Here is a 57,671-nt window from a genome sequence, read left to right as displayed (position 1 = left end):
ATCAAAGCTATTTTGTTACTTTTGATAAGCCCGACAACGTAGAATTTAAGACTGCAAGTCCTCTTCAGAAGATGGTGTCAAAAAGTACAAAAAGTTATTCTTCTTTCGACTTCTATGGGTATGTTTATGAGAGAGAAAATGGCAATGGAAGTTTGCATGCCAATTACTTTTGCAGTGAAGAGTTATGTTTGAGTATAGTTGGGACTACAAGTGCACTAGCTGACTCTGTACTCGCACAGTTGCAATAGTATGTATAACAAGAGCCTTAAATCGCTCGCAAGCTCGCTCGGACAATTAATAATGGGCTATTGTCGCTGGGCTTTATATTTTAGCCCATTATTAATTGCCGTTTAGGCGAGTGTTATAACTCAGATGAAATTTAGTCGTATATTCAAAGAAACAAAGCTAATTTGGCCTTCCAAAGTTAACGTTGCTGATGGGACACTTAGTGAGGAAGGTGGCTATTTCCCTCAATTGAGTGCTGAATGGGATTTGGCAAAAAATAGAGTTTCGTCATTAAATGAATTTAATGAGCTAATGGTTTGGGCAATCTTTTGTGGGCTTCATAAATTAGCTATTGAGACTTTAAAATCAGGTGGTAATGAGATTTCAATTAAAAACATTGACCGCCGCTATGTAGAATATAAGTTTTCTGAAAGTTTAAAGAGCTATAAGCGAGCCCTAAGAAATTCATACGTAAATGACCTTGAGTCATAACAAACGCATTAACACTCGCTGCGCTCGCTAGGGACAAAAAAAACGTAGGCTCCCTGCGCTTCGCTTGGTATTGTAGCCTACGTATTTTTGCCCGTTATGCGGGCGTTAGACATTCAATTGAGTAATGATGTTAAAAACTGGAACTTATATTTTATTCTACGTTCTTTTTGCTGACTATGTTGGTGGAGTTTTCTTAGTAGGTCGTAACAATAGTACGATTTTAATGGATAGTACGGCTATGGGATTTATTGTGGTGCAAGTAGTAATATTTCTTGCTGCAATATTTACTCTTTATAAGGTTCAAGATGTTGAAACTGACTATTGTAAGCAAATTAACTATTCTGATAAGTTCAAAGCTAGGCTTTTAATAAAATATGTAGCTATTTGGCTCGCAATAGCTCTATTTATAGATTTATTATTCGCTATACTTCTTGGTTCTGAATTTTGGGATGACATTAACCCTTTTGATAGTTGGCTTGTTTTTTGTTTCGTATACATAGTTTATAAATTTTCCAGTTCCTTGCAGGTAAGTTTTAATTACCAAGACGAAAGCATGAAGTGCCATAGGTTAGGTCTATTAACCTCTTCAATCATGAAATTTAAGAGTGTAGATTTAACTGATAATCAATTAGTCATCACCTCCGGTGATGAAGGGAAATACTTTTTTTATTTAGATAGATTTACATTAACAAATCGAGAGCGGCTGGTTAGCAATTGTTTAAAAATGTCTAAAAAGTCGCCAAACTAGGACAAAATTAAATAAGCTCGTCGCTTCGCACGATTTTAGCTTATTTAATTTTGTCTGTTAGCTAAGCGTTAGGGAATATGGAAGTTAGACCTGTGGTAAAAATCATCCTTGGTATTTGGTGCGTGTGTTTAATTGTTGGTGGTGCTACACACGTTTTCGATAATGTTTATTTTGGTTTACTACCATACAAATTTGCGCCGTTATGGCTAAATATCTACTGGTCCGCGTTAGGCGTTTTGGATTTACTAGCTGTTTTTTTACTACTCAAGTATCGGTTGCAAGGGGTTTTGCTCACGCTAGCAATTATGTTTAGCAATGTCGTGGTTAATTCTATCGCCTATTACTCGCTAGGCGTTATTTTAGATGCTTGGTCATTGCAGCTTCAGACATTGTTTTTCGGTTTTTGTTTAGGCTCAGCATTTTTGCTGTGGCGTACGGGTATTCTTAAGCATGCGTAGTAACTATTCCCTAACAAACGCCCAAAGCATCGCGGCTTTCAGCCGCTGGACTCGCAACAAGTTGCTCGCCGCTTGGGCGAGCGTTATATGCCCTGTGAAATATGAGAATACTTTTAGCATTTTTAATTTTCTTTAGCTTCAATGCTATTTCGGCTACCCCACCGAACTGCTCTGTAAATGGAGCTTTTAATGGTAAATTGTTTGAATTAAGCGTTGTTACATCATTCAATGGAAATTATAACTTTGAATTTTGTTACGATAAAACAAGCTATTTGATTTCTGAGTATTCAGAGGTTATTTCGGTAAAACGACCTTTAAGAACGACTGTGAAACATGACTCTAAAGCAGAGCTGGACTCAAATACAGCTTTAATTATTAAAGATCTTTATAGAGCGGTCCAAGCTACCATAAAAACTGATGATTCTCGCGGTATGGATGGCTCAACTTGGTGCTTTAAGCCCAAGAATGGAAGTACTTATTCTGAAACTTGCCTTTGGTCGCCTTATTCAAATACAGAACGCAGGAATTTAACTGATTTGGTAACACTTGGTAATAAGCTGTTTGAAATATCTAATTTTGAGAGTGTTCAGCAATAGGCATATAACAAGCTAATAAAGTGATAGGACAAAAAACAGTTGGTTTGTCGCTCGTACCTCGCTAAAGTATAACCAACTGATTTTTAGTCTCTTATTGGGGCGTTATATGCCCATCAGGTTTTGGAGTGTTGAATGGATATAGATGAAAATAAAATAGATGAAGCAGCTTTAGCTCTATTACATCTCACCTTGCATGACTATGGCCGAGCCTGGAAACAAATTGACTGGGAAGTTATGAATAGGCTTTATGAAAAAGGTCTAATTTGTGATCCGGTTGGTAAGGCAAAGTCAGTGCAATTGACCGATGAAGGCATTAAGCAATCAGAAGAGTTATTCAAAAAGCTTTTTTCAAAATAGAGGCTATTGGTCATATAACAAAGCAAACTAAAAGCTCGGACAAAAAACAGTTGGCTTTGTTCGTGCCTCACAAATTATAGCCAACTATTTTTAGCCGTTTATTTGTGGCGTTAGGTATACAATCATGCTCGAAGAATTTCGATACTTATTGTCACCAATCGATGTTAAACAGCACCCAGAATGGGGAGCCTACATAGAATTGATTGACTATGAGCATAAAGATTATATTGAGGATGTATTATGCGAGCACTTCGATTTGGAATACGCATTTTCTTCAAACGAGGATGATACGGGAAATTACATTTTATACTTCGCTGAGAACGCAGCTTTTGATGCTGTAGATAAAGCAGTAAATGAAATTAACCAATACCACAAAATTAATAACAAAAAATATAAAGTGGCACCGTATACCTAACAAACGCTTTAACCACAAAGGACACAAAACAGCAGGCTTGTGCTCCTTTGTCGCCAATTTTAGCCTGCTATTTTGTGCCGTTCACGGCAAGCGTTATATGAATAAGGTGAAGTATTGTGCATCTTCCTGATTATGTTGCCTTAGTTGCAATCTACTTACTTTATAAGGCTTTGAATGAATGCCTAAAAGGTAAACTGCCTTCAGCTCCAGCAGCTGTTGGTCGAGGTTTAGGTATTTTAGCTTTTGGGCAGTTTGTCACTTTAGGTCTTATGAATTACTTAGTAAGCCGTTTTGGTACTGAGACTTTTCAGCAATCTAGTGCGGAATATGTCACAATGCTATACGCACCAATTGGCATTATTTATACTCTTCTCGCGGGCTATATCGCAGCTAGAACCTATGAGGACACCAAGAGCATGAATGTCAAAATGGTTGCAGGTATCGGTCTGTTACCGCAAGTTCTATTTACTGTGTTTAATTTTAATGAGGGCGTATCCTCTTATTTAGCTCTTGTATTGCTCATTCCTTGTGTATTCATAGGGGGGCATTTGAATAAATGTTCATATAACAAAACCTTAAAGGCGGATTCGTAACAGTTGGCTCGGCTCCGCTTCACATTTTAGCCAACAATTACTCACCGTTTAAGGTGGCATTATGTGCCCTGGAGGGAATCATGCATATTGCCATTAGTTTTAAAACATCTATGTTTGATGTCTCAAAGGAAAATAAGAATCCTGTTAACCCAATTTATGGCGAATCACTATTAAAATGGTTAAAACAAGAATTGGATTCCGAGTTTGAATTTATAGAGCCTGATGCAGAGGATTGGGGCTGGTATAGCTACATTACATGGAATAACCGTCAATATATGCTTGGCGCATCCACTTACTTCGAAGAGGGTGATGATCCCAAATCAGAATTAGAATGGGTGTTCCAAATAGATAAACCTCGTTCCCTTAAAGAAAAACTCCTTGGTAGAGAAAAGATATCAACCGCTGACGACTGTGTGTTATTTTTTAAATCAAAGTTTGAGGCACAACCAGAGATGAACTCTGTAGCCTTTGAGTAATAGGCATATAACAAATTAATTAAACAATGGACGTAAAATAGCAGACTTGCGCTCATTCTTCGCTTAGTTTAGCCTGCTATTTTTTGACGTTTATTTGCGGCGTTGGTATGACGCGGAGTTACATTGAGTAAAGGTTTAAGTTATAAATTTCGAATTTTGTTACCTTCATGTGTCTATATGGTTGCACCTATGGTTCTTGGTTCATCTTTAATGCATTTACTATTAGGTACTAAAAATACTGCTGAAGCTAATGTTTTAGCTTTTGCATTTAGTGCTGTAGGTATAATGTTTTTTAAGTTAAATCAATACTATTACATGAGAGCTGATGGGTACATTAGCAAACTAACCAAAGTAGTAATTGTTATGTTTTTATGTGGATTATTAGGAGCTTACGCAGGAGAGTCAAATAGACATGATTCTTTTGGCGCTGCACTCTTTATTCTGATGCCAGTGATAGGTATTTCATTCTGGCAATTATTAGCTAGTAAACCTGCGCAGCATGTCAAAAAACTGATACTAAAGTGCATATAACAAACGGCTGCATCGGATAAATTTCCGCTGTCACCTATTTTGCAAAAACAAGCTAAAAATCCGCCATCAAAAATTTGCTCGGTGAGCTGGGCGTTAGCCCATAGAAATTTTTATGCGAAACTAGTCGAATACAGCCGACCACCTAAAACGCTTTTGTCCAAAAAAGATCTAGAGCGAACGTCTGTTGTTCGCTCATAACTGCAGGTCAGGTGAAGCATTAACCTAATCATCAAGGCTGTAGGGTCAGATATGAGTCACTACACTTTAACAATTGAGTTTATGTTCTGATTAGGCCTACTTTTCGAAAGCACGTTTCATAAAGTTAGGTGTTGCTAATGCACCTTTATGAATACCTGTGTTGTAGTACTCAGTATCAAATGTTGCGTTATCAACGTCTTGCTCGCGGAATCCGGCAAACTTTTCACCTTTACGTGCCATTGTTGCTGACCACAGGCCGCTTGGGTAGATTGGCTGTGGGAAAGGCAGGGTTTGCAGGTCAACAAAACCCACTTCCAACATTGCATCGCGCATTTCTAGTAGCAACGGCATGTGCATCAGTGGTGATTCACTTTGCTGGATCATGATACCACCAGTGCGAAGCGCTGCTAAACAGCTCTTGTAGAATGCGTGGTTGAATAAGCCTTCACCAGGGCCAACAGGATCGGTGCCATCAACGATGATAACGTCGATAGACTCTGCTTCGGCTTCACGCATATATTTGATGCCATCATCAAACATTACAGTTGCGCGAGGATCGTTATTAGACTCACAAAGCTCAGGGAAGTATTTCAAAGACATTTGCGTCACAACTTCGTCGATATCAATCTGAGTTACTTTTTCAACGCCAGGATGCTTTAATACTTCACGCAATGTGCCACAGTCGCCGCCGCCAATGATCACAACATTTTTAGGTGCAGGGTGCGAGAATAGCGCTGGGTGACTCATCATTTCGTGATAGAAAAAGTTTTCACGCGTGCTCACCATAGTGCAACCGTCAATGATCATCAGGTTACCAAAATCCGTCGTTTCAAACATTTCTACTTTTTGAAATGGAGATTGGATTTCGTCTAATTTTTTGTTGACTCTAAGTGAAAAAGCGCTGCCATCGCGGTCGCTAATTTCTGTAAACCAACGGTTTGCTTCTAAGTTTGCCATGATTGTGTTCACACTTGATAAAAATTGAGGCAATTTTGCCAGTGCTTGCGTCTTTGCTCAATCAATTTTAGTCAACATTTTGTACTTTGCCTCATATTAGCCCTAATCAAGCATGGGCTATTTATAAGGTTTGTAAGCTAATGAAAACGCAACTTTAGGTCGCATTGACTTGCCTCGCGTATTAGAATGAAGCTTTATCAAGAATTAATTGAGAGCAGCAATGACTTGGGGTCTGCAAACAGCACGTTCTATCTATAACGTTACCCACTGGAGTGACGGCTATTTTGATATCAATGAACAGGGCCAGTTAGTGGCGTTTCCTGATGGTGATCGCACTAAGCCACCAATTCTTCTTCCAGAGTTAACTGAGCAATTTAAAGCGCAGGGGCTAACTTTGCCGGTTTTGGTGCGTTTTACCGACATTTTAAAACATCGTGTCGATACCTTGACTCAAGCCTTTACTGCTGCACGAACTCAACGTGATTACCAAGGCCAGTACACCTGTGTTTACCCAATAAAAGTGAATCAGCAGCGCTCGGTTGTCAGCAAGTTATTGGCTCATCCAAGCGGTCTTGTTGGTCTTGAAGCCGGTTCTAAGCCTGAGCTGATGGCAATTTTGGGTGTCGCACATCAACCTATTACCATTGTCTGTAACGGCTACAAAGACAGTGAGTTCTTGCGCTTAGCTTGCATTGGTCAAGCGATGGGTCACCAAGTAAACATAGTCGTTGAAAAGCTTTCTGAACTGGATACTTTATTACAAGAAATCGACGATTTAGGCATTGAGCCGTCGATTGGTATTCGTATTCGTCTTAATTCAGTTGGTAAAGGCAAGTGGCAAAATACTGGTGGTGAAAAAGGTAAGTTTGGTCTTACTGCCAGTCAAGTGCTGCAAGCGGTTGAGCTACTTAAGTCGCATAATCGTTTGCACTTAATGCAGTTGGTACACTTCCATATCGGCTCGCAAGTTGCCAATATTCGCGATATTCAACGTGCGCTTAAAGAGTGTGCGCGCCACTATGCTGAACTATATCAACTAGGTGTTCCGCTGCGTATCGTTGATGTTGGCGGTGGCCTCGGAGTGGACTACGAAGGCTCAGGTTCTCGTAGTTCATGCTCTATGAATTATACGGTGGCGGAATACGCGAAAAATGTGGTGCATGCTTTTCATGATATTGCGGAGCTCAATAGCATTCCGCATCCGGATATTATTACTGAATCTGGTCGAGCATTAACTGCCCATCACGCGATGCTTATTACGGATGTGATCGACGTAGAAAAAGCACCAAATCAAGTCGAGCCGGTGCAACCACAAGATACCAGCCCATTGGTATTACAAGAGTTATGGCATTCGTTGTCACAACTGACTCCTCGCATGGCTTTAGAAACTTACCATGACGCTATGCACTTGTTCAGCGATGCACACGACCAATACGTGCATGGTTTGATCAGCATGCAAGAGTGGGCGCAGCTTGAGCAGCTTTACTTCACGACACTTCATAAAGTGCGTGAGTGCTTAAATGAGAATGCAAGAGCACACCGAGAAGTACTAGACGACCTCAATGAAAAGCTGGCTGATAAACTGTTTGTGAACTTCTCGTTGTTCCAATCACTGCCGGATGTTTGGGGTATTGACCAGCTATTTCCGGTGATGCCTATCGACAAGCTCAATCAGCCGTTGACGCAAAGAGCGATTATTCAGGACATTACCTGTGATTCTGATGGTCAAATCAACAGTTATGTTGAGGGCGCGGGTATCGAGTCAAGTTTACCCATTCCTGAGTATGTGCCGGGAGAGCAATATCACGTTGCAATGTTCTTGGTGGGAGCCTATCAAGAAATATTGGGTGATTTACATAACTTATTTGGTGACACAGACTCAGTACACGTTGAGCTTTGTGATGAGGGTTATAAACTCACTAATGCAATCAAGGGCGACAGTGTTGAAGATGTACTGCGCTTTGTTCATTATGACAAAGCGGTGCTATCTGAGAATTACGCACAGCAGGTCGCGGCGTTGTCCTTGCCGGAGTCAATTAAAGCTCAGTATTTACAAGAGTTAAACGCTGGACTTGAAGGTTATACTTACTTCGAAGATTGATTTTTAGATAGTGAAATGGAATAAATTATAGCCGACCAACTGGTCGGCTTAATTGTGTGTGATTTTCAAGGTATGATACAGCTCTGCCGTAAAACACGATGAGGGAATGAATGTCGTTTATTCGTAAAGTGATCAGCATCTTGCTGTACGCCGTTAACACTATATTTTGGTTTATACCGATCTTTATTTGTGGCTTGATTAAGCTACTGCCCATCCCGCCATTGCAAAAAGCCATGAGCTATATTGCTAAGGCGTGCGCAAGTAACTGGGTCGCGTGTAATTCAGTGAGCCAAAACCTCATTGCGCCGTATACGCTTAATATTAGCGGATTGGATGAGCTAAAACGCAAAGACTGGTACTTGGTTATCGCCAATCACCAAAGTTGGGTGGATATTTTAGTGTTGCAGCGAGTGCTTCATGGCAAAATCCCGTTTTTGAATTTCTTTTTGAAAAAAGAGCTGCTTTACGTACCTGTGCTAGGTCTTGCTTGGTGGGCGCTCGATTTTCCTTTTATGACGCGAACCAGCAAGTCGCAATTAAAGAAAAACCCTAAATTGCGTGGTAAAGACATAGAAACAACGCGAAAAGCATGCGAAAAGTTTAAAACAATGCCAGTGAGTATTGTAAACTTCGTTGAGGGTACGCGTTACACCGAATCCAAGCACAGTAAGCAGAACAGCCCATTCACACATCTGCTTAAACCAAAAGCGGGAGGAATCGCATTTGTGATGCAGGCCATGGGTGAGCAAATCAGCAAAGTGGTGAATGTCACCATCCATTATCCCGGTGGTGTACCAACTTTTGCAGACTTTATCGCTGGTAAAGTTAAGTCAGTAGATGTTCAGGTGGAAGTAATGCCTGTCAGTGCAAACTTGGTCGGCGACTACACGAATGATCCCGAATTTAGAGTGCGTTTCCAATCCGAATTAAACGCCTTGTGGCAAGCCAAAGACGCACAACTTGTGGAGCTTGCTGATAAAAAGTAGTAGAAGGATGTGGTGATGTTAAAACAAATACTACCTAAGTGGTTTCTCGGGCTATCGGCCAGTGTGTGGCTGCTGGTGAATACCTTTGTGTGTGGTTTATTGGTGCTATTGTTTGGCATCATAAAATTGCTTGTGCCAGTTAAGTTTATCTCTACAGCACTGCACTTTTTTTACGGTATGTGGTGTAAAGGTAATTACCTAGGTTTGCGCATCGCGTGCGACAAAATACAAGTGAGCTTGCCAAAAGAGTTACACGCCCAAGGGTGGTATTTGTTAATTTCCAATCATCTTAGTTGGCTTGATATCGTTGTACTTAGTGCCATGGAGGTACTACCTGCACCTAAATTTTTCCTAAAAGATGAATTGAAATACGTGCCTTTCATTGGCACCGGTGCATGGGCAATGGGCATGCCATTTATGAAACGTGCGAGTAAAGCGCAGATCGCCAAAAACCCTAAGCTTAAAGGGATGGATGTAGAGCGTACCAAAGCCAGTTGTCGCAATTTTCGTGATCATCCCACAACGGTAATTAATTTTGTGGAAGGTACTCGTCATACTAAAGCCAAACATGCGCATCAAAATAGCCCGTTTAAGTATCTGCTCAAACCAAAGGCGGGGGGGGTAGCGTTCGCTCTAGAAGTGTTATCAGAGCAACTTGACGGCATGCTCAACGCGACTTTGGCTTATGAGTTAGAGGGTGAGCATATTTGCCGTGCATTTACGCTTGGACGCTTGAATGCAATTGATGTAAAAATAGACTACATTGCGATGGAAAAAGTGCCTCTTGGTAACTATCAAGCTGATAAAGCTTATCGTGTAGAGTTTCAGTCTTTTATGAATGAAGTCTGGCAACGCAAAGATTGCCAACTCGAAGCGCATCGATTGAATTCGACTGAGCCAAGTGACGCGCTCAATGAGGAGCTAAAACAGCTATGAAGTTTGATCACCTTCATGATGTCGTTCAACCGTGGTTAAAAGAGTTACCGCAAGGCACTGTGATCAGTGCGTTATTCACCAACGGTGTCGCCGTTGTTGGGTTATTGTTTTTATATTGGGTGATCCGCCGTTTAGTGCTACCCAATGTAGAAAACCTCGCGCGCCATATTTCACCGCGTAAAATTGGTCACCTTGCCCCTCAGCTAAGTAAATTTAGCGGCCGTTTTGCCTTTGTATTGTGTTTACTGGTCTTTTCCGCCTACCACGAGCGCCTATTTGTCGCGCCTGCTTGGGTGTTTATTGTGATGGAAACACTGGTGTACGTTATGTTGGTGGTGGCATCTGGGTTTTTATTTAGCAGTTTAGTCAATTTAGGGAATGGCGTTTATAACCTCTTCCCATTTGCCAAAGAAGTGCCGATCCAAGGGATTATTCAAGTAATTAAGCTACTGATATTTATAGTTTGTTCTATATTGGTGGTGAGTATCTTGGTAGATAAATCACCAACTTATATCCTTTCCGGTTTTGGTGCGATTGCGGCAGTCATTATTTTGGTATTTAAAGATACGATTTTGGGATTGGTTGCTAGTATTCAAATAGCGGCCAACCGATTGGTAACGACTGGCGACTGGATCCAAGTTGACGCATTTGGTGCAGACGGCGAGGTGATTGACCTTGGTTTAAATACCGTTAGGGTACGTAACTGGGATAACACCGTCACCACCATACCAACCTATATGCTGATCTCCGATTCATTTAAAAACTGGCGTGCCATGCAAGAGTCAGCAGGACGCCGCATCAAACGCGCCATTCATATTGATTTTACTAGCATTGAGCCGTTGGCTGAGCAAAAGCGAGCGTCACTCACCGAACAATATCCACTACTGGAAAAGCTTGACGATGTACCGAGCGATATCACCAATTTAGGCTTATTTAGACGCTATGCAGAGGCCTACTTGAAGCAGCATGATGCCATCAATCAAGATTGTTTATGTATGGTCAGGGAACTTGCACCCACACAACATGGCTTGCCTCTAGAGTTTTACTGTTTTAGTCGCGATAAACGCTGGGTGTTTTATGAGCACCTACAAGCCGATATTTTGGACTACATGCTAAGCGTAATGCCTGCATTTGGGTTACGTCCATACCAAAGTGTGAGTGACTACTTTGGCGCACACCGCGTGAAAGTGCGCGCCGGTAGTAAACCTGACGCAACTTCAGAGTAATCACCAAGGCCACTCAAACGTGGCCTACATGCTTCCAGCGATAACTCCAAACACCAGAAAGGCAATAAGCAATTGCCATATCGCGGGCTTTAGCCATTTTAGTGCTACAAAGCCTAATACCACCGCGATGATATCGAGCAAGCTATGCACCGCAGAGAGCCAAATTGGTTGATAAAACGCAGCGGCTAAAATCCCCACAACACCGGCATTTAAGGCCGCGCTAATGCTTGCAAACCTTGGTAATGCAATAAGTGATTGCCACTGTTGGTTAAAAGTCCACATTAACAGTAGGCCCGGCAAGAAAATAGCGAGCGTTGCAATCGCCGCGCCCAAAATGGGATGCGTATTGTCGACAGCGGCGCCTAAAAAGCTTGCGATGGTAAACATAGGCCCAGGAATGGCTTGCGCGGCAGCATAAGCCGTTAAGAAGGTTTCTTGTGCGACTCCCTCAACACTGGTTTGTAGTAGCGGCAGCACGACGTGACCGCCACCAAAAACTAAAGCACCTGCTTGATAAAACTCGGCAAATAGTTGATTTGGTAGCGCGGCAAAGGTTAACGCAAATAGGCCAATAAATAGCGCAAATACAGACCAGTTGATTTGGCTTTTTGATTGACTCGGTTTAGTTGGCGCATTGCTGAATGAGTAAAAGTAACCTGTAACCGCAACTACCATAAGCACGCCCAATTGTGCGCTTAAGTTCGGCAGCATCAACAGCGTGAATGTGGCGAAAAATGCGACGAATTTGAGCGCTGTGGTTTTACAAAAACTTTTCGCCATACTTAGTACCGCATCGGCAACGATAACAACAGCAAACAACTTTAATCCATCAATGACATTCAACGCAGTGCCTGAGAGCTGCTCAGCCGTTAATGCTAGCATGATCATGAGCAAAAACGACGGCAGTGTAAATCCTAAGAAGGCGGCGATCCCCCCTAAAATCCCTGCTTTTTCTAAACCAATCGCGAATCCAACTTGGCTAGATCCCGGCCCAGGCAGTATTTGTGACAGACTGATCATACTGGCATAGCGCTCGTTACTCAGCCATTTTAAGTTATCAACAAAGTGTTTTTTAAAGAACCCAAGGTGGGCTGCAGGTCCGCCAAAGCTCGTACATCCTAATAATAAAAACTGATAAAATATTTTCAGAAACATAGTGTACCTTGTGATATTGTTAACCTCATATCTTTACAATTTTATATGACATATTTATGACTTTTGGCGCGAGTGCGCCTCAGTTGGATAAGTATTATGCGAATGACTTTTTTATCGCCGTGTTTACTTTTTTTGTTGGCGTGTTTCTCCAGTTTTGCTCAGCAAATCAATGTTGCGGTTGACCATGCGCCACCGTATAGCATTATCGAAGACAATGGTGAAGTGCAAGGCTTAATCTTAGATATATTGGCAACGGTACAGGCTCAAGCTGGTGTTGATTATCAAATAAATGCCGTTCCCTGTCCTTTTTCGCGCTGCATGCGGATGATAGCGCAAGGTGAGGTGGACGTCATGGGTGGCTTGATCCGTACGCCTCAACGAGAAAAGTTAATCGACTTTGTGGAACCTGCCTACATGGCGCTGACATCTTCATTTGTGTTCTACGCCAAGCAAGACAGTGATATTCGGGTGGAACAATATACGGATCTTTATACCAAGCGGATTGCAGTGATGCGTGGTGGCGTTTTCTACCCTCGCTTTGATGAAGACCGCCAACTCAATAAAGTCCCTGTGTTTAGTGAGCAAGTAGCGTTTGATTTATTGCTTAAAGGACGTGTTGATCTGGTGATCGCAGTTGAAGACACCGCTGAGGTGGCGATGGAAGTGCTTGGTCAGCCCATTGAAAAGTTAAAAAAAGTCTCCTATCACCACGCTCAGCCGATTTATGGCCATATGGCAATGAGCAAACGCTTCAGCGGCACCGAGCTTGCGCAAGCCATTCGCGTAACCATGAAGCAATTGGCTGAGAAAAAGCAGCTTGATGCTGTGGTTGCAAAATATAAACTGCCACCAGTTTCTGAGCATATAAGCGACTTAGTGCCTGTTCATCCCTAAAAAACCAGTAAGGCTTCAGCCAGAGTTAATTGTCTATTGCAACAATATAGACAATCAAGTTGAAACGAACTCAGGTGGGAAGATGATTGCAAGAAATATGTTAATTGGTGCAGCCGTTGTGGTTGCTTTGTCTGGATGTGAAATGAATAACACAGGTAAAGGTGCGGCGATTGGTGCTGCAACCGGTGCGGTGTTAGGTAAAGCGACTGGTAACCACAAAGATAAACGTCTTGCCATTGGTGCTGCGGTTGGTGCAATTGCAGGTGCCGCAATTGGTAACTATATGGACAAGCAGGAAGCCGCTTTTAATCAAGAGCTTGCAGGAACTGGTGTTGAGGTTGTACGCGAAGGCGATCAAATGCGCTTAGTGTTACCATCAAACATCACCTTCGCAACAGGTAAGTCAGCCATCAGTCCTAGTTTTTACAATACACTTCAAGGCATCGCGCGCGTGATGCAGCAGTACGATAAGACATTCTTAACGATTGTCGGACATACAGACTCTACTGGTTCAGCAAGCTTCAATCAAACTTTGTCTGAACAACGCGCGAACAGCGTAAAGCAGTATTTATTATCTCAGCAAGTACTTCCTGCGCGTTTGTACGCGGAGGGCATGGGTGAGTCTCAGCCAATCGCGAGCAATGATACTGAGCAAGGTAAGGCACAAAACCGCCGAGTAGAAATAAAAATTATTCCAAACCGCGCATAAGAAAAGTGCAAGGAGTGCTGCACAGCACTCCTTTTTTATAAAGTGTCACACACCACTTCAGCTTTGCAGGTAATTACGCTGACATTGGTATAACCGATACGTGTTAGTTGCTCTGCGGCAAAAATAGCACGGCCACCGGCGGCACAGTGTAAATATATTGGCCTGTCTGCGTCTTTTTCCAGCTCAGGAAGCTTAAATTCTAGCAATCCTCTTGGGATATTTACCGCGCCGTTGGCTGCCTTTTGACTATGTTCAGCCGGCTCTCTCACGTCGATAACCAGACCATTGTTTTGTGCAATCTCTGATTTTGCTTGTACCGCGTCAATGCAGCGTTGATTAGGCTTTACTGTCTTTAATACATCTTGGGCAGATATCAGCATATATAGCTCCTTATTGGTGATGCTCTGGGTTGTTAAACGCAATCAGCTAGCTGATCCGAACTTTTAAATAAACGAAGCGATTTCGGCGAGTGATTTTTTCACAGTTGCGTGCTCTGGAATAGTTGCATCATCACTTGGATAACCCGCAATCAGCAACATATAGGGACGTTCGTTATCTTTATCTCTACCGCATAACTCGGTTAAAAAGCTCATAGGTTTAGGAGTATGGGTCAGTGTGGCTAGTCCTGCATTATGCAGGGCTTGGATAAGAAACCCAGTAGCTATCCCAACCGACTCATGGACATAGTAGTTGGTATTTTTGTCTTCCGCGTGGATCCCACCTTTTTTCTGACTAAAAATAGCGATAAGCCAAGGTGCATGTTCTAAGTAGGGTTTTTGTGCATCTGTGCCCAAAGGTTTTAACGCGTCCAACCACTCATCTCCGGCACGGCCTTGGTAAAAAGAGCGCTCGAGGTCCTCGGCTGCAGCTCGGATCTGTTTTTTCTTTTCTGCGCTGCCAATCGCCACGAAATGCCATGGTTGATGATTTGCACCACTGGGGGCTGTGCCCGCTGCTTTGATACAGGTTTCGATGATTGCTTGCGGTACTGGGCGGTCGCTAAAAGCACGGATGCTATGACGTCTCTTACTGTTTTCCAGGAATGCTTCTGCACGACTTAGCATTTCTTCGTGAGGGTATTCAATAAAATCCGTCAGTGGGTGGTTGGCGTGATCTTGCATATTAGTTTTCCTTGGGTTTTGTAAACTAAGAACGTTTCTTAGTGTTTCAGTGTTTACTTTTATTTGCAATTGATATGTTTATGTTAATTGTCACTAACCTAGGTAAATGTTATAAAAAGGACAATAATAAAAATCCGGAAAGGAAATAAAAATGCTCGAAATATCAGGACTTTCAAAAACCTATGATAATGGTGTTCATGCTTTGAGAGGTGTAAACCTGACTATTCCAAAGGGAATGTTTGGTTTACTCGGACCCAATGGCGCTGGAAAATCATCGTTGATGCGCACGATTGCTACATTACAGTCGGCGGATGCTGGCACCATACAGTTCGATGGTGTGAATGTCTTAAAAGAGCCCAAAGCTCTCCGTGCTCGTCTAGGCTATCTGCCGCAAGACTTTGGTGTTTACCAACGTGTTAGTGCGTATGATTTATTGGATCATATGGCAATTTTAAAAGGGTTAAATAATAAAAAAGAGCGTAAAGAAGCCGTGGACGGATTGCTCGCACAAACTAACTTATATGATCACCGTAAAAATGCGGTAAGCGGATTTTCAGGAGGTATGCGTCAACGCTTTGGTATTGCACAGGCACTGCTTGGCGATCCTGATTTACTCATTGTGGATGAACCGACAGCAGGACTAGACCCAGAAGAACGTAATCGTTTTCACAACCTACTCGTTGGCTTAGGTGAGAGTAAAGTAGTCATCTTATCAACGCATATTGTAGAGGATGTGTCTGAGCTATGTCCGAATATGGCTGTATTGGCGAGCGGACAAATTTTACTTGAAGGTAATCCAATTGCGCTCACTGAGCAGCTACAGGGGAAAATCTGGCGCAAGTCGGTCACACTTGCAGAAGCGAAAGAAGTAGAGCAAAACTTACCGGTTATTTCTAAGCGCTTATTTGCGGGACAGACCTTACTTAACGTATTTGCAGATCAAGCACCTGAAGGTTTTGAAGCGGTACCTGCCGATTTAGAGGACGTCTATTTTTCTACTCTGCACACTCATCGAAATAATCAAGTAGCGTAAGGAGTAGGCAGATGCTATTTAAAATGATGCGTTTTGAGCTGCGGTATTTTGTCCGTCAGCCTTCCTTTTATGTGACTGCTCTGATTCTATTTTTGCTCACCTTTTTTGCCTCAGTTTCGGACTCGGTACAGATTGGTGGTGGCAGTAACGTCAATGTAAACTCGCCCTTTGCCATCTTACAAACCGTTGCCATCATGACCATTTTTTCCATCTTTTTGGTGGTTAACTTTGTTGGTAGTGCGGTAATCAGAGACGATCAAAGTAAGTTCAGTGAGCTTATTTTGAGTAAGCCTTTGCACTTAGCTCAGTATCGATTGGGTCGTTTTCTTGGTGCATATCTTGTCACCATGTTAGTATTTTCAATGTGTTTAGTGGGGATCTGGGTAGGTTCTGGTATCGGCGGGTTAGTCGGTTGGTTGGATACCGAGCTGATTGGGCCTAATAAACTCAGCTATTATCTAACGCCACTATTTTTCATTGCTGCTCCGTCACTGTTTTTTATGGCGAGCTTATTTGCACTCGTGGCGCAAAAATTCAGAACCATGATAGCTATGTACTTGGTTGCCGTGGGGTTGTTTGTGACTTACCTTGTGGCAAATAGTATTTTTTCAGATATTGAATACCGTACTATCGCTGCGTATGTAGACATGTTTGGCCTATCAGCTATTTCCGCGCAATCAGAATATTGGACCATTGCAGATCGCAATACGTCAGTCATAAGCCTAGTTGATGAACTGCTCTATAACCGCTTAATTTGGATGTCAGTTGCCTTGCTCAGTTTAGGCACTTTAGCCCTGAATACCTCTCATTATTTACCGCAAAAACAAAAAACCAAGAGCAAAGCCAAAGAAGATGGTAGCCAAGCGTCGGCATTGCTGAATCGTTTTGATTTTAAAGCGAGCGTAGGTAGTAGTTGGGTGCACTTTTGTACCAGAACCACTTTTGAAGTAAAGCAAGTGCTTAAAAGCTATCCATTCTTAGTGCTATTAATTTTGGCGGTGGCAACCTTAATACCTGCGTTGGTTGGTTCATTTAATTGGTATGGCACAGAAGTATGGCCAGTGACCTTTAGAATGGTAGAGCTTATCCACGGCAGCTTCTGGCAATTATTGGTCATTGTGTTGGTGTACTACAGCGCTGAGCTGGTATGGCATGACCGTGATTCGCGAATGGGAGATATTGTTGACTCTTATCCTGTTGCAAACTGGGTATTTTGGGGCTCTAAATATATCGCTCTAGTTGCGGTGATGACGCTGCTATGTGTATTTGGTAGCTTGATAACCATTAGCTATCAACTATTGTCGGGTGTGACACAGATAGATCTCGCCCAGTATGTTGTGCGCTTGGGATATTTATACGTGTTAGGTTTTGCTTTCCAAACCACCTTAGCATTTTTGATACAGGTGATGAGTCCAAGCAAATACATGGGTATGGGGATATATGTCGTTTACTTCATTATTTCGATAGTCCTGAGCAACTTTGGCTTTGAGCACAATATGTACCACTTAGGCGAAACTTCCCCTGTGCCGTACTCAGATATTAATGGTTATGGTCATTTCCTCAGTGCGGCACATTGGTACAATTTGTACTGGTTTGGTTTTAGCATGATGTTAGCGACACTAAGCTATGCACTTTGGCCTCGTGGTGCGGGGCAAACGCTGAAAGTACGCATTGCACTGATGGGCTATCAGTTAGGTAACGCTGGTAAAGCATTATTGGCATGTGGTGCTTTAATATTCGTGGGTAGTGGCAGCTACATTTACTACAACACGCAAGTGATTAATGAATTTATCACGCAAGATGAAGCTGAAGATATCGCAGAGCAATATGAGCAACAATTTGCCCAGTATCGAGATGACCCTGTACCAGTCACGTTAGATGTACAGCTCAATGCTGAGATATTTCCAAAGACACGTCGTATTGAAGCGCAAGTAAAGCTGTTGGTTGAAAACCGCTCAGATAAAGAGATTACTCGCTTCTTGGTCAATAAACCTGATCATACTTTAGCGTGGCAAGTGGAAATGGCTGGCGCTACGCTTGGTGAAGAGGATAAAACCTTTAAGCACGCTTGGCTTGAGCTTTCACAACCAATGACACCGGGTGAGCAGCGTGAAATTACGATGTCAGTTGTACGGCAAACGCTTGGCTTTGTAGATAGAGGCAATGATGAAACCTTAGTGAACAATGGTACCTTCATCGATAACACGACGTTGTTCCCGACATTTGGTTATGACATCTACAATCAAATTCAAGATAAAAGTGAGCGTCGCCAGCGCGGCCTTGAACCACTAAAACGGGGCAATAAGATAGAAGAAACACACTATCATCATGAGCCATTGTTTGCGGAAAATTTTGTCACATTCGCTGCAACGGTGACGACGGATGAATCGCAAGTTGCGATGGTGCCGGGTTATTTGCAATCAAAACACAGCAAAGATGGCCGCACGACCTATGTCTATGAAATGGATGCTCCAATGCTGCACTTCTATAACATCTTGTCGATGGATCTTGAGGTGAAACAGGAAGAATACAAAGGCATTGCGCTCGAGGTTTACTACCATAAAGATCATGCTTGGAATGTAGACACCATGCTGCAGTCGACTAAAGACTCTATTGATTATTTCACTCGAGAGTTTGGGCCTTACCAACATAAGCAAATGCGTATAATTGAGTTTCCTCGTTACCGAGACTTTGCGCAAAGTTTTGCCAATACAGTGCCTTACTCGGAGAATATTGGATTTTTAACGGACACCCGTAATACTGACAATATCAATGTACCTTACTATGTGACGTCACATGAGCTGGCTCACCAATGGTGGGCGCATCAGGTGATTGGTGCTAATGTGGAGGGGTCAAATATTCTGTCGGAAATGTTGTCGCAATATTCAGCCATTATGGTGATGAAAGAAAAGTACGGCGAGCATAATCTCCGTAAATTCTTGAAATATGAACTAGATACCTATTTAAGTGGACGAGGTTCTGATCCGTATGAAGAGCGGGCGTTATCCAGAACAGTCGGCCAGCAGTACATTCATTACAATAAAGGTTCTGTTGTGATGTTAGCGCTGCACGACTTGCTTGGAGAAACACGACTTAATAGCGCATTAAGAAGCTTCTTAAGCGATTATCGTTTTAGAACAGATATCTACCCAACAACACTCGACTTTTTGACTTACTTAAAAGCAGGGGCTTCAGAGCAAGAACAAGTATTCATCGAAGATCAGTTCAATGCGATTACGTTGTATGAGCTTAAGCTTGCGGGTGTTGAAGTGCAAGAAGCGACGCAAGCGGGAGAACTTCATACGGTGACCTTAACGGTTGAGGCGGCGAAAAAGCATGCTGATGGTGAGGGTAACGAAGAAGAAATCCCGCTTAATCAAGAGATTGATATAGCCTTATTCTCTGCCGATCCTAACAACATTCAAAGTGACGAAACGCTGTTATATCTACAAAAGCACGCGATCACATCAGGTGAAAATAAGATTGAGTTGAAAGTAACTGAGTTACCGAAATTTGCGGGAGTTGATCCGTTTGTAAAACTGATTGATAAGAAAACCGCCGATAACATCAAGTCACTCTAATCGATACATTGGCAGAAGAGGGCTTTTTCGAAAGCCCTCATTCGTTTTTAAAGGAAAGTTATGCGAGATTGATCGCAAGTAATAGGGATGTCGAAGCAATATGTTTCGGTAAAGCAAGTATTATGCGCGTTGATTGGCTGCTACCTTATCCGTGTTGCTGCGGGACGATTGTTTAAAACGGACATGGTGATGTATAGCAAAGAACCCTCAATCAAGGATGTGGTGCGCTGGGTCTATAAACCGGAATAATGCCTTTTATGTGATAACTTGCTAGCACAACGCTTTGGTTATGGTACGCTCCATAACCGGAGCTTTCGGCCGTACAGAGAGAGTAAAGTGTATCAACACATTGATAATGAAAACAATAAAATAAGTCTACCAGCGGGCAAAATCGTTTGTGTTGGTAGAAACTATGTAGCGCATGCCAAAGAGCTAGATAATCCCATTCCAAGCAGTCCGCTGTTGTTTATCAAACCAGCGACGAGCTTAGTACCATTTAATGATGAAATGATGTTGGACGCCGCACTTGGCGAACATCATTATGAGGCCGAGCTTGCACTATTGGTAGGCACCAAAATTGATGCAAAAACCCCTGCGCCTCTCAAGCATATCGCTGGAATTGGGCTGGCACTCGACTTAACATTACGAGACTTACAAAGTGAGCTAAAAGCACAAGGACACCCATGGGAGCGGGCAAAGGCCTATGATAATAGTTGCCCGATGACACCTTTTGTACCATGTGATGAAAACAGCTTTGCTGAGTGTATTAAATATCGTTTTTGGCAAAATGGAGAACTGAAACAGCATGGTGACTCTAGCTTAATGATTTTTCCAATCACTGAGTTGCTAAAGGACATTGCTCGTTACTTTACGCTTCAGCCAGGAGATATTGTCTTAACAGGAACGCCAAAAGGGGTAGGGAGCCTAGCACATGGCGATGAACTTACGCTGCAGCTGAAAAGCCATACTCCTTGGCATGGCAAAGTTACGATAAGTTAGATTCTCGTTTTTATGTGCACCGCTGTGTAGTCTGTCACGACTGCGCAGCAACGAGCTCAGCTTCCGGTTGATTGATTATGCTCGAGCAGCACAGCATGATAGCAACGAGTGAAATTATGCCTAGTATTATCCAGCTGATAGTCAGACTGACGTAGCCCAAAAGTAAAGCGGTTAATGCAGAGCCGAGCATGCCACCAAAGCGAGTGGTCAGTGACATTATAGATTCCACACTGGCTCGCACGTTATCGCTACTCAACTGATGTTGTAGTTGCAGTTGTGCCGGTTGCGCTAGTCCCATACAAAGATAAAAGCACAGTAGAACCACAATCAGTAATGGTAGTGACGTAACCCAAGCAAGTAACAGCACAAAGGCTAATTTGGCGAAATGAGCGAACGCCATGACATACCCTAAGCGTTGACCAAATAGAGAACAGATCGGAGCGCTGATCGCAGCAGCGACGCCATTTAATAAAAATCCAGCTGCCATCATTGCTGGGAATATCCACGCAATAGAGTCAACTGGTGCACTACTATAGCGCTCTGCTAGGGCAGGCCAAAACTTCTCTATGCTGCTGGCAACAGGAATTGCAAAAACAATCACCAACAGCAGCCTTTGTATACCACTTTGCTTACAAGTTGCCAGCATGGCCTTAGCTTGGCTGAACAGTCCTTTCTCAACCACCTCTTGCTGAGGTCTCGTTGACTCTTTCACCACAACAAAAGTACATGCAAATACCACACACAATACAGCTATCGAAACCAAGATTAAGGCTTGATACAAGTGGTTGAGCTGTTGTGTTGGGCTAGTCGCAAACGCCAAAAAGAGGGCGGCAAATAAAGCGGCGCTGGCGCCGATAAGATAGCCAATACCATACACTTTACCGAACCCTTTATTCAGTGGTTCATCTCCTTCAAGCTTTTGATAAGTTTCAACAAACCATGCGTTGAGCGTGCCAGTTAACGATGCTTGACTTAATCCCCAACATGCCATGGCTAAGCTGACGTGCCAAAAGTCTTCACTCAACAATAAAAGTAAGTTGCATACAGCGGCAAACACTAAAGAAGCTAAAAATACTTTGCGGCGACCAATGGCATCTGCCGCAATACCACTTGGTACTTCAAACACCACGATAGTGATAGCCATGACCACCATAGCCAAGGCCACATCTTGCAATGCTAGGCCTAAGTTCAGCATGTAAGGTGTAAAAATAGGGAGCACCAGCATACTGGCAAACATAGTTAACCCAAGGTGGATGCCGTATCGTGTAGCAAATTGTGAACGAGTCATGCGCGTTGCTCCACAGTGGTTGCGGCGCTATTCGTTTGCTGCATTAACGCATTAATATGTGACGCGATGATGGATAAGTCTTTAGCATCGGTCATGATTTCATCGTGTGCACTTTCAAGCGTAATATAGTCTGCATTGGCAAGTAAATTCTCAAAACCATTTCTGTCACTTGCAAACGTCCGCTTATACAGCGCAGGTATGTCTTCCACTTGATGGATCAACCTCAGTGCTGGAAGTGGAATGGCATCATCACTGACATGATCGGCAATAAAGAAACTCACAGGGAAGGTAAACGCCGTCGCGCTTTGAAAGTATTGAGTAAAGTCTAAAAATGCTCGGGCGATGGGTTTAGCGTCATCGTCTTGCGAGCGGATATACTCTTCTTCAGCGGCCTGACGCGCTGCTGAAGTCAGTCTTGGTAAGACGGGGTCAATCAAAAAGCAGTGGACAATTTCTCTACCCATTTCGGTCAAGTAACGGGCCACTTCCAGTGACAATGCCGCACCTTCACAAAAGCCGCCCAAGTAAAGTGGGCCAGTTGGCGATACCTCTGTAATACGCTGAGCATAATAGCGCACCATAGTATGCAAGCTGATGTGTTTGCCTGTGAATAGTTTGATATTTTCTAATGCGTGAACGCGCAGGTCGGGCGCAAGTTTTTCACACAGAGGTGCAAAGCTATCAGCGGTTGCTGCTGCTGGCATGAGGTGAAGCAGAAACTCACTCTGCGGTGCATTGAAAAAACGCGAAGGAGCGAAATGCTCATGGGTAAGTGCAGCGTTAATTGCTTGATCTTCACTCATGGTGGCAAAATCAAGTCGGGTTTGGTTATCAATAAATCTTGCCAGTTGCTGCACTGATAGGTGTTCAAGGATAAGTTGTGGAGTTAGCTGCCAATTACGCTTGCTTGCAACACCACAAAAGCTTAATAAACTAATGGAGTCGGCACCTTGCGCAGTTACTGCCGTCGCACAACAAAGTGGATTCTGGCCTAAAATATCCTGCCAAATTGCCTGCACTTCCTTCTCTGTGTTGGTTTGTGGCACAACGAGTTGATGTTGCTGTAGTTCAGGCTCTGGCAACTTAGTTTTGTCGAGTTTGCCGTTGACCGTTAACGGTAACGCCGAAAGTACAGTGAAGCTATGTGGCATCATATAACTGGGAAGTAACTTGGTAAGCTGAGTTTTACAGTGGCTGAGTACCGCAGCTTGATCGGCTGCGTGTTTGATGACCAAATAAGCATGCAGCAAGGTCTGAGCCTGCTGCTTTTTAGCAATAACCACACAGCTATCTACATCCGCCAGCTGATTAAGGTGATGCTCAATCTCTGCTAACTCAATTCTAAAGCCTCGCACTTTGACTTGTTGATCGCCACGGCTTATATAACACAGTTGCTGTTGTGTATTCCAATACACTAAGTCGCCCGTGCGATAGTACTTTTGCATAGAGCCAAACAGATTTAGGGATACAAACTTTTCGCTGTTGAGTGTTGGGTTATTGAGGTAACGTGCAGCCACGCCATGCCCACAGACCACTAACTCGCCAGGGCAACCAAGTGGCAGTAATTCGTTATTGCGACCGACTACAGCTACCGCTCGCCCTGGGATTGGCTTGCCGATTGCTATCTCAGACTGCTGTTTAGACATCGTTTGCACTGTGGTAAATGTGGTGCACTCAGTCGGACCATAGCCATTAATAAAGTGTTTTGGACAAGATGTGGACGCCAGCAATTTATTTACCATCGACTCTGTTAATGCTTCACCACCCACGAGTAAATGAGTCAGAGAAGCGAAAATATGCTCGTCTTGCAGCAACAAAGTGTCGAACAGTGAGCGGGTTAGAAACATCGAAGTGATATTCAACGTCTGCAATGTTGCACTGAGCTGCGCTGCAGAATTAAGGCTGTCCTGATAGCCTAAGTGCACCTCGGCACCGTTGAGTAATGCACCCCATATCTCAAATAGAGTGGCATCAAAAGCTGGGTTTGCAAGTTGAATAAAGCTATCTTGGGGCTGATGCTGGTAACTATGATTATCGAGTGCCAAAGAGCTAATTGCGGCGTGAGAGAGCGATGTGCCTTTAGGGTTTCCTGTCGTACCTGAGGTATAAATAATCGTCGCGACTTCATTAGGTGCGATGTACATAGGCTCAAAATTCGCCGTGATATCAGTATCTGCCAGACTTGTATCACAGAAAACTTCAGCGATATTGTTGTGATTGAGTGTTGCCAATGATTGGCTATGTTCACGCAAGGTGACTATTACGTCGGCATGACTATCACTCAGTTGATAATGATGACGCGCTACGGGGTCTTTGAGTGATAGTGTTGTGTATGCCGCGCCGATTTTTAGTACCGCCAACATGGCAATCACAAATTCAATGTCATTTTGCATGTAGAGTGCGACGACTTTGGGTTCAGGGCAGGCTGCCAAGATAGCATTGGCAAGTTGCTTGGCTTTGTTATCAAGCTCTTGGTAGCTCAAGGTTTGATGACGATTACTGATAGCGGCTTTATCTGGATAGCGTGCTACTATTTCAGCAAACTGGTCGGGGATACTTGCCACGCTCGGATAAGCGTGTTGCATTCCACTTAATTGATATTGTTTTTGCTGCGCCGTGTTACTCAATAAAGGTAGGCTATAGAGAGGCTGTTGGGCGTTGTCAGCTGTTAGATATGCCTGTAAAACCGTTTGATATAACTCGAGGATCTGCTGCGCGTATGAGCTGGAAAAAAGTGCCGTGGCATAAGTTAACCCCAACTCTGTGGTTTTCCCTGCACTCAAGTGTAACGTTAAATCAAACTTCGCTTGGCACTGCTGGCTAAGATCAAGGTCAATGCTTTGCCATAAGGTATGATGTTGCTCAGGGGCAAACTGACTACTGCTAAACAACGTTTGAAATACCGGGTGCATACTAGTGTCGAGCGGCACGTCTAAGCTATTCTTAATCGCCTCAAACGGTAAGGCCTGATGTTGCTTGGCTTGATTAACGACGTGATTAACTTGAGTGAGCCAGCGTTCAAGTAACATCGTCATGTCGATATCCGCTTTAATCGGCAATGAGTTAACAAAATATCCAAGTATGTGTTGCTGCAGTGCCGTTGGGCGGTTCTCACTCGCAATACCAACAACAAATTGGCGTTGATGACTGAGTAGCGCAAGGGTGTGATACCAAGCCGCTAGGCCAAGTGTATTAATACTAATGCGGTGCGTTTTCGCTGTTTGTTGTAACTTTAGCGTCGTACTTTCATCTAACACAATGCTCTGCATCGCGCCGCGATGATCAAAGGTGGCTGGGCGCGACTGAGTTTGCGCAAGTTTTAATGGTTCGTAATCAGCCAATTGAGTTTGCCAATAACGTTGACTTGTTGCTTGTCGTTCACGTTGGCCGGGTGTTGCCATGTAATAAGCATAATCACTAAATTGTAGACTCAGAGGTCGATTCTCTCCCTCATAGAGTGACGTTAATTCTTGTAAAAACAGTCCCAAAGACCATCCGTCAAAGGCGATATGATGCCAGACAAAAAACACATGTTGTTGCTCCTTTGAGGTGATGACATAGGCACGAAATGGTCGAGAATGCTGTAAGCTAAACGGCTCGTTAAAGAGATGCTCGCACTGCTCATGCAAGTTTAGATTACCAAGCTCATGATGCGTCACGACAAACGCCTCATTGGCAGGCTGCTGTATCGTCTTTCCTTGGTGATCATAGGCCACAACCATATCTAGCGCACTGTGGCGGACCACCAGTTGTTCTATTGCCGCTGTGAGTTTTTCAATATCGCATTGCTTGGCGATTTTGAGTAGGCATGGAATATGATAAGTACTTGCTGCGTTGCTCACTTCTTGCGTAAATAGTAGTTGTTGCTGCCCAAGCGTAAGCGGAGCGCATCGCGTTTCCAATGGCAAGATAGACAGTTCATCAAAACGAGCTTTGCTATCTATGCCTTGCCTTGTGAGGTAGCGTAACAACTGTGGCTTATTCTGTTTTAGCTGCTCAACGATGGCTTGGCCTTGTAAATTCACGTTGCTAGCAATTTTTAATTTATCCTCTTGTTGCCAAACGCTTATCCCACTTTGTTTTAGTTCATAAATAAATGATTCGATCATGCGTTATAACTCCATTTCAAATTCGCAGTCTTCGCTGCTGGCGAGCGCGTTTAGCTGTTGTTCTACTTGCGTGGCAAATGCGTCAAGTTGTGGGTAAGTCAGTAAGGTCGCAACGGCAATTTCGTTGCCGAGTGCTTGACTACACAGAGCGGTAACTTGTGCTGCCTGTATCGATGAGCCACCCAAAGCAAAAAAGTCGTGTTGTAGGCCAATCTCGGAGACTTCAAGCACTTGCTGCCAAGCATTGGCGAGTTGTTGTTGTAGTTCCGTTTCTGGCGCGATATAGGTAATACTATCTTGCAGCGTTGGAATGATGAGCTGAGCGGTATCAAGTTTGCCATTTACTGTCATTGGAAGTGCGTCAATCTGTGATATCGCAGCAAGCTGCATATAGCTTGGGAGCTGTTGATTCAACCATTGGCGAAGGTCGTTCACATCACACTCAGTGTTAGCATTAAGTACGACATAACCCAACAGCACTTTGCCTGTTTCACTTAAATGTAAGTGTGCAACGGCGTGGTCAACATCTGGATGCGCTTTGAGTTTATACTCAATTTCGCCTGGCTCAACACGGTGACCATGTAAATCCCACTGTTTGTCAGCTCTGGCAACAAACTCGAATTCACCTTGGTGATTTTTACGCACTAAGTCTCCGCTGCGGTAGAGCTTTTCGTCAGAAAAGTGGTTGTTGTCACAGCGAAGGTGATAGTCAATATAGTGTTTTGCCGTTTGCTTTGGTGCCTGCCAATAGCCCAAACCGACGCAATCACCGGCGATGTATAGCTCACCCAACGCACCGTCCGGTAAAATCCGCATAAAAGGGTCCAACACATAGCATCGAGTGTTACGAATAGGCTTACCAATAGTGATAGGTGTATTGGGGTACACTTCACTAAGTGTTGCGGTAACACTTGTTTCACTTAACCCATATTCATTGAAATGATGCTCTGCCAACTTGTGGCTGACTGGGTCTAAGCGAGAACCACCGGCATACAATACGGTTAAGTTAATATCCGCTATCCAATTTGGAAACTGATTGATAAATACCGTAGGAATAAACGCGACGTTGACCTGTTTAGCTTTGAGATAGCGGCACAGCTGTTGTGGATCTTTGCGTATTGGCTCTGGAATGATCTCCAGTTTGGCGCCGGCTGCTAGGGCTGGGAATATCTCGCAAATACAGGCATCAAAAACATATTCAGCATATTGGCTAGTGACTACCTGAGTATTTCCTTCTAATTTATGCGTGTTGCGCTTCTCGCTGCAGAGGTTAGCAAGGCCTTGGTAAGACAGCATCGCCCCTTTTGGTTCTCCCGTCGTCCCCGAAGTAAAAATGAGGTAAGCCAGTTTATCTGTCGCATGATTGTTGGCTGAGAATGTCAGTAGCTGAGCACTTTGCCGTAGTGTCTGTACATCAAAGGTCAATGTTGGCAGTGCATTCCAGCTGAGTGGTGTGCGACTAAGGAGCAGTTTTGCCTGCGCTTTTGCCATAATCTCTTGGCGACGAGCAACTGGATGATTGGCTGAAAGTGAAACAAAGGGCATGCCCGCTTTTAGCGCTGCTAGCATTGCAATCGGAGCTTCTATACCTTTATCAAAATAAAGTGCAACTGGCGAGCCTTCGTCATTAGTTGCAAGCAACTGTGCCGCTAAGTGATCAGAAAACAAGTCTAGCTCGTGATAACTCACGGTTTGCTCAGCGAAGCTTAATGCTGTGCGTCCCGGGTACGCTGCTACTGTCTTTGCAAATTGCGCCAAAAAAGCATCATTTGGCTGTGATAATCGTGTTTCTGAGATGATCTGCTGTAAATATTCATTGCTAACCAAAGGGCATTGCAGTAAAGGTTTCTCGTTGTACTGACAGAGATTTTCAAGGTAACTGCAGAAAAAGTGCACAAATTGTTGGCAACGGGAAGTCTGATAACGACTGCGAGCAACAATGAGCTGACCAATCAGTTGGTCTGGCATATCTTTAATCACCAAATTCCAGTCAAACTTGGCTGGGTGATATTGGTTTTGCTGGGCGGTGTCGCTGGCGACTTCAAAATGTTGATATTGCGTTGTTGGTAGTGAGAACTGATCAAAGGTAAAAAACACTTGGAACAGTGGCGATACACCCACTTCTCGGATCAACCCAAGTTGCGCGGCAATTGACTCTAGTGGCAATTGTTGGTGAGATTTTGCCGCAAGTAACAGCGTTTGACTTTGCCTTAGATAGTCAGAAAAGCTCTTATTTAAGTCGACACGAAGCGGCATCGGTAAGGTATTAACAAAGTAACCTAGCGTATCTTTAAATGCCGAGTCGCGGTTATCGGTGGGGGAACCAACGACAATACTTTCACGACTATCCCATGCACATAATGCGAGCTGAAAAGCGCACAGTAGTAAGTTGTACATAGATACCTGATGTGATTTTGCCAGCTCCCTTAACTCTGCTGTTAGTGTTGCTGAGAGGGTAAAGGGGAATGCTTCACCTTGATGATCAAACAAAGCCTGTCTTGGCTCATCGGTTGGCCATGGGGTGACGTCAATATCAATCAAGTGTTGCTGCCAAAATGCTGCAGCATCGTCGTATTGTTGTGTTGATTGCCAATATGCATAGTCGCGAAATTGCAATGAGGTTGGGGCAAGCGTGTGTCCGGATAGCAGCGTATTAAGCTCATCCAACAATACTTGTGTAGACCAGCCGTCGAAGGCTATGTGATGAAATACCAGTAACACGCCAAATTCATCACCTTGGTGGTACAGTCCGAGCCGCAGCGGCGCATCATTTTCAAGGTCAAATGTCTGAGCGATAAATTCACTATGCGGCGTGTTTATTAGAGTTTCGCATTTTGGCACACCTTGCTCATCTCTATATGCCCAGCGACCTTGTTGCTGTTGAGTATAGCGGGTGCGCAAAATAGCATGACGCTCAACCAGCTGATAAATTGCGTGTTGTAGGGCTTGCTGTTGTAGCCCACTTTGGCATTTTAGCTGTAAGGGGATGTGAAAAGCGCCAGATTGTGTCGCTAATTGCTCGCTGGTGAGCATCGCTTGCTGCTGCGCGGGCACGATGATTTCATCAAGTGATTGTGATGTTGATGCGACCGCTAAAGACTCGCTGGCGTTGTTAGTTTGTTGTGATACCAGTTGCGCTATCGTTTTGCTTTGCAAAAATTGACTCAAACTGATGTTAACGTTACAGCTGGAGTGCATTTTAGCCACTAAGGTCATTGCACTAAGAGAGTGGCCGCCCAAGGCAAAAAAGTCATCATCAATACCTACTAGCTCAACTTCAAGTTGCGTCTGCCATAGTTCACAAAGCTGCTGCTCTAATGGTGTGCGTGGTGCTCGATATGGTGTCTGTGATACTAATGCGACGCTTGGTAAGCTGCGGCTGTCCACTTTACCAGAGGCGAGCACAGGCAATTGTTCGAGCCAACATGTGGCACTTGGCAGCATATAATCTGGCAATTGTGGTTGTAGCCACTTCATAATCTCGGTGTGAGATAGCGTTTGCTCACCAGTAAAATAAGCAATGAGATAGTTGTTTTGCTGTATTTTGACGCAAGCTTGGTTTATTTGCGGGTGCAGGTTAAGTAGGTGTTCTATTTCTTGTAGCTCGATGCGATAGCCGCGAATTTTTACCTGCTCATCGGTACGTCCTAAAAATTGGATCTCGCCGCTTGCCAGATAGCGCGCCTGATCGCCCGTGCGGTACATACGTGTTCCGTGCCAATTAATAAAGCGCGACGCCGTCTGCTCTGCAAGGTTAACATAGCCTCGTGCGACACTCTCACCACCAATCAGGATCTCTCCTTGACAAAAGGGTGGCAGCGCCTTGAGATTGGCATCTACGATTTGAATATCAACATGAGCCAGCGGTGCGCCAATATTATTGAAATAGCGTGAGTGTAGCGGCTGGTGGTTTGCTGTTGCCGTTACCGTGGTTTCGGTTGGACCATATTCAATATGAAGAAGAGGCGTCCATGCCTCCATGAGATTGCGGTCACAAGGTTCGCCACCCGTGATCACACGCCGTAATGCATGATGCTTGGGCGGTGTGCCGATGGCACTTAAAAATGCTGGAACTGTGACTAAGTGACTGATCCTTTGGCTAATGAGCGTTTCGCTTATCATAGCTGGCGAGTTTGCACTTGCCTCATTCATGATCACCCAGCAAGCACCGTTGAGCAGCGTTAAAAAGAGTGGTTCTACGGACGCGTCGAAAAAGTACGGAGCTAGACTCAGTGTTTTTTCGCTGGAGTTAAAATCGTAAGCTGCGGTTGCGCTTTGAACCAAAGCCTGAATTTGCCGCTGCTCTACCATAACGCCTTTTGGTTTGCCGGTACTTCCAGAAGTATAAATAATATATGCAAGTGATGAATGACACGGTGAGTGTGCTTGATCTGAATTGAAAACAGGAGCTGGTTGTTGTGCTAACTCGTCAATGTTTTGCACATTTGTGATTGCGCTAAAACACATAGCCGTATTCAAGGTTGCTTGATGACAAAGTAGCAGGTTGGCACCACTGTCTTGCAACATAAACTCACTACGTGCTTGGCCTTGCTCTGGATTGAGCGGTAGATATCCAGCACCCGCTCCAAGTGTTGCTAATATGGAGACTATCATCTCTGGACTGCGCTCAAACATCAGCGCGACAACAGGATTTTGCTCGTGGGTCAACTGTGCTTGGAGTTGCACAATCAGATGCTGAACACGCGAAGCGAGTGTTTGGTAAGTAATAACTTCATCGTTGATTTGTAATGCTGGTGCATCTGGAGCTGCTGAGGCGCAGGCTAAAAATTGTTGATATAGCGATAGGGTTGAAGTTTGCTTTACGGTGGTCGCTGGTGGCTTTGTACTTGGGTGAGAAGTTGATAATTGCTCAAGGGCGATGTCGCTGTGTTCTACCTGTTGTACCAATAATTGCTGATAGGTGTGGGCAAATTGCTGTGCAAACGCATCATCAAACTTATTGGGATCAAGACTTATCTGTCCTTGCAAATTTGTATTGCCATCATCAAATGCCAGACGGAAATCACATTTTATCGGGTTATATAAAGACTCGTTAGTAAAAGCATCAACCGCTGAAAATGGTAACGCAAACTCGTCCATAAGCTCGCTGGCAAATCTCTGTACACTAAACATCAGGCTTGGCTGAGGTGAGTGTTTTCCCTCACTCAAACAGGCAACTTGTTGATCATAAGGATAACTTTGGTATTGTTTTGCGGCGCGCACGGTCTCATGAACTTGCTGCACGAGGTTGGCAAAACTTTGGCGATAATCTAGCTTCACTCTAAGCACTAAGGTGTTGACAAAAAAGCCAATCATTTCTTGCGTTTGCGGGTGATCTCGATTATCCGATGGCGCACCAATCACAATGTCTGTTTCACCGCTATGAAGTGCCAAAATATAACAGTAATGGGCAAGCAACACGCTGTACACTGTGGTATTTAATGATTTTGCTAGGGCACGCAATGCCTGGCTTTGCTGTGGTGAAAGTGCAAAATAGTGCGTGAGCGATTCGGTTTCATGTGTTTGTGTAGCGAACAGCGGTGCAATTTGTGTGGCATGAGCGCCTGCAAGTTGCGTTTGCCAATAACTGTGTGCAGCGCTTTGTTCTTGCTTTTGTTGCCACTTGGCAAAGTCAAAATAGCTTAATGGCTTAATGCTTTCTCCTTGTAGCAAGCTAACCAGATCGCGCAACATGACTCGCATTGACCAAGCATCAAAGACGATATGATGCCAAAGGAAAAGCATAAAACGCCTTTGCTCAAGCGCAATAATACAGACTCTAAATGGAGCTTGAGTATGGAGGTCAAACGGCGTGTGAATGTGCTCTCTTACCAGTGTTTGTACATGAGCCAAAGTGGTTGCTCGGTGAGACTCGACAGCAAGAGGTTGTAAGGTTGCTCGGCAGTTAAAATGCTCAGCATCGGTTTCAATCACACTCGTTAGGATAGGGTGATGGACAAGCAGCTGTGCTAGTGCCGAGATTATGTCTTGTTGCTGCGCTGGATCATTCAGCTCAACTAGCATTGGAATATGATAAGCACAGGACTTTGGTGCACGCTTGTCTACATACAGCAACCTTGCCTGGGCATTGGAAAGCGGCACTGGCTTTAGTAATGGCCAGCTTAAAAAGGCGGCTTCAGAGCAGATCTGGTGGGCGCTTAGTAGCGCCAATAGTTCAGCTTTATGCGCTTTGAGTATCGTGAGCAAAGTTGGCGCTACGTTACCCTCATATCCCAGTGCCAAGGTATTTTGCTCAGACACCCATACGCGCAACTGCTGCGCGTGAAGGTCGTTCAGTAAAGATGTTAACTCCATGACTATAGCTCCATCACCTGTGAAGAGGTGGTGACAGGTGCGTCTTGAGATTGGGTGATATCACCCAGCTCTATGGTGTCTAGGTATTGCGCCAGAGCAGCAACCGATGGGTTGGCAATGATCGCTGATAACGGGATCGCAATCTGATGCCATTTCTGGGCATTGCGCACGAGCTGCACTGCTAAGATGGAGTTACCACCTAGACGATAGAAGTTATCATGGATACCGACTTGTTCCAGTTCTAATGTGGTTTGCCAAATTTGGCAAAGCGTCTGTTCAAGCGCTGTGCGCGGCGCGGCGTATTGATTTGATGATGACATCTGCGGTAGCGGTAGTGCTTTGCTATCTAGCTTTCCGTTTACGGTGAGTGGCATCGCCGTGAGTTGGGTGATGCTATCCGGTACCATATATGCTGGCAGCTGCGTTCGTAGATGGTTAAGTAACTGCTCGGCGTCAAAATAAGCATGGTTTTCCATCACAGCATAGCCACTTAACGCCGTTTGATTTTGGCGTGTATAGGTGATCACTGCTGCTTCTTTAACACCGCTACAGCTGAGCAATTGGGATTCGACTTCACCAAGCTCGATACGATGACCCCTGATCTTCACTTGGTTATCCAAACGACCTAGGTATTCTAAATGACCGCTTGGTAATAATCTGGCGTTATCACCGGTTTTGTAAACGCGGGTGAGTTTGCCATTGAGCGTTAGCTCGAAAAAGCGAGTGGCGCTCAGCTCTGGTTGGTTCAAATACCCAATCGCCAAACCTGCACCAGAGATAAACAGCTCTCCAGGACAGCCCACAGGTACGGGACGTAACTGACTATCCAGCACCCAAGCCTGCATATCATTGAGCGGCACGCCAATGTCAGCAATCTGGGTATTCATGTTAGGGTGTAAAGGTTGATAGGTGACATGTACTGTGGTTTCAGTAATACCGTACATATTGACCAATTGAATACGCTGGCCAAAGCGTTGCCACCAAGGGCTCAGTTTATCGTAGTTGAGCTGTTCACCACCAAAGATCACAGTGCTAAGGCTATCGAGCGACGCCGCCGCAGAAATGGCAACATCACTAAAATTATAGAATGCACTGGGAGTTTGGTTAAGCACGGTGACAGCAAATTGCTCACACTGCTTTACAAAACCAAAACTGTCTCTTGCTTCTTCGTAGCTTGGAATAAACAACCGACCGCCATGACACAGTGCTCCCCATATTTCCCAAACACTAAAGTCAAAAATCGTATCGTGATAAAGCACCCAAGTATCTTCGCTATTAAAGTGGTAAAGCGGTTGACTGGCAGATAGCAAGCGGGCAACATTTTTATGGCTTTGAATAACGCCTTTAGGTTGGCCTGTCGTACCTGAGGTGTAAATAATGTAGGCTGCAGAATCAGGCGACGGTTGGCAAAGTGCAATATCGCAAGGCGCGAATGTATTATCCAAGTTTAACAGTGGCCAATTTGATTGCTCATTTTCGCTCAAGCTTTGCTGACTTATGGTGTTAGTTAATACTAACTTGAGCTGAGCATCGTCAATAATAAAAGCATTGCGGGCAGCTGGCGCTCTTGGCGATAGCGGCACATAAGCGGCGCCAGCTTTCATGATGGCGAGCATTGCAACCACTGTGTCAATGCCGGGCTGCAGGTATAGGCCGATATACTCAAGCGTGCCATACTGCTTAAGAATATGTGCAGCAAGGCTGTCTGACCGAGTACTTAACTCCTGATAGCTTAACTCCGTTTGACTGGTGATAAGTGCAGTTTGCTGGTTGCGAGACTGCGCGTGATGCGTAAATAGTGACAGTAAATCTTGGCTTTGGTGCTGCGCTATTTGAACATCGCGCTCAACATGGCTTTGTAAACTCAACTGCTCAAGCGGTAATTGCCCATCAACGCTGATAAGTTGCGCGAGAATATGACTAAAGTTGTCACTTAAGGCATCGATAAACCAAGGGTCATAGCGGTTTAAGTCAAACTCCCATAACATAGTGACCGAATCATCCTGATCTTGCCCCATTCGGGTGAGCACCACGATATTAATCTCAAACTTAGCCGCTTGACTGCTGATTGCCTCGAAATAATCAATATCATCTAATCCCGGAAGCGTGAGCTCTGGGAGTGGTGAATCATGGAAGCTAAAACAGATCTGGAATAACGGATTGACGCCTTTGATGCGCTCAGGGTTTACGTCCGCGACGACTTCAGTAAATGGTAGGGTTTGATTGGCCAGCATATCGTTACTGACTTCAAAACAATGCTGTACCAGTTGTTCAACAGACATTTCTGGTGTTTGCTGTACTCGCGCCACTACGGTGCTGACGAGCATACCAATGGTATCATCCACATTGGTGTAGCCTCGATTTGCAACGCCAGAACCAATACAAATATCCTGATCGCCACTAAAGCGCGAAAGGACAATATTTAATGCCGCAAGGGCAACGGCGAATGGCGTGATCTGATGCGCTTGGCTGTAGGCTTTTAAATTGTTCCATAGCGAACGAGGCAGTTTAACTCGGTGTGCGCGACCACGTTCGGTTGCGGTTTCGCCGAGACGAGAAACAGGCAAGTTAATGCGGCTCGGTGCGTCTTGAAGTTGTGCCTTCCAAAATTGACGTTGCAACTCGGCTTGCTCTGTTCCCAACCATTGATGCTGATAGGCTGCGTAATCAGCGTATTGTGTGATTTCTGGCAGAGTACCTTGGCTTGCGCCATTCAAACGCTGTTTATAACAACTAAATAGGTGATCAAGGAAGATGTTAGAAGACCAACCATCATGTACTAAGTGATGTTCAATATGAATAAGTACATGTTTACATTCGCTAATTTTTACAATTGCCCAGCGTGCCAGCGGTAATTGGTCAATCGCAAAAATATCATTCATATGACCATTAACGAGTTTGTCGACCTCAGCTAATGCTTGTGCTTCTTGATACTCACTAAAGTCAAAGTAAGGCACGTCTTGCTGGTAGTGCTTTGCAATATACTGCAGCGGCTCGTGCAAGTCGTAGCTAGTACGGAAAATCGCATGGTTATCAACGATATCTTGTAATGCACCTCGTAGTGCAGGTACATTTAAATCGCCACTGAAGGTGATTGTACACTTTGCATGATAGGCTTTATCGCTCGGATCGGCTTTGGCTAAAAACCAAATCGCGCGTTGTTGCAGTGATAGCGGGGCAACTTCCTCAAAATCAGCACCGCGCTTTGGAATCGCAATGGTTTCAAAATGTTGAGTTTGCATTGCTTGCCATACTTGTCCAGCACTACGATAGCGATAGATTAGATGTGTTGGCACGCTTAAGCCGAGCTGCTGAAATAACTGGTTGCTAAGTTTGATTGCGGAGATGGAGTCTCCACCTTGTTGGAAAAAATCTTGTTGCCAGCCAAGACCTGGCAAACAGAAACCTTGAAACTGCGCTAAAAAAGCTTGTTGTTCTTGGCTAAGCTGATCTTGCGGTTGGTCTTGTTGGCTACTTAATTCGTAATTAGCGAGTGCGCGGCTATCTACTTTCCCGTTTTCGGTCATGGGTAATGCGTCTAAACATTGATAGTGATCAGGCAGCATATAGTCTGGCAGTAACTTTTCTGCTAACTGGCTGATGTGTTGTCCAAGGTCTGCTGTGGGTTTACTATGGGGAACGATAAAGGCCACCAAGAACTTAGCATTACCTCGTTGTACTACTTGGCAGCTTGCCAGTTTTACCGCCTCATGTTGGGCAACAACTTTTTCTATTTCACCTAACTCAATACGAAATCCGCGTAGCTTAATTTGGTTGTCATTACGACCAACAAAATGATAATTATCACCGTCAAAACTTACTAAGTCGCCAGTTTTATAAAGTCTAGCGAAATGCACAGGGTCGACTTCTGCTTGATAATAGGGGTTGGCGATAAATCGAGACTTTGTGAGTTCAGGACGGTTTAAGTATCCTTTTGCTAAACCTGCACCACTAATATAGAGCTCACCGATAGCGCCATTGGCTACTTGTTGCAATTGCTCATCTAGCACATAAAGTCTGGTATTCACAAAAGGTTGACCAATATTAAATTCGGTGTCGGCATTGGTATATTCATTGGCGCAGGTGCACACGGTATATTCGGTAGGACCATAGCCGTTAAACACTCGCGTGACTTCTGAGAGTCGAGAAAGCATTTCTAGATTTGGGGTTTCTCCTGCGACGATTAATTTGCGCATAGAGCGCAAATCTCGGGGGTCCATCAAAGCCAGCAATGCAGGAGGGATAGCGCCAAATTGAATCGCATTTTTTGAGATTAATTGGCTTAGCGCTTTGGCATCTCGTCGCTCGGTTTCTGTCGTTACAAATACAGTTTGGCCTAACATGATATGCACGAGCAGCTCAAACACGCTAGCATCGAAAATATAAGAGGCAAACATCATAACGCGGTCAAGTTGGTCAAGTTCAAAGCGGCCAATTTGTGATTCAGCTAAATAAAGTAAGTTTTGGTGAGGTACTTCTACGCCTTTTGGCGTGCCAGTGGTGCCCGAGGTGTAGATCACATAAGCAATATCACTCATTTTATAATCAGGAGTAACAAAGGCTTGCGTTGCAGGAGATTCGATCAACACTTGAGGTGTATGGCCAAATTGTGGTAGCGCTTGATAATGCCCATGGGTGACGATAAGCGCCGGTTGGCTATCTTCAAGAATAAACTCGCAGCGAGCTTTGGGTGCCTCAGTGGAAATCGGGATATAACCCAGTCCTGATTTGATTGCCGCTAAGATCCCTACGACCATATCAATGCCACGCTCGAGATATAGTGCCACATAAGGCGATTGAGATTGGCTCAGGTTCGCTTGTTGCTGAATATTCGCGGCGACTCGTGTTACCTGCTCTTCAAGTGTTTGATAGGTGACTTGCGTGCCGTTAAATACCAGTGCGACTTTATTGGCGTATTGACTGAATGCTTGCGTTAATAAGATCTGCGGCTGAGTGCTGTAATCAATAGGAGACTGGGCGGTCATTGAAGTAATCCTTTAAATATAAAAATGCTCTTTGTGTACAATATGTAAAAAATGTGTTTGAAATGTGTATTTTGTGATTTCGGTTGAATTGCCCTCTTCTGAGCTTTTGCATATGACAAAAACTCGCTACCATAGGGCATCAAACCAACCAAGGAATCATCATGAAAATCAAACCACTGGGCACGCCCTTTTCGGCAACTGCTTGCAAAGTACTACTCTGCGGTGGTGGCGAGTTAGGGAAGGAAGTCGTTATCGAATTTAAGCGCTTAGGTGCTGAAGTGATTGTCTTAGATCGCTACGACAATGCGCCAGCGATGCAAGTGGCAGATCGCAGCTATACCTTGTCTATGTTGGATGGTGAAAAACTCAAAGCGATTATAGAACAAGAGCAACCTGATTATATCGTGCCGGAAATCGAAGCCATTGCGACGGATAAGCTGGTGGAATTAGAGGCTGAAGGTTACACAGTGGTGCCAACCGCCAAAGCGACTCAACTGACCATGAACCGTGAAGGGATCCGCCGTCTTGCTGCTGAAACGCTTGAACTTGCCACTTCACCCTATCAGTTTGTTGACACCTTGGCAGACTTTAATGCTGCTGTCGCGCGCATTGGCATGCCATGTGTAGTTAAGCCTATCATGAGCTCGTCGGGTAAAGGGCAAAGCGTGATTAGAAGCGCCGAAGATATGGAAGCCGCTTGGCACTACGCACAAGAGGGCGGTCGCGCAGGTCAAGGCAGAGTGATTGTGGAAGGTTTTGTTGATTTTGATTACGAAATTACGCTTTTGACGATACGCCACATTGATGGCACAAGTTTTTGTGAGCCAATTGGGCATGTGCAACAAGACGGTGATTATCAGCAAAGCTGGCAGCCGCAGCAGATGTCTGAGTTGGCACTAGAGCGCAGTAAAGTCATGGCTGAAAAAGTCACGGAAGCACTTGGTGGTCGGGGTCTGTTTGGCGTTGAACTCTTTATTAAGGGTGATGAAGTGTACTTCAGCGAAGTCTCACCAAGGCCACATGATACCGGTATGGTTACGCTTATCTCGCAAGACTTAAGTGAGTTTGCACTGCATGCTCGCGCGATTTTAGGCTTGCCTATCCCCACCATTCACTTCCATGGACCATCGGCATCTAGCGTGATCCTTGTCGAAGGGGAGTCAACACAATTACAGTTCAACAATCTTGCACAGGCGCTTGCAGAGCCACTAACGGATATTCGTTTGTTTGGTAAACCAGAGGTGAGTGGCAAGCGCAGAATGGGTGTGGCGTTAGCGCGCGCAGACTCGGCTGAAAGTGCTGTTGATAAGGCCAAGCAAGTGGTTGCAAAAGTAGGAATTACGTTATGAATTCAAACACCCGCGTACTTGACCCATTAGTATTGGGGTTTTGGCGGCTTTTAGACTGGCAAATTACGCCGCAAGAAAGTTTACGCTTTTTAAAGCAAGCGATTGAGCTTGGAATACGTGATACTGATCATGCTGATATTTACGGTGAGTATCAGTGTGAGGCTGAGTTCGGTAAAGCCTTAGCGCTAGAGCCTAGCATTCGAGAGCACATTCGCATCATCACCAAATGTGGCATTAAGCCCGCATTTCCGAGCTTGGGATTAGCGGGAAAGGCGAACCATTATGATTCGAGCAAGACGCATATCATTGCCCAAGCGCAGCAGTCACTAAAGCACTTCGGCACGGATAGGTTAGATGTGCTATTGATCCATCGCCCAGATTATCTGATGGATGCCGATGAAGTTGCCGATGCGTTTAATACCCTTAAACAAAACGGTGATGTACTGCATTTTGGGGTCTCGAACTTTACACCCACTCAGCTTGCCTTATTGCAATCGAGGCTCGATTTCAGTTTAGTGACCAACCAAATTGAGTTTTCACCTTATGAGATGAAAGCGCTTGACGATGGCACGCTTGATCAGTGCCAGCAACTAGGCATGAACCCTATGCTGTGGTCGCCGCTGGCAGGGGGCAGAATATTCTCCAATGAAGATGAAAAAGCCAAACGCCTGCGTGCGGTGTTACAGCAAGTGGGTGAAGAGGTTGGTAGCACTGAAATTGATCAAGTGATCTACGCATGGCTTGCCATGCACCCATCGAAACCTGCCACTGTGCTTGGAACAGGAAATATCACCCGAGTTGCCAGCGCGTTTACTTCACAGTCACTTAGCATGAGTCGCGAGCAGTGGTATCGCATTTGGACAGCGTCTACTGGGCATAGCGTACCATAAAGCGGTATGTGTTTGGATAGGAGCCAATTTACGCGACAGTTTTGCAAATTCAGCCACAAAAAAGGGCCTTTCGGCCCTACGTGTTGCAGCAAGTAAAAAATAAGGTGATGCGGTTGTCACAGGACCGCTCACCTTTGGTCATCACAGATTAAAATCTAATCCATAACTTACGTAAGCTTTAATATCGTCGCTACTGTCTAAGTCGGTTTTTACTAATCCAAAGGTAAAGCCTTGCGTAGATAAGCTCACGCCGTAATCCATATAAGCGTCATCTTCTCCTGTCCACTCAAGCACTGTGTCTCCACTGGAGCGACCAATATGTAGAGTTAATTCACTGTCTTTAAAAATGGGGAAGCTGGCCGACACTTCGGCATAAAGCATGTCTTCTTCTGCGGTTGAATCGCTTTGTGCTGTGGCTAGGTGGCTTAGTTTAAACGTAAAGTATTGCCAGCCAAGCGCGGCGTAAATCTCGCCAAAATCAATATCTCCACTGGCATCGGGATAGGTGTAGTGGATATAACCGAAATCAAAACTCATGCCCTTGATTTCGCCAGCGTAACCCGCGTACAGATCCATTTCGTAACTGGCTGAGTCGCCAAAGTCGATGTTAGAGACCCAAGTGCCCGCATAAAACCCAGACTCATTGCTATAATCCAAGCCGCCAGACACCGCTGCGCCGTCATCAGTCTGGGTGATACCACGCCAGTAATAATTTGAGCTTGCCGCAATATTCGCGGTCACTTCCGCCTGAGCAGAGACACAAAAGCACGCAGTCAGGCCGCCGAGTAGCATAAGTAAAGGTTTGTTTTTCATTCTGTTTTCCCCATTGAACGCAGAGTTATTATTCGGTTGTTGTCATTGCATTTTCTGCAAAGAGTGAGTGCAAGGGGGAGGCCAACGTCAGGAAATGGCGGAGAATTTATTCTATGTTATTAAAAATATTAGAATTTAATTTCTGAGTTTCGAAAGTAGGACAGAGTGATTTGCATAAATGTTGCACATGGCTGGTGCAAAGTACCATAGCTTGCACAGTATTAATGCAAGCTATAGATTGCGCTAGCCGTTATTGAAGTTTAGGTTAGCTATCCAAAGATGGTGCGCATTAGGCTGATGGTTTCATCAACACTGCGGCCTTTTTCTACTTCAGCGACTATCGAGTCACGTTTGGCGCGAATATGCTCTGGAATAGACTCATCCGCAAGGGCGCGGTCGACTAACACTTTTGCAGATTCTTTACCGCGGCGTACGGTCTTTTTGCCACCACTGGTGCCGGTGCGCTTAGGCTTATGCAGTAGCTTAAAGTAATTGGAGTTAGTGGCGGTGTCTTTGTCCGCGTAATAAAAAAGGCATGGTAGCAGCGCTTTAATTTCAGCAAGTTGTGTTTCAAATTCATCCACGGGAGCGGCCATCGTATACCATGGCATTGCTTTAACGGTGCTGACGACATCGGTCCAGTAACGCTCAAAATCGCGATTGTTTAGCTTAGCAACACCAAGCGCTTGGCATAAAGCGTCAAGCTTGCTCGAGGTTATTGGTGTGAACACATCTGGGCGACGCATTGCTAATAGACGAGTGGCTGGTGCAAGCGTTGGCTTTTCCTCGCTGCCAGCAAAGGCACTTAAATACCCCACCATAAATGATTGGTAATGCTCGAGCGTCACGTCACCTTCTGCAGGGATTGCGGCTAGCGCTTCATCAAAAGCACCCGGAAGGTCATCTAATAACTGGTGAAAGCCTTTTGCACTTTTGGTGGAGGCAAACCACTCCACGTCAAACTGATACACGCTGGTATCTAAATTTGCAGCATGCTTACCGCTAAAGGCGAGGCGATCTTCTTTGATCATGTCTTTAAGTGGAGTGCTGCGCATTGGTTTAAGGTATTCAATCAGTTTTAATTGCTCATCTAGTGCAATCACTTCTTTATGACTAGCAATAAATGCAGCCACCATAGGCCAAGGCGCAATGCGTAACGTCTTGAGTTGTATATAGCTAATCGCTGCGATGAGCAGATCTTGTAGCTTTTTCACTGTGGGTAATTGATGGTCATCCAGTAAATCAAAATTGATACGATTTTTCGCCACATCAAGCAGTTCATAACACCAACCAAGAAAATCTTCAGGGTGATTTTCCACCTTAACCGCCATCAGATTAAGGCTGATCTCCGTGGCTTGTTTGAGGATATTTTGATAAATCTGACTTTCTTGTTCGCCCAAGGCCATGTTTGACGGTGATATGAGCAGTTTCTTCATGCGGGTTAGATACTCCAAGTTTGATTAATAAACCAACCAGTAAAATATAGCTAATGACGCTAAAAACTGGCAAGGGCGAGGATCATACCGATTAGTCAAAAGGTTGCAATCGCTCAGTACAAATTATTTGCCTTTATTCATGGTATATTCGACTACAGCCGTTATCATAAAGAGAACCAAGCCTTACGAAGGAAAAGCAATGAACCGGCTAGTTAAAATCGTAGGCGCCATTGTCGCGCTTATTATTATTCTTGTTATCGCAGCCCCGTTTTTAATCCCCAAACAGGCAATTATTGACCAAGTCACGTCACAGGTTGAGTCAGTGACAGGTAGAAAACTGTCGATCGATGGCGACTCTGACATCGGTATTTTCCCAACGCTGCACATTGAGCTAAACCAAGTGCGATTTGCCAACATGGCAACGGGCAGTCGCCCAGATATGTTCGCCATGGAGCAACTTGCCGTGCATATTCCGTGGTTAAGTGCGCTGTCTGGTGAAGCTAAGCTTGAGCGCTTTGTGATCAATAATCCTAAAATTATCCTAGAAACCGACAAACAAGGTAATGCTAACTGGCAGTTGCTACCCACCAGTGCAGAAAACACGCCAACGGCGCAAACCAGTTCACAAGGTAATATGCAGTTACCAGAAGGCTTAGATGTTAGCCTTGGCGAAGTGGCGATTTATGGTGGTTCGGTGACTTACCTTGATGGTGTGACAGGCGCTGAATATCAGGTAACTGATTTAGACATTAGCATGATGCTATCGTCACTGTACCAACCATTAGAAGTCGACGGCAAGCTGACTTTTCAAGGTCAAACTTTTAACCTAGTTACTACACTCGATAACCCCGCAAAGGCGATCGAAGGTGAAACCTTTAATGTTGAACAACAAGTAAAATCAGCGCTGTTCAACCTTGACTATAAAGGTGAAATTGCAGAGCAAGGTAAAACCATTCGCGGTCAATTAGCCTTGACTGGCGACTCGGTAAAAGCGCTAGCTAAGTGGCAGGGCGTTGACCTAAAAGCCAAAGAAAATGCGTTCAACGACTTTGGCCTAAACGCTAAAATGACGATGCAAGGGCAAGTCTTTACTCTCAATGCCTTAGAGGCAACCTTGGACGAATTGGTAATAAAAGGTCAAAGCAAAGTCACCCTCTCAGGTAAGCCTGATATTACCGCGAGTGTTGACCTTGGCATGTTAGATTTTAACCCGTATTTGCCAGAACCTGTGGAAAAACCACAAACGCAACCTGAGTCAGAAGGCGCACCAGCACAGCCTATCGTGTGGGATGACACTGCAATTGATTTGTCAGCACTTAATAGCCTCAATGCGAATGTGAAGATCACCTCTACAGGGCTACGTGCGAGAGAAATTAAGCTTGGCGAAAACCAAATCAGCTTAGTACTTAACTCAGGTAAGGCGACACTGAGCCTAGATAAGTTCCAAGCCTATGAAGGTCAGGGTAAAGGTAAGGTTGTTGTAAATGCAGTAGCAAAACCTTATGTCATCAGTACTGACTTTGCATTAACGGCAATTAACGCTGAGCCACTACTGACCGATGCCATTGGTTTTGACAAAGTATTGGGCAAAGGTAGTCTTAATTGGGCGTTAAACACACAAGGTGTCAGTCAAAAGCAATTTGTGAATGCTCTTGATGGTAAATTAGGTTTTGAGTTCAAAGATGGTGGCGTAAAAGGCGCAAACCTTGCTGAGATGATCCGTAAGGGCAAAGAGATGCTCAAAGGTGACTTCTCTTCGGTATCGCAAGGACTCAATGCCAATTTCGACCCAGATCAAAAAACCGACTTCTCAGCCATGACTGGCACCTTTGTCTTTACCAAAGGCGTAGGTCAAAACGATGACTTCTCGTTGGCAAGCCCGTTACTACGAGTGACAGGCAAGGGCACCGTTGATTTACCACAAACTTTAGTTGATTATCGTGTGGTGACTGGAATTGTTGATACCATTGAAGGGCAAGCCAGCAGCGATGACAGTACCGGCTTTAAAATTCCGGTGCGGATCAAAGGTCCATTCCACAAAGTTGAAACTAGCTTAGACCTAAAAGAAGCGGCAAAAGACAAAGCCAAAGACAAGGTTAAGGATAAGGTAAAAGACAAACTTAAAGGTTTGTTTGGTGGATAGATCTTTATGACGCTTCAATAAACAGCTCATCTGTTTGTTTTAAATCAATTTCAGCTAAACAAGGGCTTGCCGATGGTAGCCCTTGTTCTATATTTATCGCGAGTTAATTATCTATATGCAGTTATAGTGAGCTTATGATGACTTATGCCTATAAACTGTAACCAGCTGTAATAGAATTACTGCTATTCATGTGCTTAGATAGATGCGAATAGCTCTATAAACAAACGAAGGATAAAAGAATGAGTACACCTATTTTACTCGAATACACGGTGACGCCAAAAGCTGAGGGTAACTGGATATTTTCAAATGACGATAAACCAGTTGAACTTAAATTAGCTCAGGGTGAAAGCGCTGTTCTAACTTATAAGCTCGTTACTGATGAAGCCGGCTGGAGCTTTGCTGAAAACGGTACTTTTTTTACCGAAGCGCAAGACAATTTCAATTATAACCTTACAAGCACATTAAAAGATGAGTTAACGGTTGAGGTGAAGATTGAAGCATTGAATGTTGCGAATACGCTAAGTGAAAATGATATCAAAGCGCTTTCAGCTAACCCTGGTGCGAGGGTTGTTACACTCGTAGACAATAACAACTCGAATATTGAGTTCAGACTTGTTGCTCAATACAATTCCGCAAATGGTGCTGTGCGTTATTTCTCTCAAGATCCAAGGGTGATTATTGACGACCCAGATATTCCAGGTTAATTCGTAATTTGCACTTGGCACAGATAGGTAAAGTGTTCTGTGCCAATTCTTAATTCAAGTGATGGTGAGTGACATAATGTCTTGAACCATGACAGGCGATAAAAAGACGGGCTCCAGCCTAAATCAATGCTTTTTTTCAGTGAAGCCATCGCGGAATACTTTTCTTCTATCAGCGTTTGAATTAGCGATTTTACGTAAAAAGCCTCAGCTGAATCGGGATACTCAGCCAAATATTCATCAATTGCTATTAATGCCTCTTGATGCCTACCTAGGTGTGCTAGAGCTTGGATGCGCACGACTTCAACTTGGCTTGCTGGATCACTGGCTAAAATTTGCAGATACACTTCACTGGCTTTCGCCTTCTCGCCCATTAGTGAGTATATGTCTGCGTAGTTAAGTAAGATTTCTACATTACTGGGCGCCAACTGAGTTGCTCGTTCAGCAAACTCGAGTGCCCGCTCTAAATCACCTAATAACATCAATACAATGGCATAATTATTAAAGGTAGCAGTACTTGTATATGAGCGCTTAACTAGAGCTTGATAAGATTTCTCTGCGTCATGGAGCTTGCCAAGTAAAAGAGAGATATCAGCAATGGCCTTCAGTGTTTTCAGATTATCTGGGCCGTAGTGGCTGGCTGCTCGTAAGTACGGCAAGGCTTCTTCATATTGGCCAAGCTTCATATTGAACAAGGCTGCGTTGCGGATGACTTTTAAGGTTGGCCTAAGTTCATAGGCAAGCTCAGTGTGATGAAGTGCCGAAGCGTAATCGTCTATTAAATTATAGTAGATGCTGATCAGAGCATGCTTTTGATACTCGTCCTTGGCTGAGTTCTGAATGGCTAAAAAGGTTTCTTTGGCATGGCTCTTGTCTTTTGCAAGAGCATAAAACTTGAGATAGGACCCTTGAATAATTGTACTTGCTTTTAATCTCTTGGGGGCTTGCTGTAATACTTGTTCCCAGTTTAGAAGTACTTGGTCATTCGAACTATCTCTATATAACTGCGGCGCGAGTTCAGAGTAAAGTGAATACAGCGGCAGGAAGTCCGGCGCAGTATCAATCAGCGTTGTTAACTCTTTTAATATCGCAGCGCGGTCCGCCTCTTTTACTAAACTCGCATCATGCAGTGTGGCGTAGTTATTCAGTAGTGTTTTATTGCTAGTGGCTAAATCAGTTGAGCCTCCGGTTAATGAAGTGAGGGCCGAGGCTGTAATAGCAAAAACACGGCTGTAGTTTTCATTCGAGGTCATCGTTCGCGCACTATTAATTAAGGCTCCATTAGACGCATCAACTAAGTCGATAACGATGTCACAGCTTTGAATATTACAGTCTAGTTTTATCGTAATGAGCTCATTACTATTTAACGCTCGCCCCAATGCCTTTAATGGTGCTTCAACACCAATAAATTTTTGTGTTTGCTCTACTTCACTGTCTGAAATGAAGACGTAATCACTGTTACTTAAAAAATGTTGTTTAAGTGCGTCGTTAATTGCTAACTCGATGTTTTGTTGATGCGCTTCAAGTAGTTGAAAAGAGTTAGTGAATTTTATCGGTAGCGCTGCAATATAGATCTTAGGCTTGGTTTCCTGCCAATACCAGTACCCACCAACGGCTAAGCACGCTAAAAAGGTGAAAAGTGCTGCAATACCTAGTTGCTTTTTACGTGCTTTGGCTTTCTCTCTAGCTCTATCTCGTAGCTCTATTTGTTCAAGTGACACTGTCGCTTCGCTGTTATCGTAGCTAAAGGCGTGTAAAATTTGCTTTAGCTGCTGACTGACTTCATTCGCGCTGCTTGGACGAGCGTTTTTGTCATATTGCAATAGGCGATCAATGAGCTGTGCCAGTGCAGGGGGAATATCTAAAATACGTTTAGCACTGGCTTTTAACGGCTGGAACTTGATCTGTTCAGCAATAGATTTGTCACTGCCATCGTCAGCTTGTTCGAAATAAGGATGATGTCCTGCTAACAGTTGATGGGCTATTAGTCCAAATGAGAATAAGTCACTGCGACTGTCTAGCGTTTCATCACGAAGCTGCTCTGGTGACATTGCTGTGAGACTACCGTAACTGGTATGTGGACGAGAGGCTTGGTTGTCTTCTAATTGTGAAATACCAAAGTCGGCAATTTTGGCTACGCTCTGTTCATTAACCAGTATATTGCCAGGTTTTAAGTCTAAATGAAGAATGTTCTGGCCATGAGCTGAGGCCAGCCCATCGGCTATATGACTTAGCAGCTCGACTTTTTGCTCGGTAGTTAATACGTGTGTTTTTGTGTAGTGCTGTAAAGTTGCACCTTGCACATATTCCATTTCCAAAGCCATTTGGCCATCGCTTTCAAATACATCATAAATTTGTACTATGTTTGGATGGTTAAAACGCGCTAACAGGCGGGCTTCGTTGAGTGCATCTGATTGCGTGTGCTGAGTTAGTGATATCACCTTTACCGCTACTCGGCGGCCTAATTTTTTGTCGGTAGCAAGGTACACTTTGCTCATTCCGCCTTCGGCGAGCAAGATCACGTCCTGATAGTATTCTTCTAACTTCAACACAGCGCTGTCTTTCTCTTTTATTATTGGGATTAGTGTATCGCTAAAAATACTAAATTAGTACCATTTGCGTTGGCCTTAGTCGCAAATAACAAGTTGAAAATTTAACACTTTGTCATACTCACAGCCTCATATAGGTTATAAGGATAAATAACAATAAGGACAAACAAATGGCAAAGTTATCTTCTAATTTAGTTTCTCACTTCAGTTTGGCTGCCATGATGGCAAGCGCTCTGCTCGTAAATACTTCTAGTATAGCGGCTGATAGCAACCAAACCTTTAATTATCCTAATAATGCTCGTAACGCAATAAGCCTTACGTTTGATGATGCAAGACCAAGTCAAGTTGATGTGGGAGTGCCGCTACTCAATCGCCATAAGGTGAAAGGCACATTTTATGTTATGCCACCACAGGTGAAGGAAAAGCTCGCATTGTGGCAAGCCGCGGCGAAGCAGGAGCATGAAATAGGCAACCACACCAGTGAACACTTATGTACGGGTAACTTTGCTTGGCTAAGGGAAAAGGACAAAGGGCTGGAACAAGTTGATTTGGCCTACATAGAACGCGATGTAGTAAGCACCACAAAATATATTGAAAAGCATTTGGGCGTAACCCCCAGAAGCTTTGCATACCCTTGTGGTAATACCTTTGTTGGTCGCGGCGCTGAAGTAAAAAGTTATGTACCAGTGATTGCGAAGTATTTTGACAGTGGCCGTACGTGGTTAGATGAAACCGCTAACCACCCAACTTATACTGACTTTGCGCAACTCACCGGAATCAGGATGGACGGTGTTAGCTTTGAAGAACTAAAAGGGCTACTGGAGCATCTTAGGGCAAATAATAGTTGGATCATACTTGCTGGACATGAAGTGGGTGAAAAAGGCATGTACACCGTAGATACCAAAATGTTAGACCAGCTTATTCCTTACTTACAGGACCCAAAAAATGGTTATTGGCTAGACACCGTAAGCAATGTGGGTGATTACATCAAAAGTAAAAGAGAGCCGTAGGTCGAGATTTATCTCGACTTGACGGTTTCTAAAATTCTCTCGTCGCTCCATATAGCTGTTTGCTCAAAGCTTGAGCTTGTTTGATCAAAGCTTGAGCTTGTTTGCTCAAAGCTTGAGCTTGTTTGCTCAAAGCTTGAGCTTGTTTGTGAGAAAAGGATGAGAAATTCTTGTTCACAGCCTACTAAGCGATATGCTTAAACAATAATCGAAACAAAATTTCCGCTGTAAAATTTGTTCAATATATGCGCAAGTGGTTGAATTCTCGATTGCTTGCCGCCATATCCTCAAACTGTAATCGGTACGTCATGTTAACGCGTTAAATTAATTAAAAATTGAACTATCTTTGATGCGACATTGCTGATACAATTGCCCGCCCTTGAAAGACATAATCACAGTTTTTTGAGTGGAATTTAACCTAAATGCCTTGATTTTGAACGAAATCTAGGCGAGTTGTAACTACACCGGAGGTCATTAAGATGATCCAAATGCAAACTCAGCTGGACGTTGCTGATAACAGCGGCGCTCGCAAAGTGCAGTGTATAAAAGTCCTTGGTGGTTCGCACCGTCGCTATGCAGCGGTTGGCGACATCATTAAAGTTTCTGTTAAAGAAGCGATTCCTCGCGGCAAAGTGAAGAAAGGTGATGTTAAAAACGCAGTAGTAGTGCGTACTAAAAAAGGCGTACGTCGTCCAGACGGCTCTTTAATCCGTTTCGATAGCAATGCGGCTGTTATCTTAAATGATAACTTACAGCCTATTGGTACTCGTATCTTCGGCCCTGTGACTCGTGAACTTCGTACTGAAAAGTTCATGAAGATCGTTTCACTAGCACCAGAAGTACTATAAGGAGTCGATCATGGCAGCAAAAATCCGTCGTGATGACGAAGTAATCGTACTAGCCGGTAAAGACAAAGGTAAGCGCGGTAAAGTGCTTTCAGTTGTTACTGAAACTGGCCGAGTATTTGTTGAAGGCGTTAACATCATCAAGAAACACCAGAAGCCTGTACCACAACTACAGCAAGCTGGCGGTGTTGTTGAGAAAGAAGCGTCAGTCGACGTATCAAACGTAGCGATTTTCAATGCCGAAACTGGCAAAGCGGATCGTGTAGGTTTTAGATTTGAAGACGGTAAAAAAGTCCGTTTCTTCAAGTCTACCGGTAAAACTATTTAATAGTTGGAGTAGACGATGGCGAAACTGCATGAAGTGTACAAAGACAAAGTGGTAAAAGAGCTTCAAGAGAAGTTCGGTTACAGCTCTGTCATGCAAGTCCCTCAGATCGAAAAGATCACACTTAACATGGGTGTGGGCGAAGCCCTAGCTGACAAGAAAATTCTAGAAAACGCAGTAGCAGACCTAGAATCAATCTCTGGTCAGAAGCCTCTAGTGACTAAAGCACGCAAATCAGTTGCTGGCTTTAAGATCCGTGAAGGTTACCCAATTGGCTGTAAAGTAACCCTACGCGGCGAGCGTATGTGGGATTTCCTAGAGCGTTTAGTCTCTATCGCGATGCCACGTATTCGTGACTTCCGCGGTGTTAGCGCAAAGTCTTTTGACGGTCGCGGTAACTACTCTATGGGCGTACGTGAACAAATCATCTTCCCAGAAATTGATTATGATAAAGTAGACCGCGTTCGCGGTATGGATATCACAATCACTACTTCTGCGAAAACAGATGACGAAGGCCGTGCGTTGTTAGAAGCGTTCAACTTCCCATTCAAAAAGTAAGGGTAGGGTTATGGCAAAGAATTCAATGAAAGCACGTGACGTAAAACGTGCTAAATTAGTTGCTCAGTATGCTGAAAAGCGTGCTGCGTTAAAAGCTATCATCAGCGATGTTAATGCATCTGATGATGAGCGTTGGGATGCAGTGTTAAAGCTACAGTCTTTACCACGCGATTCTAGCCCTTCACGTCAACGTAATCGTTGTAACATCACGGGCCGCCCTCATGGTTATCTTCGCAAGTTCGGCTTAAGCCGTATCAAAGTTCGCGAAGCAGCGATGCGCGGTGAAATTCCTGGCCTTAAAAAGGCTAGCTGGTAATAGAATCACGGGAGTAAGACATGAGCTTGCAAGATCCAATTGCGGATTTGTTCACACGTATCCGTAACGGTCAGTCTGCGAAGAAGGTATCTGTTTCAATGCCAACTTCAAAGCTGAAAGTAGCTGTAGCTAAGGTACTTAAAGACGAAGGTTATATCACTGACTTCGCAGTATCTGGTGACGTAAAAGCAGAATTGACTATCGAACTTAAGTACTTCGAAGGCAAAGCTGTAATCGAAAACATCCAGCGTGTTAGCCGCCCTGGTCTACGTATCTATAAGAGACGTGACGAATTACCTAAGGTAATGGGTGGTCTAGGTATCGCTATCGTATCAACTTCTAAAGGCCTGATGACAGACCGCGCTGCGCGTACCGCTGGCGTTGGTGGTGAAATCATTGGCTTTGTAGCTTAATCGGAGGGGAACTATGTCTCGTATAGCGAAGGCTCCAATCAATGTTCCTGCCGGTGTTGAAGTTACAATTAACGGCCAGGACATCAAAGTTAAAGGCAAGAACGGTGAATTAACTCGCACAATCAACGATGCGGTTGAAGTTTCACTAAACGACAACGTTATCACTACAGCTCCTCGTGAAGTTGCTAATGCTTGGGCTCAAGCTGGTACTGCACGCGCGCTAATCAACAACATGATTGTTGGTGTTAACGATGGTTATGAGAAGAAACTACAGCTAGTAGGTGTTGGTTACCGTGCGGCAGTTAAGGGTAATACATTAGATTTAACCCTTGGCTTTTCTCACCCAGTGAACTTCGAGATCCCAACAGGTATCACTATCGAAGCTCCAAGCCAGACTGAAATTGTTGTTAAAGGCGCAGACAAGCAGTTAGTTGGTCAAACAGCTGCTAACATCCGCTCATACCGTGAACCAGAGCCTTATAAAGGTAAAGGTGTACGTTACGCTGATGAGCACGTGCGTCGTAAAGAGGCTAAGAAGAAGTAAGGTAAGACGATGGATAAGAAAACAGCTCGTCTACGTCGTGCTAAGCGCACTCGTAGAAATATTATCGAACAAGGCACAACACGTCTTGTTATCCACCGCACGCCACGTCACATTTACGCTCAAGTAATCAATGCTGAGGGTAATGTACTGGCTGCTGCTTCTACTGTTGAAAAAGCAATTGTTGAAACAGTTAAAGGCACAGGCAACATCGAAGCGGCTCAAGCAGTTGGTAAAGCAATCGCTGAGCGCGTAGCTGACAAAGGCGTTGAAAAAATCGCTTTTGATCGCAGTGGCTTTAAATATCACGGCCGTGTGAAGGCGCTAGCTGATGCTGCGCGCGAAGCCGGTCTGCAATTCTAGGAGTAGACAATGGCTAACGTAGAAGCAAAAGCACAACAGCCTGAATTGGCTGAAAAGCTAATCGCGGTAAACCGTGTGTCTAAAGTGGTTAAAGGTGGTCGTATCTTTAGCTTCACTGCACTAACAGTAGTTGGTGATGGCGCTGGTAAAGTAGGTTTTGGTTATGGTAAAGCACGTGAAGTTCCTGCTGCTATTCAAAAAGCAATGGAAAAAGCACGTCGCAACATGATCACTGTTGAACTAAAAGGTAACACGCTACAGCACCCAATCAAGGGTCGCCACGCGGGTTCTAAAGTATACATGCAGCCAGCATCTGAAGGTACAGGTATCATCGCAGGTGGTGCGATGCGTGCAGTACTAGAAGTAACTGGTGTACAGAACGTACTATCTAAAGCATACGGTTCAACTAACCCGATCAACATCGTTCGCGCAACTATCGCAGCGCTAGAGAATATGAATTCTCCAGAAGGTATTGCTGCGAAGCGTGGTCTTAGCGTTGACGAAATCTTGGGGTAAGACACCATGGCAAACACAGTAAAAGTAACTCAAGTACGTAGCTCAATCGGTCGTTTACCGAAGCATAAAGCTACATTACGTGGCCTTGGTTTACGTCGTATCAATCACACTGTTGAGCTAGAAGATACGCCAGCAGTTCGCGGTATGATCAACCAAGTTTCTTACATGGTTAAGGTTGAGGGGTAATTCGATGAACTTGAATACACTTTCACCTGCTGCAGGTTCAAAAACAGCTGGTAAGCGTGTTGGCCGTGGTATCGGTTCTGGTCTTGGTAAGACTGGTGGTCGTGGTCACAAAGGTCAAAAGTCACGCTCTGGCGGTAAAGTACGCGTTGGTTTCGAAGGCGGTCAAATGCCTATGCAACGTCGTCTACCTAAGTTTGGTTTCACTTCACGCAAATCTCTTGTGTCTAAAGAAGTGAATCTATTCGAAATCGTTAAAGTTGAAGGCGATGTGGTAGATCTAAACGCGTTACAGGCAGCTGGTATCGTTAAAAAGAACATCCAGTTCGTAAAAGTTGTAAAATCTGGCGAAGTTTCACGCGCTGTTACTGTTAAAGGCATGAAAGTGTCTAAAGGTGCACGCGAAGCTATCGAAGCTGCCGGAGGCAAGGTAGAAGACTAAGGAAGTACGCTATGGCTAAACCAGGTCAAGATATGCAAAGTGCACAAAGTGGGCTTGCGGAACTGAAGCGCCGATTACTATTCGTATTGGGTGCTATCATTATTTACCGTCTGGGCTCTTTTGTGCCAATCCCTGGGATTGACGCCGCTGTACTTGCCGAATTCTTCGAGCAACAAAAGGGCACCATTGTTGAGATGTTCAACATGTTCAGCGGTGGTGCGCTTGAGCGTGCATCGGTATTGGCGCTAGGTATTATGCCGTACATCTCGGCTTCGATTATTATGCAGCTATTAACGCACATACATCCTGCGATGATAGAGCTTAAGAAAGAAGGTGAGCAAGGGCGTAAGAAAATCAGCCAGTATACGCGTTATGGTACGCTTGTGCTTGCTACATTCCAATCGATAGGTATCGCTACTGGTCTACCTAATATGATGGAAGGCCTAGTTGTGAATCCAGGCTTCGGCTTCTATTTCACAGCTGTAGTGAGCTTAGTCACGGGAACGATGTTCCTTATGTGGTTGGGCGAACAAATCACTGAGCGTGGTATCGGTAACGGTATCTCAGTTCTAATATTTGTTGGTATTGTAGCTAACCTGCCGTCTGCAATTGGTTCGACAGCAGAAATGGCGCGCCAAGGTGATCTGCATATTTTAGCATTGTTATTGATTGCGGTAATCGTATTCGCTGTAACTTACCTAGTTGTGTTCTTCGAGCGTGGTCAACGTCGTATCGTTGTAAACTATGCGAAGCGTCAACAAGGTCGTCAGGTATTTGCTGCTCAAAGCACGCATTTACCATTAAAAGTTAACATGGCGGGTGTTATTCCACCAATCTTTGCTAGCAGTATCATTTTGTTCCCTGGTACAATAGCAAGCTGGTTTGGCCAAGGTGAAGGTCCGGTCGCTGATGTGCTACAAGCTATCTCAGCAGTATTGACTCCAGGTCAACCACTGTATGCGATGGTATTAGCTGCGGCTATTATCTTCTTCTGCTTCTTCTACACTGCGTTGGTGTTTAACCCGCGTGAGACAGCAGATAACCTGAAAAAATCTGGCGCTTTTATTCCAGGCATTCGTCCAGGTGAGCAGACATCTAAATACATTGATAAAGTGATGACACGCCTGACATTGGCAGGTGCTTTGTATATAACCTTTATCTGTCTGGTGCCCGAGTTTATGACTATGGCATGGCAAACGCCATTCTACTTCGGCGGTACATCGATTCTGATTATCGTTGTTGTCATCATGGACTTTATGGCACAAGTACAGACTCATATGATGTCACATCAATATGATTCTGTGCTGAAAAAAGCGAACCTTAAAGGCTACGGCCGTTAAGGTCAGTTTACGGAGTTGAGTAATGAAAGTACGTGCTTCCGTTAAGAAAATTTGCCGTAACTGCAAAGTAATCAAGCGTGCAGGTGTTGTACGTGTGATCTGCAGTGAGCCAAAGCACAAGCAAAGGCAAGGCTAAGCAAATTAAGTCGTGCAGGCTGAGTAACTTTACTTAGCCTGTTTCTTTGGTAAAACTTGAATGTCGGTTGGGTATCCTATACGGGCTTTCCAGCAAGATGATAATCAAGTTTATTTATAGGAGATATGTTAGTGGCCCGTATCGCAGGCATTAACGTTCCTGATCATAAGCATGCTGTTATCGGTTTAACAAGCATCTATGGTGTAGGTAAAACTCGCGCTAAGGCGATCTTAGCTGCGACAGGTATCGCTGAAACTACTAAAATCGGCGAGTTAAATGACGAAACACTTGACATCCTTCGTGAAGAAGTTGGCAAGTACACTGTTGAAGGTGATCTTCGTCGTGAAGTTACACTAAACATCAAGCGTCTTATGGACCTTGGTTGTTTCCGTGGCTTACGTCACCGTCGTTCGCTACCACTACGTGGTCAGCGTACTAAGACTAACGCGCGTACTCGTAAGGGTCCTCGCAAGCCTATCAAGAAATAAGGTGGGGTAAGTTATGGCAAAAGCACCAATTCGTCGTAAAAAGGTCAAAAAGCAGGTTGTTGACGGCATGGCTCACGTTCATGCATCTTTCAACAACACGATTGTGACCATCACTGACCGTCAAGGTAATGCTCTTTCTTGGGCGACTGCGGGTGGTTCAGGTTTCCGTGGTTCTCGTAAGTCTACTCCATTCGCTGCACAGGTTGCTGCGGAGCGTGCAGGTGTTGCTGCACAAGAGTACGGTCTTAAGAACCTAGAAGTATTCATCAAAGGTCCAGGTCCAGGCCGTGAGTCTGCTGTTCGTGCATTGAATGCTGCTGGTTACCGTATCACTAACATCACTGACGTGACGCCAATTCCACACAATGGTTGTCGTCCACCGAAGAAACGTCGCGTATAACAATAGGTTAGGAGAAAGAACATGGCAAGATATTTGGGCCCTAAGCTCAAGCTGAGTCGTCGTGAAGGTACTGACCTGTTCCTTAAAAGCGGCGTAAGAGCAATTGACTCTAAGTGTAAACTAGAAACAGCACCTGGTCAGCACGGCGCACGTAAAGGTCGTCTATCTGATTACGGTTTACAGCTACGTGAAAAGCAAAAAGTTCGTCGTATCTACGGTGTACTAGAAAAGCAATTCCGTAACTACTACAAAGAAGCTGCTCGCCTTAAAGGTAACACAGGTGAAAACTTGTTACAGCTTCTAGAGCAACGTCTAGACAATGTTGTATATCGCATGGGTTTTGCAAGCACACGTGCTGAAGCGCGTCAGCTAGTAAGCCACAAAGCGGTTATGGTTAATGGTCGTGTTGTTAATATCCCTTCTTTCGTAGTTACTCCTGAAGATGTAGTAGTAATTCGCGAGAAGTCTAAAAAGCAAGCGCGTATCATCGCTGCTCTAGAGTTGGCTGAGCAACGTGAAAAGCCAACTTGGATTGAAGTTGACGGTAAGAAAATGGAAGGCACTTTCAAGCGTCTACCAGAGCGTTCTGATCTGTCTGCGGACATTAACGAACAACTAATCGTCGAACTTTACTCGAAGTAAAGTTAAGAGTTAAGAGAGGATAAAATGCAGGGTTCTGTAACCGAATTCCTAAAACCAAGATTAGTCGATATCGACGCTGTAAGCTCAACGCGTTCTAAAGTAGTTTTAGAGCCTCTAGAGCGTGGTTTTGGCCACACACTAGGTAATGCTCTACGTCGTATACTTCTTTCATCTATGCCTGGTTGTGCTGTGACAGAAGTTGAAATTGACGGCGTATTGCACGAGTACAGCGCGAAAGAAGGCGTACAAGAAGACATCATTGAAATTCTGTTAAACCTTAAAGGTCTAGCGGTATCTCTAGAAGGTAAAGATGAAGTTTTCCTTACCCTGACTAAGTCTGGTGTAGGCCCTGTGACTGCGGCTGATATCCAGCACGACGGAGATGTGACTATCGCCAACCCTGAGCATGTCATTTGTCACTTAACGGCTGACAATAGCGAAATCAGCATGCGCATTCGTGTTGAGCGTGGTCGCGGTTATGTACCGGCGTCTAGTCGTTTATCCTCTGATGACGATGAGCGCCCAATCGGCCGTTTGTTGCTAGATGCATCATTCAGCCCGGTTGAGCGTATTGCGTACTCGGTTGAGTCAGCTCGTGTTGAGCAGCGTACAGACTTAGATAAACTAATCATCGATATGGAAACGAACGGCACTTTAGATCCTGAAGAAGCGATCCGCCGTGCGTCAACTATCCTTGCTGAGCAATTAGATGCATTCGTAGACCTACGTGATGTTTCTGAGCCAGAAGAGAAAGAAGAGAAGCCGGAGTTCGATCCGATTCTACTTCGTCCAGTTGATGACTTAGAACTAACTGTACGTTCTGCAAACTGTCTGAAAGCCGAGCAAATTCAATATATCGGTGACTTAGTACAGCGTACTGAAGTTGAGCTTCTGAAAACACCAAACCTTGGTAAGAAGTCTCTAACTGAAATTAAAGACGTGCTAGCTTCACGTGGTCTATCTCTAGGTATGCGCCTAGAAAATTGGCCACCTGCAAGTCTAGCTGAGTAATCTAAGTTACTATATTAGTTTAGTTAGAAGGATAGGGTCATGCGCCATCGTAAGAGTGGTCGTCAATTAAACCGTAACAGCAGCCATCGCAAAGCGATGTTTAGCAATATGGCTGGTTCTTTGGTGAAGCACGAAATCATCAAAACTACTTTGCCTAAAGCAAAAGAGCTGCGCCGTGTAATTGAACCTTTAATCACACTGGCTAAGACTGACAGCGTAGCAAACCGTCGTTTAGCGTTTGCTCGCACGCGTGATAAAGAAGTAGTTGGTAAATTGTTCACTGAGATCGGTCCACGTTTCGCGGATCGTCCAGGTGGTTACACTCGTATTCTTAAGTGTGGCTTCCGTACAGGTGATAATGCACCAATGGCTTACATTGAACTACTAGATCGCCCAGCGACTGAAGAAGTTCAAGAAGACGCACAGTCTGCAGAGTAATTAGTCTTATTAAAGACACAAAAAAGCCGAGCATAGCTCGGCTTTTTCTTTTTCATAACCCGTACAGTACAACCGCTAGTATTAGATTAAGACCACTGCTTATTCTCGTAAAGGTGCAGATGCACATAAGCAAATAGACCCACACCATAATATTCAAACTCAACAAAATTAACCTCCCACCAAGCACTATCTAAGTCCAAGCTTTTGATTGGGTATATTTAAATGTGCAGATTAGCTAAAACTTGGTGAATAAACTCCTCTGGTTACGAGAGTCTCTTAGTTAACGATTATGGTGAGTGTGGATGAGCCAATCACGTATACATCTAATACCAATTGAATTAA

The 57,671-nt window shown here is 44.3% G+C and carries 53 protein-coding genes (1 of these 53 running past the window's edge); 42 read left to right on the top strand and 11 right to left on the bottom strand.

The features are described 5' to 3' along the window. The 10 genes from CWC03_RS14025 to CWC03_RS13980 form a co-directional block, all read left to right on the top strand. Window positions 1-248: the 3' portion of a hypothetical protein gene (locus CWC03_RS14025; protein WP_138582411.1), read on the top strand. Its footprint begins 172 nt before the window's first position; the window shows 248 of its 420 coding nt (coding positions 173-420); its start codon lies off the left edge, out of view; it ends in the stop codon at window positions 246-248. Window positions 249-372: 124 nt separating this feature from the next. Beyond that, the gene (locus tag CWC03_RS14020; protein WP_138582410.1) at window positions 373-717 is read left to right on the top strand and encodes a hypothetical protein; all 345 of its coding nucleotides are present in this window, start codon (window positions 373-375) and stop codon (window positions 715-717) included. A gap of 127 nt (window positions 718-844) precedes the next feature. Further along, window positions 845-1,465, top strand: a complete 621-nt coding sequence (locus tag CWC03_RS14015) for a hypothetical protein (RefSeq protein ID WP_249314046.1) — start codon at window positions 845-847, stop codon at window positions 1,463-1,465. A 77-nt stretch (window positions 1,466-1,542) separates the two neighbouring features. Beyond that, on the top strand, window positions 1,543-1,923 hold the full coding sequence (locus CWC03_RS14010) for a hypothetical protein (protein ID WP_212748153.1): 381 nt from the start codon (window positions 1,543-1,545) through the stop codon (window positions 1,921-1,923). Between the two features lie 101 nt (window positions 1,924-2,024). Next, on the top strand, window positions 2,025-2,519 hold the full coding sequence (locus CWC03_RS14005; protein WP_138582408.1) for a hypothetical protein: 495 nt from the start codon (window positions 2,025-2,027) through the stop codon (window positions 2,517-2,519). 132 nt (window positions 2,520-2,651) lie between these two features. Then, window positions 2,652-2,876 carry a DUF6429 family protein gene (locus CWC03_RS14000; protein WP_099029137.1) on the top strand — a complete coding sequence of 75 codons (225 nt, stop codon included), beginning with the start codon at window positions 2,652-2,654 and terminating at the stop codon, window positions 2,874-2,876. Window positions 2,877-3,000: 124 nt separating this feature from the next. Beyond that, window positions 3,001-3,291 (top strand): hypothetical protein, encoded by a 291-nt coding sequence (locus CWC03_RS13995; RefSeq protein WP_138582407.1) that lies wholly within the window; start codon window positions 3,001-3,003, stop codon window positions 3,289-3,291. 116 nt (window positions 3,292-3,407) lie between these two features. Next, the gene (locus CWC03_RS13990; protein ID WP_138582406.1) at window positions 3,408-3,884 is read left to right on the top strand and encodes a hypothetical protein; all 477 of its coding nucleotides are present in this window, start codon (window positions 3,408-3,410) and stop codon (window positions 3,882-3,884) included. A gap of 80 nt (window positions 3,885-3,964) precedes the next feature. Next, on the top strand, window positions 3,965-4,360 hold the full coding sequence (locus tag CWC03_RS13985; RefSeq protein WP_138582405.1) for a hypothetical protein: 396 nt from the start codon (window positions 3,965-3,967) through the stop codon (window positions 4,358-4,360). Window positions 4,361-4,483: 123 nt separating this feature from the next. Next, entirely contained in the window at window positions 4,484-4,891 is a 408-nt protein-coding gene (locus tag CWC03_RS13980) for a hypothetical protein (RefSeq protein ID WP_138582404.1), read from the top strand. A gap of 294 nt (window positions 4,892-5,185) precedes the next feature. On the opposite strand, the gene speE is transcribed toward CWC03_RS13980, so the two are convergent. Then, the gene (gene speE / locus CWC03_RS13975; protein WP_138582403.1) at window positions 5,186-6,046 is read right to left on the bottom strand and encodes a polyamine aminopropyltransferase; all 861 of its coding nucleotides are present in this window, start codon (window positions 6,044-6,046) and stop codon (window positions 5,186-5,188) included. Between the two features lie 220 nt (window positions 6,047-6,266). Here speE and speA point away from each other — a divergent pair, with 220 nt between their 5' ends. The 4 genes from speA to CWC03_RS13955 all read left to right on the top strand — a co-directional run bounded on the left by speA (window position 6,267) and on the right by CWC03_RS13955 (window position 11,295). Continuing rightward, the gene (gene speA, locus CWC03_RS13970; RefSeq protein ID WP_138582402.1) at window positions 6,267-8,147 is read left to right on the top strand and encodes a biosynthetic arginine decarboxylase; all 1,881 of its coding nucleotides are present in this window, start codon (window positions 6,267-6,269) and stop codon (window positions 8,145-8,147) included. A 110-nt stretch (window positions 8,148-8,257) separates the two neighbouring features. Beyond that, window positions 8,258-9,133 carry a 1-acylglycerol-3-phosphate O-acyltransferase, YihG family gene (yihG, locus tag CWC03_RS13965; RefSeq protein WP_138582401.1) on the top strand — a complete coding sequence of 292 codons (876 nt, stop codon included), beginning with the start codon at window positions 8,258-8,260 and terminating at the stop codon, window positions 9,131-9,133. Window positions 9,134-9,148: 15 nt separating this feature from the next. Continuing rightward, window positions 9,149-10,069 (top strand): 1-acylglycerol-3-phosphate O-acyltransferase, YihG family, encoded by a 921-nt coding sequence (gene yihG, locus CWC03_RS13960; RefSeq protein WP_138582400.1) that lies wholly within the window; start codon window positions 9,149-9,151, stop codon window positions 10,067-10,069. Beyond that, window positions 10,066-11,295, top strand: coding sequence for a mechanosensitive ion channel family protein (locus CWC03_RS13955; RefSeq protein ID WP_138582399.1), 1,230 nt, complete (start codon window positions 10,066-10,068; stop codon window positions 11,293-11,295). The genes yihG (CWC03_RS13960) and CWC03_RS13955 overlap by 4 nt, the downstream gene beginning before the upstream one ends. A 24-nt stretch (window positions 11,296-11,319) precedes the next feature. Here CWC03_RS13955 and chrA read toward each other — a convergent pair whose 3' ends face one another. Continuing rightward, window positions 11,320-12,450, bottom strand: coding sequence for a chromate efflux transporter (chrA, locus tag CWC03_RS13950; protein ID WP_138582398.1), 1,131 nt, complete (start codon window positions 12,448-12,450; stop codon window positions 11,320-11,322). Between the two features lie 96 nt (window positions 12,451-12,546). Here chrA and CWC03_RS13945 point away from each other — a divergent pair, with 96 nt between their 5' ends. Both CWC03_RS13945 and CWC03_RS13940 read left to right on the top strand, forming a co-directional pair. Beyond that, window positions 12,547-13,344: a substrate-binding periplasmic protein gene (locus CWC03_RS13945; protein ID WP_138582397.1), complete on the top strand. Its 798-nt coding sequence runs from the start codon at window positions 12,547-12,549 to the stop codon at window positions 13,342-13,344. Window positions 13,345-13,426: 82 nt separating this feature from the next. Next, the gene (locus CWC03_RS13940; protein ID WP_088532029.1) at window positions 13,427-14,053 is read left to right on the top strand and encodes a YiaD family glycine zipper/OmpA-like lipoprotein; all 627 of its coding nucleotides are present in this window, start codon (window positions 13,427-13,429) and stop codon (window positions 14,051-14,053) included. 35 nt (window positions 14,054-14,088) lie between these two features. On the opposite strand, the gene CWC03_RS13935 is transcribed toward CWC03_RS13940, so the two are convergent. After that, a complete protein-coding gene (locus CWC03_RS13935) occupies window positions 14,089-14,433 on the bottom strand; it encodes a rhodanese-like domain-containing protein (RefSeq protein ID WP_010378206.1) in 345 nt (114 codons plus the stop codon). A 63-nt stretch (window positions 14,434-14,496) separates the two neighbouring features. Further along, complete coding sequence (locus CWC03_RS13930) at window positions 14,497-15,174, bottom strand: nitroreductase family protein (RefSeq protein WP_138582396.1); 678 nt, start codon at window positions 15,172-15,174, stop codon at window positions 14,497-14,499. Between the two features lie 151 nt (window positions 15,175-15,325). Between CWC03_RS13930 and CWC03_RS13925 the strand changes: the two genes are divergently transcribed. From CWC03_RS13925 to CWC03_RS13910, 4 genes are all read left to right on the top strand, one after another. Further along, entirely contained in the window at window positions 15,326-16,207 is an 882-nt protein-coding gene (locus tag CWC03_RS13925; RefSeq protein WP_138582395.1) for an ABC transporter ATP-binding protein, read from the top strand. 11 nt (window positions 16,208-16,218) lie between these two features. Further along, complete coding sequence (locus CWC03_RS13920) at window positions 16,219-19,788, top strand: ABC transporter permease/M1 family aminopeptidase (protein ID WP_138582394.1); 3,570 nt, start codon at window positions 16,219-16,221, stop codon at window positions 19,786-19,788. Window positions 19,789-19,875: 87 nt separating this feature from the next. Further along, window positions 19,876-20,037 carry a hypothetical protein gene (locus tag CWC03_RS13915; RefSeq protein ID WP_249314045.1) on the top strand — a complete coding sequence of 54 codons (162 nt, stop codon included), beginning with the start codon at window positions 19,876-19,878 and terminating at the stop codon, window positions 20,035-20,037. Window positions 20,038-20,124: 87 nt separating this feature from the next. Beyond that, the gene (locus CWC03_RS13910; protein ID WP_138582393.1) at window positions 20,125-20,787 is read left to right on the top strand and encodes a fumarylacetoacetate hydrolase family protein; all 663 of its coding nucleotides are present in this window, start codon (window positions 20,125-20,127) and stop codon (window positions 20,785-20,787) included. A 34-nt stretch (window positions 20,788-20,821) separates the two neighbouring features. Here CWC03_RS13910 and CWC03_RS13905 read toward each other — a convergent pair whose 3' ends face one another. From CWC03_RS13905 to CWC03_RS13890, 4 genes are read right to left on the bottom strand one after another with little or no spacing between them, the layout of a single operon-like run. Then, a complete protein-coding gene (locus CWC03_RS13905; RefSeq protein ID WP_138582392.1) occupies window positions 20,822-22,075 on the bottom strand; it encodes an MFS transporter in 1,254 nt (417 codons plus the stop codon). Continuing rightward, window positions 22,072-26,184 carry a non-ribosomal peptide synthetase gene (locus tag CWC03_RS13900; protein WP_138582391.1) on the bottom strand — a complete coding sequence of 1,371 codons (4,113 nt, stop codon included), beginning with the start codon at window positions 26,182-26,184 and terminating at the stop codon, window positions 22,072-22,074. The genes CWC03_RS13905 and CWC03_RS13900 overlap by 4 nt, the downstream gene beginning before the upstream one ends. Before the next feature lie 3 nt (window positions 26,185-26,187). Beyond that, window positions 26,188-32,499 carry a non-ribosomal peptide synthetase gene (locus tag CWC03_RS13895; RefSeq protein ID WP_138582390.1) on the bottom strand — a complete coding sequence of 2,104 codons (6,312 nt, stop codon included), beginning with the start codon at window positions 32,497-32,499 and terminating at the stop codon, window positions 26,188-26,190. Between the two features lie 2 nt (window positions 32,500-32,501). Continuing rightward, window positions 32,502-37,484 carry a non-ribosomal peptide synthetase gene (locus CWC03_RS13890; RefSeq protein WP_138582389.1) on the bottom strand — a complete coding sequence of 1,661 codons (4,983 nt, stop codon included), beginning with the start codon at window positions 37,482-37,484 and terminating at the stop codon, window positions 32,502-32,504. A 161-nt stretch (window positions 37,485-37,645) separates the two neighbouring features. Here CWC03_RS13890 and purT point away from each other — a divergent pair, with 161 nt between their 5' ends. Together purT and CWC03_RS13880 are read left to right on the top strand one after the other, a co-directional pair. After that, window positions 37,646-38,833, top strand: coding sequence for a formate-dependent phosphoribosylglycinamide formyltransferase (gene purT / locus CWC03_RS13885; protein WP_138582388.1), 1,188 nt, complete (start codon window positions 37,646-37,648; stop codon window positions 38,831-38,833). Beyond that, window positions 38,830-39,723 carry an aldo/keto reductase gene (locus CWC03_RS13880; RefSeq protein ID WP_138582387.1) on the top strand — a complete coding sequence of 298 codons (894 nt, stop codon included), beginning with the start codon at window positions 38,830-38,832 and terminating at the stop codon, window positions 39,721-39,723. Before purT ends, CWC03_RS13880 begins: the two co-directional genes overlap by 4 nt. A gap of 141 nt (window positions 39,724-39,864) precedes the next feature. Here the strand turns inward: CWC03_RS13880 and CWC03_RS13875 are convergent, their stop codons facing one another. Together CWC03_RS13875 and CWC03_RS13870 are read right to left on the bottom strand one after the other, a co-directional pair. Next, window positions 39,865-40,536 (bottom strand): TorF family putative porin, encoded by a 672-nt coding sequence (locus CWC03_RS13875; RefSeq protein ID WP_138582386.1) that lies wholly within the window; start codon window positions 40,534-40,536, stop codon window positions 39,865-39,867. A gap of 269 nt (window positions 40,537-40,805) precedes the next feature. Beyond that, window positions 40,806-41,972 (bottom strand): hypothetical protein, encoded by a 1,167-nt coding sequence (locus CWC03_RS13870; RefSeq protein ID WP_171040263.1) that lies wholly within the window; start codon window positions 41,970-41,972, stop codon window positions 40,806-40,808. Between the two features lie 199 nt (window positions 41,973-42,171). Here CWC03_RS13870 and CWC03_RS13865 point away from each other — a divergent pair, with 199 nt between their 5' ends. Both CWC03_RS13865 and CWC03_RS13860 read left to right on the top strand, forming a co-directional pair. Further along, window positions 42,172-44,115, top strand: coding sequence for an AsmA family protein (locus CWC03_RS13865; protein WP_138582385.1), 1,944 nt, complete (start codon window positions 42,172-42,174; stop codon window positions 44,113-44,115). Between the two features lie 239 nt (window positions 44,116-44,354). After that, a complete protein-coding gene (locus tag CWC03_RS13860; protein ID WP_138582384.1) occupies window positions 44,355-44,819 on the top strand; it encodes a DP-EP family protein in 465 nt (154 codons plus the stop codon). Here CWC03_RS13860 and CWC03_RS13855 read toward each other — a convergent pair. Beyond that, on the bottom strand, window positions 44,816-47,368 hold the full coding sequence (locus tag CWC03_RS13855) for a serine/threonine-protein kinase (RefSeq protein WP_138582383.1): 2,553 nt from the start codon (window positions 47,366-47,368) through the stop codon (window positions 44,816-44,818). The genes CWC03_RS13860 and CWC03_RS13855 overlap by 4 nt on opposite strands. A gap of 167 nt (window positions 47,369-47,535) precedes the next feature. Between CWC03_RS13855 and CWC03_RS13850 the strand changes: the two genes are divergently transcribed. The 18 genes from CWC03_RS13850 (at window position 47,536) to rplQ (ending at window position 57,329) form a co-directional block, all read left to right on the top strand. Then, window positions 47,536-48,375, top strand: a complete 840-nt coding sequence (locus CWC03_RS13850) for a polysaccharide deacetylase family protein (protein ID WP_138582382.1) — start codon at window positions 47,536-47,538, stop codon at window positions 48,373-48,375. A gap of 476 nt (window positions 48,376-48,851) precedes the next feature. Continuing rightward, window positions 48,852-49,220 (top strand): 50S ribosomal protein L14, encoded by a 369-nt coding sequence (gene rplN, locus CWC03_RS13845; protein WP_010378257.1) that lies wholly within the window; start codon window positions 48,852-48,854, stop codon window positions 49,218-49,220. Window positions 49,221-49,230: 10 nt separating this feature from the next. After that, a complete protein-coding gene (gene rplX / locus CWC03_RS13840; protein WP_010378260.1) occupies window positions 49,231-49,545 on the top strand; it encodes a 50S ribosomal protein L24 in 315 nt (104 codons plus the stop codon). A gap of 15 nt (window positions 49,546-49,560) precedes the next feature. Next, the gene (gene rplE / locus CWC03_RS13835) at window positions 49,561-50,100 is read left to right on the top strand and encodes a 50S ribosomal protein L5 (RefSeq protein WP_010378262.1); all 540 of its coding nucleotides are present in this window, start codon (window positions 49,561-49,563) and stop codon (window positions 50,098-50,100) included. 10 nt (window positions 50,101-50,110) lie between these two features. Further along, window positions 50,111-50,416: a 30S ribosomal protein S14 gene (rpsN, locus tag CWC03_RS13830; protein ID WP_095728862.1), complete on the top strand. Its 306-nt coding sequence runs from the start codon at window positions 50,111-50,113 to the stop codon at window positions 50,414-50,416. Between the two features lie 20 nt (window positions 50,417-50,436). Further along, window positions 50,437-50,829: a 30S ribosomal protein S8 gene (gene rpsH, locus CWC03_RS13825; RefSeq protein ID WP_010378266.1), complete on the top strand. Its 393-nt coding sequence runs from the start codon at window positions 50,437-50,439 to the stop codon at window positions 50,827-50,829. Between the two features lie 13 nt (window positions 50,830-50,842). After that, window positions 50,843-51,373 carry a 50S ribosomal protein L6 gene (gene rplF, locus CWC03_RS13820; protein WP_102057674.1) on the top strand — a complete coding sequence of 177 codons (531 nt, stop codon included), beginning with the start codon at window positions 50,843-50,845 and terminating at the stop codon, window positions 51,371-51,373. 9 nt (window positions 51,374-51,382) lie between these two features. Beyond that, window positions 51,383-51,733, top strand: coding sequence for a 50S ribosomal protein L18 (gene rplR / locus CWC03_RS13815; protein WP_010378271.1), 351 nt, complete (start codon window positions 51,383-51,385; stop codon window positions 51,731-51,733). 9 nt (window positions 51,734-51,742) lie between these two features. Further along, the gene (gene rpsE / locus CWC03_RS13810; RefSeq protein WP_010606806.1) at window positions 51,743-52,249 is read left to right on the top strand and encodes a 30S ribosomal protein S5; all 507 of its coding nucleotides are present in this window, start codon (window positions 51,743-51,745) and stop codon (window positions 52,247-52,249) included. A gap of 6 nt (window positions 52,250-52,255) precedes the next feature. Beyond that, a complete protein-coding gene (gene rpmD, locus CWC03_RS13805; RefSeq protein WP_010378276.1) occupies window positions 52,256-52,435 on the top strand; it encodes a 50S ribosomal protein L30 in 180 nt (59 codons plus the stop codon). A gap of 4 nt (window positions 52,436-52,439) precedes the next feature. After that, on the top strand, window positions 52,440-52,874 hold the full coding sequence (gene rplO, locus CWC03_RS13800) for a 50S ribosomal protein L15 (protein WP_128725677.1): 435 nt from the start codon (window positions 52,440-52,442) through the stop codon (window positions 52,872-52,874). An 11-nt stretch (window positions 52,875-52,885) separates the two neighbouring features. After that, window positions 52,886-54,214 carry a preprotein translocase subunit SecY gene (gene secY, locus CWC03_RS13795; RefSeq protein ID WP_010606805.1) on the top strand — a complete coding sequence of 443 codons (1,329 nt, stop codon included), beginning with the start codon at window positions 52,886-52,888 and terminating at the stop codon, window positions 54,212-54,214. A gap of 22 nt (window positions 54,215-54,236) precedes the next feature. Further along, window positions 54,237-54,350, top strand: coding sequence for a 50S ribosomal protein L36 (gene rpmJ, locus CWC03_RS13790; RefSeq protein ID WP_002959476.1), 114 nt, complete (start codon window positions 54,237-54,239; stop codon window positions 54,348-54,350). Between the two features lie 131 nt (window positions 54,351-54,481). Next, window positions 54,482-54,838, top strand: a complete 357-nt coding sequence (rpsM, locus tag CWC03_RS13785) for a 30S ribosomal protein S13 (protein ID WP_010378282.1) — start codon at window positions 54,482-54,484, stop codon at window positions 54,836-54,838. 13 nt (window positions 54,839-54,851) lie between these two features. Next, window positions 54,852-55,238: a 30S ribosomal protein S11 gene (rpsK, locus tag CWC03_RS13780; protein WP_010378285.1), complete on the top strand. Its 387-nt coding sequence runs from the start codon at window positions 54,852-54,854 to the stop codon at window positions 55,236-55,238. A 21-nt stretch (window positions 55,239-55,259) separates the two neighbouring features. Then, the gene (gene rpsD, locus CWC03_RS13775) at window positions 55,260-55,880 is read left to right on the top strand and encodes a 30S ribosomal protein S4 (protein ID WP_010378286.1); all 621 of its coding nucleotides are present in this window, start codon (window positions 55,260-55,262) and stop codon (window positions 55,878-55,880) included. 24 nt (window positions 55,881-55,904) lie between these two features. After that, the gene (locus tag CWC03_RS13770) at window positions 55,905-56,891 is read left to right on the top strand and encodes a DNA-directed RNA polymerase subunit alpha (RefSeq protein ID WP_010378288.1); all 987 of its coding nucleotides are present in this window, start codon (window positions 55,905-55,907) and stop codon (window positions 56,889-56,891) included. Window positions 56,892-56,930: 39 nt separating this feature from the next. Continuing rightward, window positions 56,931-57,329, top strand: a complete 399-nt coding sequence (gene rplQ, locus CWC03_RS13765; RefSeq protein ID WP_039493510.1) for a 50S ribosomal protein L17 — start codon at window positions 56,931-56,933, stop codon at window positions 57,327-57,329. Window positions 57,330-57,671 lie beyond the last annotated feature (342 nt).

Source organism: Pseudoalteromonas sp. S2755 (assembly GCF_005886535.1).
Classification (GTDB): domain Bacteria; phylum Pseudomonadota; class Gammaproteobacteria; order Enterobacterales; family Alteromonadaceae; genus Pseudoalteromonas.
Note: the sequence above shows the minus strand (reverse complement) of the source record. Positions and strands in the feature narration are given on the sequence as shown.

Bases quoted from the DNA above. Each gene is read 5' to 3' on its own strand.
- CWC03_RS13860 (WP_138582384.1), top strand. From the start codon at position 44,355: ATGAGTACACCTATTTTACTCGAATACACGGTGACGCCAAAAGCTGAG.
- rpsH (WP_010378266.1), top strand. From the start codon at position 50,437: ATGAGCTTGCAAGATCCAATTGCGGATTTGTTCACACGTATCCGTAAC.
- rplE (WP_010378262.1), top strand. From the start codon at position 49,561: ATGGCGAAACTGCATGAAGTGTACAAAGACAAAGTGGTAAAAGAGCTT.
- chrA (WP_138582398.1), bottom strand. From the start codon at position 12,450: ATGTTTCTGAAAATATTTTATCAGTTTTTATTATTAGGATGTACGAGC.
- CWC03_RS14000 (WP_099029137.1), top strand. From the start codon at position 2,652: ATGGATATAGATGAAAATAAAATAGATGAAGCAGCTTTAGCTCTATTA.
- secY (WP_010606805.1), top strand. From the start codon at position 52,886: ATGGCTAAACCAGGTCAAGATATGCAAAGTGCACAAAGTGGGCTTGCG.
- rplF (WP_102057674.1), top strand. From the start codon at position 50,843: ATGTCTCGTATAGCGAAGGCTCCAATCAATGTTCCTGCCGGTGTTGAA.
- CWC03_RS13995 (WP_138582407.1), top strand. From the start codon at position 3,001: ATGCTCGAAGAATTTCGATACTTATTGTCACCAATCGATGTTAAACAG.
- CWC03_RS13905 (WP_138582392.1), bottom strand. From the start codon at position 22,075: ATGACTCGTTCACAATTTGCTACACGATACGGCATCCACCTTGGGTTA.
- speA (WP_138582402.1), top strand. From the start codon at position 6,267: ATGACTTGGGGTCTGCAAACAGCACGTTCTATCTATAACGTTACCCAC.
- CWC03_RS14020 (WP_138582410.1), top strand. From the start codon at position 373: ATGAAATTTAGTCGTATATTCAAAGAAACAAAGCTAATTTGGCCTTCC.
- CWC03_RS13865 (WP_138582385.1), top strand. From the start codon at position 42,172: ATGAACCGGCTAGTTAAAATCGTAGGCGCCATTGTCGCGCTTATTATT.
- yihG (WP_138582400.1), top strand. From the start codon at position 9,149: ATGTTAAAACAAATACTACCTAAGTGGTTTCTCGGGCTATCGGCCAGT.
- speE (WP_138582403.1), bottom strand. From the start codon at position 6,046: ATGGCAAACTTAGAAGCAAACCGTTGGTTTACAGAAATTAGCGACCGC.
- rpmD (WP_010378276.1), top strand. From the start codon at position 52,256: ATGGCAAACACAGTAAAAGTAACTCAAGTACGTAGCTCAATCGGTCGT.
- rpsN (WP_095728862.1), top strand. From the start codon at position 50,111: ATGGCAAAGAATTCAATGAAAGCACGTGACGTAAAACGTGCTAAATTA.
- CWC03_RS13870 (WP_171040263.1), bottom strand. From the start codon at position 41,972: ATGAAGAAACTGCTCATATCACCGTCAAACATGGCCTTGGGCGAACAA.
- CWC03_RS13850 (WP_138582382.1), top strand. From the start codon at position 47,536: ATGGCAAAGTTATCTTCTAATTTAGTTTCTCACTTCAGTTTGGCTGCC.
- rpmJ (WP_002959476.1), top strand. From the start codon at position 54,237: ATGAAAGTACGTGCTTCCGTTAAGAAAATTTGCCGTAACTGCAAAGTA.
- CWC03_RS13890 (WP_138582389.1), bottom strand. From the start codon at position 37,484: ATGACCGCCCAGTCTCCTATTGATTACAGCACTCAGCCGCAGATCTTA.
- CWC03_RS13945 (WP_138582397.1), top strand. From the start codon at position 12,547: ATGCGAATGACTTTTTTATCGCCGTGTTTACTTTTTTTGTTGGCGTGT.
- purT (WP_138582388.1), top strand. From the start codon at position 37,646: ATGAAAATCAAACCACTGGGCACGCCCTTTTCGGCAACTGCTTGCAAA.
- rplO (WP_128725677.1), top strand. From the start codon at position 52,440: ATGAACTTGAATACACTTTCACCTGCTGCAGGTTCAAAAACAGCTGGT.
- CWC03_RS13900 (WP_138582391.1), bottom strand. From the start codon at position 26,184: ATGATCGAATCATTTATTTATGAACTAAAACAAAGTGGGATAAGCGTT.
- CWC03_RS13930 (WP_138582396.1), bottom strand. From the start codon at position 15,174: ATGCAAGATCACGCCAACCACCCACTGACGGATTTTATTGAATACCCT.
- CWC03_RS13920 (WP_138582394.1), top strand. From the start codon at position 16,219: ATGCTATTTAAAATGATGCGTTTTGAGCTGCGGTATTTTGTCCGTCAG.
- CWC03_RS13940 (WP_088532029.1), top strand. From the start codon at position 13,427: ATGATTGCAAGAAATATGTTAATTGGTGCAGCCGTTGTGGTTGCTTTG.
- CWC03_RS13955 (WP_138582399.1), top strand. From the start codon at position 10,066: ATGAAGTTTGATCACCTTCATGATGTCGTTCAACCGTGGTTAAAAGAG.
- CWC03_RS14005 (WP_138582408.1), top strand. From the start codon at position 2,025: ATGAGAATACTTTTAGCATTTTTAATTTTCTTTAGCTTCAATGCTATT.
- CWC03_RS14010 (WP_212748153.1), top strand. From the start codon at position 1,543: ATGGAAGTTAGACCTGTGGTAAAAATCATCCTTGGTATTTGGTGCGTG.
- rplQ (WP_039493510.1), top strand. From the start codon at position 56,931: ATGCGCCATCGTAAGAGTGGTCGTCAATTAAACCGTAACAGCAGCCAT.
- CWC03_RS13915 (WP_249314045.1), top strand. From the start codon at position 19,876: ATGTCGAAGCAATATGTTTCGGTAAAGCAAGTATTATGCGCGTTGATT.
- CWC03_RS13985 (WP_138582405.1), top strand. From the start codon at position 3,965: ATGCATATTGCCATTAGTTTTAAAACATCTATGTTTGATGTCTCAAAG.
- CWC03_RS13935 (WP_010378206.1), bottom strand. From the start codon at position 14,433: ATGCTGATATCTGCCCAAGATGTATTAAAGACAGTAAAGCCTAATCAA.
- rpsK (WP_010378285.1), top strand. From the start codon at position 54,852: ATGGCAAAAGCACCAATTCGTCGTAAAAAGGTCAAAAAGCAGGTTGTT.
- rpsD (WP_010378286.1), top strand. From the start codon at position 55,260: ATGGCAAGATATTTGGGCCCTAAGCTCAAGCTGAGTCGTCGTGAAGGT.
- rplR (WP_010378271.1), top strand. From the start codon at position 51,383: ATGGATAAGAAAACAGCTCGTCTACGTCGTGCTAAGCGCACTCGTAGA.
- CWC03_RS13895 (WP_138582390.1), bottom strand. From the start codon at position 32,499: ATGGAGTTAACATCTTTACTGAACGACCTTCACGCGCAGCAGTTGCGC.
- yihG (WP_138582401.1), top strand. From the start codon at position 8,258: ATGTCGTTTATTCGTAAAGTGATCAGCATCTTGCTGTACGCCGTTAAC.
- CWC03_RS13875 (WP_138582386.1), bottom strand. From the start codon at position 40,536: ATGAAAAACAAACCTTTACTTATGCTACTCGGCGGCCTGACTGCGTGC.
- rplX (WP_010378260.1), top strand. From the start codon at position 49,231: ATGGCAGCAAAAATCCGTCGTGATGACGAAGTAATCGTACTAGCCGGT.
- CWC03_RS13925 (WP_138582395.1), top strand. From the start codon at position 15,326: ATGCTCGAAATATCAGGACTTTCAAAAACCTATGATAATGGTGTTCAT.
- CWC03_RS14015 (WP_249314046.1), top strand. From the start codon at position 845: ATGTTAAAAACTGGAACTTATATTTTATTCTACGTTCTTTTTGCTGAC.
- CWC03_RS13880 (WP_138582387.1), top strand. From the start codon at position 38,830: ATGAATTCAAACACCCGCGTACTTGACCCATTAGTATTGGGGTTTTGG.
- CWC03_RS13770 (WP_010378288.1), top strand. From the start codon at position 55,905: ATGCAGGGTTCTGTAACCGAATTCCTAAAACCAAGATTAGTCGATATC.
- rpsE (WP_010606806.1), top strand. From the start codon at position 51,743: ATGGCTAACGTAGAAGCAAAAGCACAACAGCCTGAATTGGCTGAAAAG.
- rplN (WP_010378257.1), top strand. From the start codon at position 48,852: ATGATCCAAATGCAAACTCAGCTGGACGTTGCTGATAACAGCGGCGCT.